This is a genomic window from Pseudoalteromonas sp. HL-AS1, assembly GCF_031198785.1.
GTDB classification, from domain to species: domain Bacteria; phylum Pseudomonadota; class Gammaproteobacteria; order Enterobacterales; family Alteromonadaceae; genus Pseudoalteromonas; species Pseudoalteromonas distincta.
The window spans coordinates 2422201-2479871 of sequence record NZ_CP133569.1 but is presented as its reverse complement, the minus strand read 5'-3'; the positions used below and the strand labels follow the sequence as shown (position 1 = coordinate 2479871).

At 40.7% G+C, this 57671-nt stretch carries 51 protein-coding genes and 5 tRNA genes (2 of these 56 only partly in view); 38 read left to right on the top strand and 18 right to left on the bottom strand.

Annotation, left to right across the window (positions count from 1 at the left end; translation table 11 throughout):
- Nucleotides 1–278: the 5' portion of a peptidylprolyl isomerase gene (locus RB214_RS11485; RefSeq protein WP_024600098.1), read on the bottom strand. It extends 214 nt beyond the left edge of the window; the window shows 278 of its 492 coding nt (coding positions 1–278); its start codon is at nucleotides 276–278; its stop codon lies beyond the left edge, outside the window.
- Between the two features lie 155 nt (nucleotides 279–433).
- On the opposite strand from RB214_RS11485, the gene cysS reads away from it, so the two are divergent.
- Nucleotides 434–1813 carry a cysteine--tRNA ligase gene (cysS, locus tag RB214_RS11480; protein ID WP_024600099.1) on the top strand — a complete coding sequence of 460 codons (1380 nt, stop codon included), beginning with the start codon at nucleotides 434–436 and terminating at the stop codon, nucleotides 1811–1813.
- Between the two features lie 72 nt (nucleotides 1814–1885).
- Here the strand turns inward: cysS and folD are convergent, their stop codons facing one another.
- Nucleotides 1886–2740 carry a bifunctional methylenetetrahydrofolate dehydrogenase/methenyltetrahydrofolate cyclohydrolase FolD gene (gene folD / locus RB214_RS11475; protein ID WP_002958348.1) on the bottom strand — a complete coding sequence of 285 codons (855 nt, stop codon included), beginning with the start codon at nucleotides 2738–2740 and terminating at the stop codon, nucleotides 1886–1888.
- Between the two features lie 352 nt (nucleotides 2741–3092).
- Between folD and RB214_RS11470 the strand changes: the two genes are divergently transcribed.
- The 11 genes from RB214_RS11470 (at nucleotide 3093) to RB214_RS11420 (ending at nucleotide 12590) form a co-directional block, all read left to right on the top strand.
- Nucleotides 3093–3169: transfer RNA gene (locus RB214_RS11470), tRNA-Pro, on the top strand.
- Nucleotides 3170–3224: 55 nt separating this feature from the next.
- A tRNA-Arg gene (locus tag RB214_RS11465) sits at nucleotides 3225–3301 on the top strand.
- 23 nt (nucleotides 3302–3324) lie between these two features.
- Nucleotides 3325–3400: transfer RNA gene (locus tag RB214_RS11460), tRNA-His, on the top strand.
- Between the two features lie 14 nt (nucleotides 3401–3414).
- Nucleotides 3415–3491 (top strand) — tRNA-Pro (locus tag RB214_RS11455).
- 70 nt (nucleotides 3492–3561) lie between these two features.
- Nucleotides 3562–3638, top strand: a tRNA-Pro gene (locus tag RB214_RS11450).
- 378 nt (nucleotides 3639–4016) lie between these two features.
- A complete protein-coding gene (tig, locus tag RB214_RS11445; RefSeq protein WP_024600100.1) occupies nucleotides 4017–5321 on the top strand; it encodes a trigger factor in 1305 nt (434 codons plus the stop codon).
- A 164-nt stretch (nucleotides 5322–5485) separates the two neighbouring features.
- Nucleotides 5486–6103, top strand: coding sequence for an ATP-dependent Clp endopeptidase proteolytic subunit ClpP (gene clpP, locus RB214_RS11440; RefSeq protein ID WP_024590978.1), 618 nt, complete (start codon nucleotides 5486–5488; stop codon nucleotides 6101–6103).
- A 135-nt stretch (nucleotides 6104–6238) separates the two neighbouring features.
- Entirely contained in the window at nucleotides 6239–7522 is a 1284-nt protein-coding gene (gene clpX / locus RB214_RS11435) for an ATP-dependent protease ATP-binding subunit ClpX (RefSeq protein WP_002958344.1), read from the top strand.
- A gap of 151 nt (nucleotides 7523–7673) precedes the next feature.
- Entirely contained in the window at nucleotides 7674–10043 is a 2370-nt protein-coding gene (gene lon / locus RB214_RS11430) for an endopeptidase La (protein ID WP_309166987.1), read from the top strand.
- Between the two features lie 201 nt (nucleotides 10044–10244).
- The gene (hupB, locus tag RB214_RS11425; protein ID WP_002958342.1) at nucleotides 10245–10517 is read left to right on the top strand and encodes a nucleoid-associated protein HU-beta; all 273 of its coding nucleotides are present in this window, start codon (nucleotides 10245–10247) and stop codon (nucleotides 10515–10517) included.
- Between the two features lie 171 nt (nucleotides 10518–10688).
- On the top strand, nucleotides 10689–12590 hold the full coding sequence (locus RB214_RS11420) for a SurA N-terminal domain-containing protein (RefSeq protein WP_309166986.1): 1902 nt from the start codon (nucleotides 10689–10691) through the stop codon (nucleotides 12588–12590).
- Nucleotides 12591–12636: 46 nt separating this feature from the next.
- Here RB214_RS11420 and RB214_RS11415 read toward each other — a convergent pair whose 3' ends face one another.
- The 8 genes from RB214_RS11415 to pspF form a co-directional block, all read right to left on the bottom strand.
- On the bottom strand, nucleotides 12637–14010 hold the full coding sequence (locus RB214_RS11415; protein ID WP_024598303.1) for an IS4 family transposase: 1374 nt from the start codon (nucleotides 14008–14010) through the stop codon (nucleotides 12637–12639).
- A 130-nt stretch (nucleotides 14011–14140) separates the two neighbouring features.
- The gene (locus tag RB214_RS11410; protein WP_309166985.1) at nucleotides 14141–14611 is read right to left on the bottom strand and encodes a VOC family protein; all 471 of its coding nucleotides are present in this window, start codon (nucleotides 14609–14611) and stop codon (nucleotides 14141–14143) included.
- A gap of 88 nt (nucleotides 14612–14699) precedes the next feature.
- Nucleotides 14700–15461: an ATP-binding cassette domain-containing protein gene (locus RB214_RS11405; protein ID WP_002958339.1), complete on the bottom strand. Its 762-nt coding sequence runs from the start codon at nucleotides 15459–15461 to the stop codon at nucleotides 14700–14702.
- Nucleotides 15461–16453 (bottom strand): oligopeptide/dipeptide ABC transporter ATP-binding protein, encoded by a 993-nt coding sequence (locus tag RB214_RS11400; RefSeq protein ID WP_002958338.1) that lies wholly within the window; start codon nucleotides 16451–16453, stop codon nucleotides 15461–15463. The genes RB214_RS11405 and RB214_RS11400 overlap by 1 nt, the downstream gene beginning before the upstream one ends.
- Nucleotides 16454–17347: an ABC transporter permease subunit gene (locus RB214_RS11395; RefSeq protein ID WP_002958337.1), complete on the bottom strand. Its 894-nt coding sequence runs from the start codon at nucleotides 17345–17347 to the stop codon at nucleotides 16454–16456.
- On the bottom strand, nucleotides 17334–18368 hold the full coding sequence (locus RB214_RS11390; RefSeq protein WP_002958336.1) for an ABC transporter permease subunit: 1035 nt from the start codon (nucleotides 18366–18368) through the stop codon (nucleotides 17334–17336). Before RB214_RS11390 ends, RB214_RS11395 begins: the two co-directional genes overlap by 14 nt.
- Nucleotides 18368–19975 carry an ABC transporter substrate-binding protein gene (locus tag RB214_RS11385; RefSeq protein WP_024596506.1) on the bottom strand — a complete coding sequence of 536 codons (1608 nt, stop codon included), beginning with the start codon at nucleotides 19973–19975 and terminating at the stop codon, nucleotides 18368–18370. The genes RB214_RS11390 and RB214_RS11385 overlap by 1 nt, the downstream gene beginning before the upstream one ends.
- Nucleotides 19976–19990: 15 nt before the next feature.
- The gene (pspF, locus tag RB214_RS11380; RefSeq protein WP_138488751.1) at nucleotides 19991–21055 is read right to left on the bottom strand and encodes a phage shock protein operon transcriptional activator; all 1065 of its coding nucleotides are present in this window, start codon (nucleotides 21053–21055) and stop codon (nucleotides 19991–19993) included.
- A gap of 186 nt (nucleotides 21056–21241) precedes the next feature.
- Between pspF and pspA the strand changes: the two genes are divergently transcribed.
- From pspA to RB214_RS11335, 9 genes are all read left to right on the top strand, one after another.
- On the top strand, nucleotides 21242–21901 hold the full coding sequence (pspA, locus tag RB214_RS11375; RefSeq protein ID WP_007376832.1) for a phage shock protein PspA: 660 nt from the start codon (nucleotides 21242–21244) through the stop codon (nucleotides 21899–21901).
- 72 nt (nucleotides 21902–21973) lie between these two features.
- Complete coding sequence (gene pspB, locus RB214_RS11370) at nucleotides 21974–22207, top strand: envelope stress response membrane protein PspB (RefSeq protein ID WP_024596504.1); 234 nt, start codon at nucleotides 21974–21976, stop codon at nucleotides 22205–22207.
- Nucleotides 22204–22605 (top strand): envelope stress response membrane protein PspC, encoded by a 402-nt coding sequence (gene pspC / locus RB214_RS11365; protein ID WP_024590986.1) that lies wholly within the window; start codon nucleotides 22204–22206, stop codon nucleotides 22603–22605. The genes pspB and pspC overlap by 4 nt, the downstream gene beginning before the upstream one ends.
- Before the next feature lie 63 nt (nucleotides 22606–22668).
- Nucleotides 22669–24087: a YcjX family protein gene (locus RB214_RS11360; protein WP_193226657.1), complete on the top strand. Its 1419-nt coding sequence runs from the start codon at nucleotides 22669–22671 to the stop codon at nucleotides 24085–24087.
- The gene (locus tag RB214_RS11355; protein ID WP_002958329.1) at nucleotides 24084–25106 is read left to right on the top strand and encodes a TIGR01620 family protein; all 1023 of its coding nucleotides are present in this window, start codon (nucleotides 24084–24086) and stop codon (nucleotides 25104–25106) included. Before RB214_RS11360 ends, RB214_RS11355 begins: the two co-directional genes overlap by 4 nt.
- Nucleotides 25107–25257: 151 nt before the next feature.
- A complete protein-coding gene (gene megL, locus RB214_RS11350) occupies nucleotides 25258–26439 on the top strand; it encodes a methionine gamma-lyase (RefSeq protein WP_309166978.1) in 1182 nt (393 codons plus the stop codon).
- 237 nt (nucleotides 26440–26676) lie between these two features.
- Complete coding sequence (phhA, locus tag RB214_RS11345; RefSeq protein WP_309166977.1) at nucleotides 26677–27474, top strand: phenylalanine 4-monooxygenase; 798 nt, start codon at nucleotides 26677–26679, stop codon at nucleotides 27472–27474.
- Between the two features lie 37 nt (nucleotides 27475–27511).
- Nucleotides 27512–27856, top strand: coding sequence for a 4a-hydroxytetrahydrobiopterin dehydratase (locus RB214_RS11340; RefSeq protein WP_002958326.1), 345 nt, complete (start codon nucleotides 27512–27514; stop codon nucleotides 27854–27856).
- A 249-nt stretch (nucleotides 27857–28105) separates the two neighbouring features.
- Nucleotides 28106–29191 carry a hypothetical protein gene (locus RB214_RS11335; protein ID WP_309166971.1) on the top strand — a complete coding sequence of 362 codons (1086 nt, stop codon included), beginning with the start codon at nucleotides 28106–28108 and terminating at the stop codon, nucleotides 29189–29191.
- Between the two features lie 132 nt (nucleotides 29192–29323).
- On the opposite strand, the gene dapD is transcribed toward RB214_RS11335, so the two are convergent.
- The 3 genes from dapD to map are packed head-to-tail and all read right to left on the bottom strand — an operon-like array spanning nucleotide 29324 to nucleotide 33595.
- The gene (dapD, locus tag RB214_RS11330; RefSeq protein WP_138584315.1) at nucleotides 29324–30151 is read right to left on the bottom strand and encodes a 2,3,4,5-tetrahydropyridine-2,6-dicarboxylate N-succinyltransferase; all 828 of its coding nucleotides are present in this window, start codon (nucleotides 30149–30151) and stop codon (nucleotides 29324–29326) included.
- Between the two features lie 9 nt (nucleotides 30152–30160).
- Nucleotides 30161–32779, bottom strand: coding sequence for a [protein-PII] uridylyltransferase (gene glnD / locus RB214_RS11325; RefSeq protein WP_309166969.1), 2619 nt, complete (start codon nucleotides 32777–32779; stop codon nucleotides 30161–30163).
- 30 nt (nucleotides 32780–32809) lie between these two features.
- Nucleotides 32810–33595 (bottom strand): type I methionyl aminopeptidase, encoded by a 786-nt coding sequence (gene map / locus RB214_RS11320; RefSeq protein ID WP_309166967.1) that lies wholly within the window; start codon nucleotides 33593–33595, stop codon nucleotides 32810–32812.
- 271 nt (nucleotides 33596–33866) lie between these two features.
- On the opposite strand from map, the gene rpsB reads away from it, so the two are divergent.
- The 14 genes from rpsB to RB214_RS11250 all read left to right on the top strand — a co-directional run bounded on the left by rpsB (nucleotide 33867) and on the right by RB214_RS11250 (nucleotide 47418).
- Nucleotides 33867–34595, top strand: coding sequence for a 30S ribosomal protein S2 (gene rpsB, locus RB214_RS11315; protein WP_002958321.1), 729 nt, complete (start codon nucleotides 33867–33869; stop codon nucleotides 34593–34595).
- 104 nt (nucleotides 34596–34699) lie between these two features.
- Nucleotides 34700–35551, top strand: a complete 852-nt coding sequence (tsf, locus tag RB214_RS11310; protein ID WP_002958320.1) for a translation elongation factor Ts — start codon at nucleotides 34700–34702, stop codon at nucleotides 35549–35551.
- 158 nt (nucleotides 35552–35709) lie between these two features.
- Complete coding sequence (gene pyrH / locus RB214_RS11305; RefSeq protein WP_024596498.1) at nucleotides 35710–36459, top strand: UMP kinase; 750 nt, start codon at nucleotides 35710–35712, stop codon at nucleotides 36457–36459.
- Nucleotides 36460–36508: 49 nt separating this feature from the next.
- Nucleotides 36509–37030 carry a ribosome recycling factor gene (gene frr, locus RB214_RS11300; protein ID WP_206013162.1) on the top strand — a complete coding sequence of 174 codons (522 nt, stop codon included), beginning with the start codon at nucleotides 36509–36511 and terminating at the stop codon, nucleotides 37028–37030.
- Nucleotides 37031–37273: 243 nt separating this feature from the next.
- On the top strand, nucleotides 37274–38053 hold the full coding sequence (locus RB214_RS11295; RefSeq protein ID WP_309166963.1) for an isoprenyl transferase: 780 nt from the start codon (nucleotides 37274–37276) through the stop codon (nucleotides 38051–38053).
- A gap of 19 nt (nucleotides 38054–38072) precedes the next feature.
- Nucleotides 38073–38939 (top strand): phosphatidate cytidylyltransferase, encoded by an 867-nt coding sequence (locus tag RB214_RS11290; RefSeq protein ID WP_024606268.1) that lies wholly within the window; start codon nucleotides 38073–38075, stop codon nucleotides 38937–38939.
- Nucleotides 38936–40141: a 1-deoxy-D-xylulose-5-phosphate reductoisomerase gene (gene ispC / locus RB214_RS11285; RefSeq protein ID WP_165742985.1), complete on the top strand. Its 1206-nt coding sequence runs from the start codon at nucleotides 38936–38938 to the stop codon at nucleotides 40139–40141. Before RB214_RS11290 ends, ispC begins: the two co-directional genes overlap by 4 nt.
- A gap of 1 nt (nucleotide 40142) precedes the next feature.
- Nucleotides 40143–41495 carry a sigma E protease regulator RseP gene (gene rseP, locus RB214_RS11280; RefSeq protein WP_165742986.1) on the top strand — a complete coding sequence of 451 codons (1353 nt, stop codon included), beginning with the start codon at nucleotides 40143–40145 and terminating at the stop codon, nucleotides 41493–41495.
- A 100-nt stretch (nucleotides 41496–41595) separates the two neighbouring features.
- Nucleotides 41596–44067 (top strand): outer membrane protein assembly factor BamA, encoded by a 2472-nt coding sequence (gene bamA / locus RB214_RS11275; RefSeq protein WP_024606270.1) that lies wholly within the window; start codon nucleotides 41596–41598, stop codon nucleotides 44065–44067.
- An 11-nt stretch (nucleotides 44068–44078) separates the two neighbouring features.
- Nucleotides 44079–44597 (top strand): OmpH family outer membrane protein, encoded by a 519-nt coding sequence (locus RB214_RS11270; RefSeq protein ID WP_165742987.1) that lies wholly within the window; start codon nucleotides 44079–44081, stop codon nucleotides 44595–44597.
- Between the two features lie 7 nt (nucleotides 44598–44604).
- Complete coding sequence (gene lpxD / locus RB214_RS11265) at nucleotides 44605–45627, top strand: UDP-3-O-(3-hydroxymyristoyl)glucosamine N-acyltransferase (protein WP_309166958.1); 1023 nt, start codon at nucleotides 44605–44607, stop codon at nucleotides 45625–45627.
- A 26-nt stretch (nucleotides 45628–45653) separates the two neighbouring features.
- On the top strand, nucleotides 45654–46106 hold the full coding sequence (gene fabZ / locus RB214_RS11260; RefSeq protein ID WP_002958310.1) for a 3-hydroxyacyl-ACP dehydratase FabZ: 453 nt from the start codon (nucleotides 45654–45656) through the stop codon (nucleotides 46104–46106).
- Nucleotides 46107–46108: 2 nt separating this feature from the next.
- Entirely contained in the window at nucleotides 46109–46879 is a 771-nt protein-coding gene (gene lpxA, locus RB214_RS11255) for an acyl-ACP--UDP-N-acetylglucosamine O-acyltransferase (RefSeq protein ID WP_165742989.1), read from the top strand.
- Between the two features lie 146 nt (nucleotides 46880–47025).
- A complete protein-coding gene (locus tag RB214_RS11250) occupies nucleotides 47026–47418 on the top strand; it encodes a septal ring lytic transglycosylase RlpA family protein (protein ID WP_309166954.1) in 393 nt (130 codons plus the stop codon).
- Here RB214_RS11250 and cydC read toward each other — a convergent pair.
- From cydC to RB214_RS11225, 5 genes are read right to left on the bottom strand one after another with little or no spacing between them, the layout of a single operon-like run.
- Nucleotides 47401–49146, bottom strand: a complete 1746-nt coding sequence (gene cydC / locus RB214_RS11245) for a thiol reductant ABC exporter subunit CydC (RefSeq protein WP_182195826.1) — start codon at nucleotides 49144–49146, stop codon at nucleotides 47401–47403. The genes RB214_RS11250 and cydC overlap by 18 nt on opposite strands.
- Nucleotides 49139–50935, bottom strand: a complete 1797-nt coding sequence (cydD, locus tag RB214_RS11240) for a thiol reductant ABC exporter subunit CydD (protein WP_309166949.1) — start codon at nucleotides 50933–50935, stop codon at nucleotides 49139–49141. Before cydD ends, cydC begins: the two co-directional genes overlap by 8 nt.
- Nucleotides 50925–51089, bottom strand: coding sequence for a cytochrome bd-I oxidase subunit CydX (gene cydX / locus RB214_RS11235; RefSeq protein ID WP_002958303.1), 165 nt, complete (start codon nucleotides 51087–51089; stop codon nucleotides 50925–50927). Before cydX ends, cydD begins: the two co-directional genes overlap by 11 nt.
- A gap of 12 nt (nucleotides 51090–51101) precedes the next feature.
- A complete protein-coding gene (gene cydB / locus RB214_RS11230; RefSeq protein WP_165742992.1) occupies nucleotides 51102–52241 on the bottom strand; it encodes a cytochrome d ubiquinol oxidase subunit II in 1140 nt (379 codons plus the stop codon).
- Complete coding sequence (locus RB214_RS11225) at nucleotides 52238–53821, bottom strand: cytochrome ubiquinol oxidase subunit I (RefSeq protein ID WP_010553739.1); 1584 nt, start codon at nucleotides 53819–53821, stop codon at nucleotides 52238–52240. Before RB214_RS11225 ends, cydB begins: the two co-directional genes overlap by 4 nt.
- A gap of 301 nt (nucleotides 53822–54122) precedes the next feature.
- Between RB214_RS11225 and lpxB the strand changes: the two genes are divergently transcribed.
- The 3 genes in view from lpxB to dnaE are tightly spaced (at most 2 nt apart) and all read left to right on the top strand, a layout consistent with a single transcriptional unit that may run on beyond the window.
- Entirely contained in the window at nucleotides 54123–55280 is a 1158-nt protein-coding gene (lpxB, locus tag RB214_RS11220) for a lipid-A-disaccharide synthase (protein WP_309166943.1), read from the top strand.
- A complete protein-coding gene (rnhB, locus tag RB214_RS11215) occupies nucleotides 55270–55872 on the top strand; it encodes a ribonuclease HII (protein WP_309166942.1) in 603 nt (200 codons plus the stop codon). Before lpxB ends, rnhB begins: the two co-directional genes overlap by 11 nt.
- 2 nt (nucleotides 55873–55874) lie before the next feature.
- A protein-coding gene (gene dnaE, locus RB214_RS11210) for a DNA polymerase III subunit alpha (protein ID WP_309166940.1) crosses the window boundary here: on the top strand, nucleotides 55875–57671 show its 5' portion. 1695 nt of this gene lie beyond the right edge of the window; only the first 1797 of its 3492 coding nucleotides appear in the window; its start codon is at nucleotides 55875–55877; the stop codon falls past the right edge of the window.

Here is a 57671-nt window from a genome sequence, read left to right as displayed (position 1 = left end):
GAATGAGGATCAGGTGTACGTGCCATAGCTAAAGTGCCTACTTTATTAGACAGGCCATTATTAGCTTCATTTTGAATTGGGTCGTTTACTTCTTTTTGTTCCATACCTGGAACAAAACCACCGCCTTGAACCATAAAACCATCGATTACGCGATGAAAGATAGTGCCGTTGAAAAAATCAGCATTTGCGTACTCTAAAAAGTTTTTAACTGTGTTTGGAGCTTCTTTCTCAAACATTTTAATGGTGATGTCACCAAAATTAGTGTGTAGAACAACCATGTGTTTTCCTATATCCGGTTTAAATATTGGCGCTATTTTATCGTAGTTGGCTAAGATTAACAAAGTAGATGTTTGGTTTGTTATAAAGCGCTAGAGCAGGGGCTTTTCAAGTGGTAACATAACTGTTCAAGTAAATAGTCAAGGACTCAAAGTAAATGGTAAATATATACAACACACTCACGCGACAAAAAGAGCAATTTAAACCTATGGTCGAAGGAAAAATCGACATGTATGTGTGTGGTATCACCATTTATGATTACTGCCATATTGGACACGCTCGTACTTTTGTAGGTTTTGACGTTATTGTGCGCTACTTACGTCATATTGGTTACGATTTAAAATATGTGCGAAACATTACAGATATCGACGATAAAATAATTAAACGGGCGAATGAAAATGGTGAGTCAATAAATGACTTAACTGTGCGCATGACTAAAGCAATGCATGAAGATTTTGATAGTTTAAATATGCTACGCCCAGATATTGAACCGACAGTTACAAGCCATATGGATGAAATTATCGTTATGGTTAAGCGCTTGATTGAAAAAGGCCATGCCTATGTTGCAGCTGACGGCGATGTTTTGTTTGATGTATCAACGTTTGAGCAATACGGTGCACTTTCTCAGCAAGATTTAACGATGTTGCAGTCAGGTTCTCGCGTTGAAGTGGCTCAAGATAAAGACGATCCACTTGATTTTGTGTTATGGAAAAAAGCTAAAGCAGGTGAGCCATCATGGTCATCACCGTGGGGTGAAGGGCGACCGGGTTGGCATATCGAATGTTCGGCAATGAGTTCAAAACACCTAGGCGAGCATTTTGATATTCACGGTGGGGGTTCTGATTTACAGTTTCCACATCATGAAAACGAAATTGCGCAGTCGTGCTGTGCAAATAACGGCAAGTATGTGAATACATGGATTCATACTGGCATGGTTCAGGTAAACAAAGAAAAAATGTCTAAGTCGTTAGATAACTTTTTTACTGTGCGAGAAGTTTTAAAAGCATACGATGCTGAATCTGTTCGTTACTTTTTAATTTCAGGCCATTACCGCAGCCAACTAAATTACTCACAAGAAAATTTAGATCAAGCGCGTTCATCACTTGAACGTATTTATACAGCGCTTCGTGATGTAGAACCGGTAGAGTGCGATTTAGAAGGCAATGAGTTTGTTGCTAAATTTAGAAAAGCAATGAATGACGACTTTAATACACCAGAAGCACTACCAGTGTTGTTCGAACTTGCTAAAGAGCTAAACCGCGTGAAAGACACTGATGCAGGCCAAGCTGGCAAATTAGCCTTTATATTGCGCAGCCTTGGTGAAGTGCTAGGGGTTGCTCAACAAGCACCGGAAGCTTTTTTACAAGGCGGGCAAGATGACGACGAAGTTGCGACAATTGAAGCATTAATTGTGAAACGTAATGAAGCACGTGCGAGTAAAAACTGGGCTGCTGCTGATGAAGCACGTGATGCGCTTAATGCATTAGGCGTAATACTTGAAGATTCAGCCGGTAAAACAACGTGGCGTAAAGCGTAAACGTTCAAAGTAATTCACGTTTAACTAAAAAAGGGTTGCCAAATGGCAACCCTTTTTTGATTTTTTAACTGCTTAGCTGTGATATTTCTCACATGCTTCAAGTGTGTTTTCAATTAAGCTAGCGACCGTCATCGGGCCAACGCCACCCGGTACAGGTGTAATGAAATGCGCTTTTTGTTCAGCTACACTGTATTGAACATCACCGACTAATTTACCAGTATCTAAACGGTTAATGCCTACATCGATAACGATAGCGCCTTCTTTTATCCAATCTCCAGGTATAAATTCAGGTTTACCTACAGCCACAACTAATAAGTCAGCGCGGCGAACATGCGTTTCTAAGTCTTGAGTAAACTTATGGCACACTGTGGTTGTACAACCGGCTAATAAAAGCTCTAACGACATTGGACGACCAACAATATTTGACGCGCCAACTACCACGGCATGCATCCCTTTATAACGTACACCCGTTGAATCAAGTAATGTAATAATACCTTTAGGCGTGCATGGGCGAAGAGCAGGCATACGCTGTGCTAATCGACCAATGTTATATGGATGAAATCCATCAACATCTTTATGTGGGGTAATGCGTTCTAAAATCTTTTCAGCATCAAGGCCTTTTGGCAGTGGTAACTGCACTAAAATCCCATCAACTTCGGCATCATTATTTAGCTCGTCAATTAAATCTAAAAGAGTTTGCTCTTGTGTGTCTGCTGGTAAATCAAATGATTTAGAGATAAAGCCAACTTCTTCACAGGCTTTACGTTTTGAACCAACATAAACTTGGCTTGCTGGATCAAGTCCAACGAGCACTACTGCAAGTCCTGGTGCACGTAAACCATTTGCTACACGTTCACTTACACGTTCTGCTACAGCGCTACGTACTTGTTTTGCGATTGCCTTACCATCAATGATGTTTGCCGTCATGGGTGACCTTTAATTGGGGTTAATTAACTAGATACCGATACTCTAAAAACGAGTGCATAATAAAATAGGGGTAAAAATGCTAATAAAGAAAACATACTCTTTATATAACTCGTTTTATAATGTGCCTACTATTTTCGCAGAAAAGCATAGCAGCGCCAAGTTGCTTTTAATGTATATAACATTTGAGTTGTTAAATAGTTTAAATTTCAGCCTACTATTGTAATATTTAACCATTGTGCACTAAAAATGAGCACTTGATTGGTTTTATTAAAAAAACGTTTGACCTAACCCCGTCAAATCACTATTATGCACCCCGTTGTCAACGAGGTCACTCGCTAACAATAATAAGTTTCGGCGATTAGCGCAGTTTGGTAGCGCACTTGGTTTGGGTCCAAGGGGTCGCAGGTTCAAATCCTGCATCGCCGACCATTTTTATAATTTATTATAATCGAATAGCTTATTGGTAAACTATGAAGTTTTCGATGCGCCCATAGCTCAGCTGGATAGAGCAACGCCCTTCTAAGGCGTGGGTCGAAGGTTCGAATCCTTCTGGGTGCACCATTTGAAAACATGTAAATATAGCGGTGATTGTAGCTCAGTTGGTAGAGCCCCGGATTGTGATTCCGGTTGTCGTGGGTTCGAGCCCCATCAGTCACCCCATTTACAACGAATATCGGCGATTAGCGCAGTTTGGTAGCGCACTTGGTTTGGGTCCAAGGGGTCGCAGGTTCAAATCCTGCATCGCCGACCATTTTCTTAAAATGGTCTTAAACTCTCAGTTTAAGTGTTCAGTATGAAAAAAGAAGTTAACTCTTCAATGTCGGCGATTAGCGCAGTTTGGTAGCGCACTTGGTTTGGGTCCAAGGGGTCGCAGGTTCAAATCCTGCATCGCCGACCATTTTCTTATCTAGTAAGAATAATAAATAAACTCCTCTAAGTTATAAATCTAAATTCGTTAGCCTTTAATTCTATTAAATAATTTGTATTTTATTCTATTTAGTCCGTAGTTAGCCTGTTTTTTATTCAGTTAGTCTTTATAGTCCCTTATCTAGTCCAAATAATTGCCCCCTATACTCGACTATCATAAATATTAGGTTATAATGCCGCGTCTATTGTTTAACATAGTGCCCGAAGGGCAAAGCAGCAATGGTATCTCATGGTAGCGACGGATGCTTTTAAGTGTGAAAAACCGCTTAAACTTTATCAAGACTCATGCAGATCACTTTGTTTGTAAAGGAAGGCGAACAGTCGCCAAAATTGAATATTGAGGTAAATCATGCAAGTTTCTGTTGAGACGACCCAAGGCCTTGAGCGCCGTATAACTATCACCGTTCCTTCAGAGAACGTTGAGACCGAAGTAAAAAAACGCCTACAACAACTGTCAAAAACACAGCGTATAGATGGTTTCCGTGCTGGTAAAGTTCCAGTATCTGTAATTAACAAGCGTTTTGGCCCTGCAGTTCGTCAAGAAGTTGCTGGCGAAGTAATGCAACGTAATTTTTACGAAGCAATCGTTTCTGAAAAAATCAATCCAGCTGGCGCGCCTACATTCGCACCTAAATCACTTGAAGCAGGTAAAGATTTAGAGTTCTCAGCAACGTTTGAAGTTTACCCTGAAGTTGAAGTTCAAGGTTTAGATAAAATTACTGTTGAGAAACCAGCGGTAACAGTAACTGACGAAGATTTAGCTAACATGCTAGAAACACTTCGTAAGCAACACGCTGAGTGGGCTGATGTTGATACAGCTGCTGGCGAAAACGACCGTGTAACAGTTGATTTCGTAGGTACTATCGACGGTGAAGTATTTGAAGGCGGCAAAGCTGAAGACTTCCCATTAGAACTTGGCCAAGGTCGTATGATCCCAGGTTTTGAAGATAACATCGTAGGTAAAAAAGCAGGCGAAGAAGTAGTTGCTGATGTAACTTTCCCTGATGATTACCACGCTGAAAACTTAAAAGGTAAAGCGGCTCAATTCACTATCACAGTGAAAAAAGTTGAAGCGCAAGAATTACCAGAATTAAGCGAAGAGTTTGCAACTAAATTCGGTGTTACCGAAGGCGGCGTAGACGCGCTTAAAGAAGAAGTTAAAAAGAACATGACACGTGAGCTAGACCAAGCGGTTAAAGCAAGCGTTAAAGACCAAGCAATCAAAGGTCTTTTAGCTAACAACGAAATCGAAGTGCCTAAAGCACTAGTTGATCAAGAAGTTGATGCTCTACGTCAGCAAGCAGCTCAACGTTTTGGCGGCGACGCTCAAAACATGCCAGAGCTTCCTGCTGAATTGTTCCACGAGCAAGCTGTAACACGTGTTAAAACTGGCCTTTTATTAGGTGAAGTGATTAAAGCTAACGAGATTAAAGTTGATGACGCTAAAGTTGAAGCATTAATTGCAACGGTAGCTTCTGCATACGAAGATCCAACTGAAGTAGTAGAATACTACAAAGGTAATGATCAACTTATGCAGCAAATGCGTAATGTAGCAATGGAAGAGCAAGCTGTTGAAGCTATTTTAGCTAAAGCAGTTGTTACTGATGTTGAAAAAGCATTTGATGACATCATGAATCCACAGCAAGGTGCTTAATAAGTCATTGACTTAAGCTCTCGCTAACGATTAAATGGCTCGTGCTACTCTGTTTATACAGCGTGCCCGGGCCATTTTAGTTTTTGGCTCTAAATTTGCGAAAAACGATAACTATGCTTCCTTATAATAAGGATAAGTATAAGCGCATAAGGAATTAAATAAGTATGAATACTGGTATTACAGATCCCCTAAATGCATTGGTCCCAATGGTTGTTGAACAAACACCAAAAGGCGAGCGCTCGTATGATATTTATTCGAGATTATTAAAAGAGCGTATTATCTTTTTAACAGGTCAAGTTGAAGACAACATGGCAAATCTGATTTTAGCGCAAATGCTATTTTTAGAATCAGAAAATCCTGATAAAGATATCTTTTTATACATTAACTCACCAGGTGGTTCAGTAACTGCGGGTATGGCTATTTACGACACAATGAACTTCATCAAACCAGATGTAAGTACAATATGTGTAGGTCAAGCTGCAAGCATGGGTGCTTTTTTACTTACTGCTGGCGCTAAAGGTAAACGTTTTTGTTTACCAAACTCTCGTGTGATGATTCACCAACCATTAGGTGGTTTCCAAGGTCAAGCATCTGACTTTGAAATACACGCTAAAGAAATTCTGTCTATTAAAGCTAAGCTTAATCGCTTAATGGCTGAGCATACAGGCCAACCATTGGATATTATCTCTAAAGACACAGATCGTGATAACTTTATGAGTGCCACGCAAGCTGTAGATTACGGCTTGGTAGACTCAGTTTTTACAAATCGCGATAAAAAGTAAGCGCTTGGTGAGCAGGATTGCCTGTTTGCCACTTTGAGTTACTATGCGAAAACTAATAAATTTTGGTATAGTTAAAGCGTATTGAAATAGCCGCCAACAGTTTTGGTGGCCAACGTAATAAAATGAGGTAGCTGAATGTCTGACACTCCTACAGACGGCGACAAAAGTAATAAATTGTTATACTGCTCTTTTTGTGGCAAAAGCCAACATGAAGTGCGTAAATTAATTGCAGGCCCTTCAGTATACGTTTGTGATGAATGTGTAGAGTTGTGTAACGATATTATCAGGGAAGAGATCAAAGACATTGCTCCTAAGCATGATACGTCTGACAAACTACCTGTACCAAAAGAAATTCGTAAACACTTAGACGATTATGTTATTGGTCAAGATCATGCTAAAAAAGTATTGTCTGTTGCCGTTTATAACCATTATAAACGCCTGCGTAACCAATCGACTAAGCAAGACATTGAATTAAGTAAAAGTAATATTTTGCTTATTGGTCCAACAGGTAGTGGTAAAACATTACTTGCAGAAACGTTAGCGCGTCTACTCGATGTGCCGTTTACTATGGCCGATGCCACTACATTAACCGAAGCAGGTTATGTAGGTGAAGATGTTGAAAACATCATTCAAAAGCTTTTACAAAAGTGCGATTACGATGTTGAAAAAGCGCAACGTGGCATTGTTTACATTGATGAAATTGACAAAATTTCTCGTAAATCAGATAACCCGTCAATTACGCGTGATGTATCGGGCGAGGGCGTTCAACAGGCGCTACTTAAACTGATTGAAGGCACCGTTGCTTCTGTTCCACCGCAAGGTGGTCGTAAACATCCACAACAAGAGTTTTTACAAGTAGATACTTCTAAAATCTTGTTTATTTGTGGTGGCGCATTTTCAGGTTTAGATAAAGTAATTGAGCAACGTAGCCACAAAAATACCGGTATTGGTTTTGGCGTTAGCGTAAAAGAGTCTGCGGCGAGTCGTTCTTTAAGTGAAACATTTAAAGACGTAGAACCAGAAGATTTAGTTAAATACGGCTTAATTCCTGAGTTTATAGGTCGTTTGCCAGTAGTTGCTACGTTAACAGAACTTGACGAAGCTGCTCTTGTGCAAATATTAAGTGAACCTAAAAACGCGATTACTAAACAGTTTTCAGTATTGTTTGGTATGGAAGACGTTGAACTTGAGTTCCGTGATGATGCCTTAGCTGCAATTGCTCACAAAGCAATGGAGCGTAAAACAGGTGCACGTGGTCTTCGTTCAATCGTTGAAGGTGTGTTGCTTGATACTATGTACGAACTTCCTTCAATGGATGACGTAAGCAAAGTGGTTATTGATGAAACCGTTATTAAAGGTGAGTCAGACCCAATCTTGATTTATGAAAATAATAAACAAGATAAAGCTGCATCAGAATAGTTTTTAAGCTATTTGAGTGAAAAAAGGAGCCTTAGGCTCCTTTTTTTATAATTAATTTAATCGAGTAAGGGAAAATTGTTGAACTTTAATTAGGTTATCCCCATATACTTGAGTAATCTTTAAAATAAATTAAGTGCGAAGAGAAACTATAATGACGCTTGAGAGAACCGACCGAGTCGAAATCCCAGTCCTTGCACTGCGCGATGTTGTGGTATATCCGCACATGGTGATCCCGCTTTTTGTAGGCCGTGAAAAATCAATAAAATGCCTAGAAGCGGCAATGGACAAAGACAAACAAATTTTCTTGGTTGCACAAAAAGATGCAACTGTAGATGAACCTGAGCAAGAAGATATTTATCGTATCGGCACTATTGCCACTGTACTTCAGTTATTAAAATTACCGGACGGTACAGTTAAAGTTTTAGTAGAAGGTACACAGCGCGCACAAATCGAAGAATTTGTAGATAACGAAGACTTTTTTGTAGCTAATGCTCAATTTATTGAATCTGATTCGGTAGACGAGAAAGAACAAGAAATTTTTATTCGTAGCGCAATTAGCCAGTTTGAAGGCTATGTAAAGCTAAATAAAAAAATTCCTCCTGAAGTACTAACTTCAGTTTCAGGTATTGATGAGCCAGCGCGCCTTGCTGATACAATGGCAGCCCATATGCCATTAAAAGTACCTGAAAAACAAAAAGTGCTAGAAATTTCAAACGTGACAGAACGTCTTGAATATTTAATGGCATTAATGGAAGGTGAAATAGACTTACTGCAAGTTGAGAAAAAAATTCGTACCCGCGTTAAAAAGCAGATGGAAAAGTCACAGCGCGAGTATTACCTCAATGAGCAAATGAAAGCCATTCAAAAAGAATTGGGTGAGCTTGATGATGTACCTGATGAATTTGAAGCACTTAAAAAGCGCATTGAAGAATCGGGTATGCCAACAGAAGCACAAGACAAAGCGACGACAGAGCTTAATAAGCTTAAGATGATGTCGCCAATGTCTGCAGAGGCCACTGTAGTGCGTTCATACATTGATACGTTAATTAACGTACCTTGGAAAAAACGCTCTAAAGTGAAAAAAGACTTAGCAGGCGCGCAAAAAATTCTTGATAGCGATCACCATGGCTTAGATAAAGTAAAAGAACGCATTATTGAGTACCTCGCAGTACAACAGCGTACTAATAAGCTCAAAGGGCCAATTTTATGTTTAGTTGGACCACCAGGTGTTGGTAAAACATCACTTGGGCAATCTATTGCACGTTCTACTGGTCGTAAGTATGTTCGTATGGCGCTTGGCGGCGTACGTGATGAAGCTGAGATTCGCGGTCATCGTCGTACATACATAGGTTCAATGCCAGGTAAGCTAATTCAAAACATGACAAAAGTGGGCGTTAAAAACCCATTATTCTTATTAGATGAAATCGATAAAATGTCATCGGACATGCGCGGCGACCCAGCATCAGCATTGTTAGAGGTGCTTGATCCGGAGCAAAACAGTCATTTTGCCGATCACTATCTTGAAGTCGATTACGATTTATCTGACGTTATGTTTGTAGCAACATCAAACAGCTTTAACATTCCTGGCCCATTATTGGACCGTATGGAAGTTATTCGCTTGTCGGGTTACACCGAAGATGAAAAGCTAAACATTGCAAAAGAGCACTTAATTACTAAACAAGTTAAACGTAACGGTTTAAAAGAGTCTGAAATAGTTATCGAAGACAGCGCAATTATTGGCATTATTCGTTATTACACACGTGAAGCGGGTGTACGTAACTTAGAGCGCGAAATTTCGAAACTATGTCGTAAAGCCGTTAAAAATATCTTACTTGAAAAAGACACTAAAATAGTGACCATCAATCAAGATAACCTAGAGGACTTTTTAGGTGTGCAGCGCTTTGATTATGGTAAAGCTGAAGATGGCGACCGTATTGGTCAAGTTACAGGTTTAGCGTGGACAGAAGTTGGCGGCGATTTGCTAACAATTGAATGTGCGGCAGTGCCAGGTAAAGGCAAGTTAAGTTACACCGGTTCTCTTGGCGATGTAATGCAAGAGTCGATTCAAGCGGCAATGACGGTTGTGCGTAATCGAGCAGATACTTTCCGTATTAACAGCGACTTTTACGAAAAACGTGATATTCACGTACACGTACCTGAAGGCGCAACACCAAAAGATGGTCCTAGTGCGGGCGCAGCAATGGTAACGGGTCTTGTATCTAGCTTAACGGGTAATCCTGTACGAGCAGATGTTGCTATGACTGGTGAAATTACGCTACGCGGTGAAGTGCTTCCGATTGGTGGCTTAAAAGAGAAGTTATTAGCGGCGCATCGTGGTGGAATTAAAACAGTGATCATTCCAAAAATTAACGAACGTGACTTAAAAGAGATACCAGACAACGTGCTGGCAGGTCTTGATATTCACCCAGTTACTTGGATTGACGAGGTGTTAAAGCTTGCTTTAGTGCATCCTGTTGAGAGTTTTTCGGTCGAAACACCTAAAAACCAAGAAAAAACATAAAAAAAGTGCTTTTTAGGGCTTTTCAAATCTAAACGGTATGATAAGTTAAGCACTGGTTTTCAAGCCTAGCCCTTACGGGGCCTAGGCTTAAGAAAAATATAATCATGTGGGCATTAAAAGTTTGCTCTAAAATTTTCAAAAAAGTGATGTTAGTTTAAAAAACCATCGCTCTTGATAATAACAATGAAAGAGGATGATATTGTGAATAAATCTCAATTAATCGATCAAATCGCAGCTGATGCTGACATTTCTAAAGCGGCTGCAGGTCGTGCACTAGATTCATTCATCGAATCTGTATCTGGCGCGCTAAAAGATGGCGACTCAGTTGCACTTGTAGGTTTTGGTACTTTCTCAGTACGTGAACGTGCTGCACGTTCAGGCCGTAACCCGCAAACTGGTGAAACTATCCAAATTGCTGCTGCAACTATTCCAGCTTTCAAAGCCGGTAAAGCGCTTAAAGACGCAGTAAACTAATCACTGTTTTAAACACATTAGTTATGGCGAGTGTAAAGTTACTGATTCACTTCAACAGATGAGTTAAGTAACTTTTCCGCCAGTTACTTCAAGTGAAAAAGCGTATCTGGTAAGATACGCTTTTTTTACATGTGACAAGGTAAAATACCTTGATCAAAAAGAGATAAACAAATGCTTGAGAAAATCAGAGAAGGTTCGCAAGGACCTGTAGCCAAAATAATTTTAGGCGCGGTGATTTTATCTTTTGCCTTAGCAGGGATCGGTAGTTACTTAGGTCAAACCACAGAACAACCCGTTGCTGAAGTAAATGGAATTAAAATTAGTCAAACCGATTTTAACCGTGCTTACCAAAATGAACGTAGCCGTTTAGAGCAACAATTTGGTGAATACTTTACACAAATTGCAGCTGATCCAAATTACATGGCACAAATTCGTCAAGGTGTAGTTGACCGCTTAGTACAACAAGAATTGCAATCACAGCTAGCGGCTGATTTAGGCCTTCGCGTAAGCGACGAAAATGTACGTAAAACAATTTTAGAATTACCATACTTTCAAATTGGTGAAAAATTTAATAACGACCGTTACCTACAAGTAATTCGTCAAATGAATTTTCAACCAGATGCTTTTCGTGAATATTTACGTAAAGATATGACACGCAGCCAGGTAGTATCTGCTGTTGCAGGTACAGACTTTGCCCTAGAGAGCGAGCTGAAAAGCGCAATTGCTCTTCAGCAGCAAACTCGTAGTATTGATTACGTAGTTGTAAACAAAGAGGCACTTGCTGCGAATGTTGAAGTATCAGATCAAGAAGTATCTGATTACTACGACCTAAACGCATCTCAATTTTTATCTCCAGAGCTTATCTCAGTAAGTTACATTGAGCTTAAAGCAGCAGATATCAATGTTGAATCGGTAACCGAGGATGACGTTAAAGCGTATTATGAGCAAAACAAAGCACAATACGTTGAGCCAGAAAAGCGTCGCGTATCACATATCTTAATTGATAACAGTGAAGACGATGATGCAGCAAAAGAAAAAGCCAATGCTCTTCATGCACAGCTAGAGCAAGGTGCAGACTTTGCTGAGTTAGCACAATCATCGTCTGACGATATCGTTAGTGGCGAAATGGGCGGCGATCTTGAGTGGATTGAGCGTGATGTAATGGACCCTGCATTTGAAGACGCGGCTTTCGCGCTTGAAAATAAAGGTGATATTTCTGACGTTGTTACTTCTGAGTTTGGTTATCACATAATTAAACTTACTGACATTCAACCACAACAAGTTAAAGCGTATGACGATGTTAAAGCTGACTTACGTGCTGAATTAGAACAAGCTGAAAAAATAGATGCATTTTACGAAAAGCAAACTGAAATGGGTGCACTTGCATTTGAAATTTCAGACCGCTTAGATGATGCTGCAGAAGTTGCTGAGGTGGAAGTTAAATCTACACCTCTTTTAGCACTTAATGCTCTACCAGAGCCGTTAAACAGCCCTGCAGTTGTTAAAGCATTAACATCAGTTGATTTACTTGAAGATAAAGTAAATTCTGAAGTTATTGAGCTTGGCGATGAGCATGCAATCATTGTTCGTATTAACGAGCACAAAGCTGCTGCTACTAAGCCGTTAGACGAAGTAAGCGAGGAAATTAAAGCGCGTTTAGTGAATGAAAAATCATCTGAGCTTGCTAAAGAAAAGGCACGTAGCTTATTTGCAGAAGTACAAGCAGGTAAGAGCTTAAACGATGTTGCTAACGAGCAAAGCTTAACACTTCGCCAAGAAGCGCAGTTAACACGTCAAAGCTACACTGTTTCACCTGCTATTGTGACTCAAGCTTTTAAAATGGCTCACCCAGCGGATTCTGCGGTAGTCGATCTCGTTAATTTAAATAATGGTGATGCAGCAATTGTTGCGCTTAAGTCGGTAACGGATGCACAAGTTGCAGCTAATATTGACCCTCAAGCAAAACAAAGCATTACTATGGCGCAAGCTAATAAAAACTACATGGTATTTATTGAAGCGCTTAAAGCCAATGCTGAGCTTAACTTACCAACGGCTACACAAACTGTTGAGTAATTAATTTTAGCTCATAAAGAAAGGCGCTTTTAAAGCTGTCTCTTGATCACAAGTCTGACTCAAGAGATTTTGCTAAATCGTAGCCTTCCAGGATGGCTTGTAACTTAAGCCATCCTTTCCATAACACTTTCACAGATGCACGCCCTGTGCGCTTGGTATCTTTCCAGCCTCCTAACTTTGCCAGTTCCTGATACGCCCATGACATATTTGGAGCAGTTTCAGGCAATGGTGTTTTTATTCTCTTTAACCACAATAACTTCCATGCTTTGGGAGATAACAGTTGTTCACAACTTGGAGAATCAGGCTGCTCATTGGTGAACTTTAGTTGCAATATTCGCGTCGCAATAAAGCCATTAATCGTCACCAATCTTTCCATGTTATCTTGGCTTTGAAGGCGTAAACTTTCGATATCCGTACCATCACTTTTCCAGACTTTATGGTATTCCTCTACAAGCCAACGGTGCTCATAGTAGGTGATGATAGCTAAGGCGTCTTCTTTGCTGGTGACTGGTTCACTGGTTAATAGGTGCCAGCTTAAGCCATTCTTAGCGTTTCCTCGCTCTGTACAGCCGACATAGTAAACTGGGAGGGAGTGTCCTTTCTTATTGTAAGGCGCTTTGAGTGTCACTGGCGCATAGGTGATATCCAGTGTTGCGCTTCGGGCTTTTCTTCCTCCTTTTTGTGCAATGTGGATGTGTTTGGTGCCTGCACTCATCAGCTCGCTTGCAAACGCATAGAGCTTATCCTCACCTTCTTCAATATGACGACTTTGCATCGAGCGTACGACGAATCGTTGCTGCTCGGTCAGTTTATACTGCAAGTATTCGTAGATGTCCGCTTCGCGGTCACACACCGATATCACGTTCGCCATTTGTCCTTGCAGCCGCTCTGCCATCGCTCGTGACGCTGACTCCCACTTGTAACTTTCTTTTTCTTCGTAAGAAGTCGTCGCGTGTTTTTCTCTTTTTCCAATCGTGTTGATATCACGACTCCAGCGAGACTGTTCAATTAATCCCACAACTTGCTTTGTGTCTGGCGCAAACAGTAATACGCTATGAGCTAACAAGCCTCGTTGTTTTGCTCCTCGTCCGACATGACCCAAATCATCTCGAATGGAGGAATGCTTATAAATTAGTGTGGTCGTGTCTTCTAATGCGAGCAATAAGTTATGACTTTTTGCTTGTTCAACCGTGGCTTTAAAGCCTGACTCTGCTATAGCCGTTGCGTCAATATTCTCGTTGCGAATAAAGCGGTAGGCACCTTCCATATCGGCGGGGGATTGAGTGATGTTCACAAGTGGTTTTCCTGGTTCATTTGCAAGCGTTGATGCTAACTTTACCAGACGCGCTGTTCTTCTTGGATCACCTAAGTCCGATTTACCGAATTGTTGTTTTGCCCAATGAGTATGTTCGTTAATCATAATGTGCCCTCAAACAAGATTTGAAGATCTGATCATGACATTGAGATTTAGTTCAAAAAAATCCCCGCTAATTTCTTAGCAGGGATTTGTGTATAAGAGACAGCTTTTAAAGCGCCTTTTTTATTGTCTTTTAATTACCTCTGGCAATAAACTCAATCCGATTGCCGCTAGGCTCTCTTATCATCATATGTTGGGTTGGGCCGCTACCTAAGTTTTCGGGTGCAAACTCTATAATAATATTATTTTGCATTTTTAAGTGTTCATGTAGCTCGCTTAACTTTTTGATACTTTCAACACTAAGTGCTAAATGGTGTAAGCCCACATTTTCTGCTCGATTAAACTCCACACGTTTTGCATCGTTTTTCACGCGCCATAATGTAATGGTTATTTTATTGTTTGATAAAAAATAAGAAGGATAGGCTGGGTCATTTCCTAGCGTTTTAAAGCCAAGTACATCAGTAAAAAATGCTTTGGATGCATCTAAGTCTGATACGGTTAAACCTAAATGATCAACGCCACCAACCCAATTTTTATCAGCAATAGCTGAGGCTGATAGAAGGAGTAATGGGGAAAGGCTAAGTAGTAACTTTTGTTTAAGCATGAGATCTCTTGTTAATTAAATACAATTAACAAGAAGACCTAGTTAAATACGGTTACCTTACAAAAAAGTTAGGTATTTATAATCTGCTTTAGCAGCTTAATAAACGCTGCGTTACTTTTGATTGAGGGTTTTGAAAAACATCTTCAGTAGGACCGTATTCAACCACTTCGCCTTTATCAAGTACAACTACAAAATCACTAATGTGACGTACTAAACTTAAATGATGAGTGATCATCACATACGTAAGGCCTGTATCGCGCTGCAGCTTAAGTAACAAGTTTACTATTTGCGCCCGTATAGAGGGATCTAAAGACGAAACAGCTTCATCAAGTACAATCACCTTAGGATCTAAAATTAATGCACGAGAAAACGCTACACGCTGTAACTGCCCCACGCTAAACATATGCGGGTAGTAGTGTTTATGATCGATTAACAAACCCACCTTAGAAAGCGTTGCATCAATCTTTTCAGTGCGTTCACTAGCATCAAGCTCAGTATTATATTGCAAGCAATCATCAAGCATTTCGCCAATGGTTAAGCCCGGGTTGAGCGATGCAGCTGAATCTTGAAAAATCATACGAATATGGCGACATTGATTATCGCGTACGCCATTATCTTCGATAATATTATTCTCGAGCAAAATTTGCCCGCTATCAGCGCTATCAGCTCCTGAAAGTAGTTTTGCCAACGTACTTTTACCTGCGCCTGTTTCGCCAATTATGGCAATGCTTTCACCTTTACCTACGCAAAATGAAATGTTTTTAAGGACTTCAAACTTTTTACGTGAAAAAAGCCCAGCTCGTACATTAAAGGTTTTACAAAGCGCTTGTACTTTTAACAGTGGCTGCATTACTTCATGTCCTTAATTAACGGAAAGTGACACGCATAACTATGCCCATGATGCTTAGTCAGGGCTGGCGTAACAACACAGGCTTTTTGTGCTTGTGGGCAACGCGGCCCAAGGCGACAGCCAATAGGCAAATGTTGCAAAGTAGGGATAGTCCCTTTGAGCGCATAAAAAGGTTCTTTATGTGCTAAGCCTTGCTCGTAGTCTGGCAAGCTTTTTAGTAATGCTTGCGTGTATGGATGGCGAGGCTGTTTGAATATTTCATGGGTTGGGCCTGCTTCAACCATTTGCCCGCAATATAAAACATGAATGCCATGCGACCAATGTGCAATCTCTTCAAGTTCATGAGAGATCATTAAAATAGACATATTTTTAAGTTGGTTTAAGCTTTTTAGTAATCTAAATACTTGTGCGCGAGTTGTGCTCTCAAGGGCTGTAGTTGGCTCATCTGCTATCAATAGCTTTGGAGTGCGGGCAATGGCCATTGCAATCATTACTTTTTGACATACGCCTTCTGAGAGCTCATGAGGGTAACTACTTAGTACTGCTTCGTGGTTTTTAATGCCCACTTTATGAATAAGCGCTTTTACTCTGTCTTTTCTCTCGCGGTTGCGCTTTAAAAAGAAACCTTTAGTTGCGACCTCTGGGAGTGTTTCGGCAATTTGGTCAAATATTTTAGCGGTTGGGTCAAGGCAGCGACTTGGATCTTGATAGATCATCGCTATATCTTGGCTTACTATTTTACGGCGTTTCTCTGGGCTTAAACGCATTAAGTCTACGCCGCGCCAATGAATACGGTCGGCAGTAATGTCCCAGCGCTCGTTTAAGACACCAATAATCGCTTTTGCTATTAGGCTTTTACCAGAGCCAGACTCGCCTACAAGCGCATGTACTTCGCCTTCTTTTAAGCTAAAGCTCACTCTGTCTACGGCTCTAATTACAGTTTCAGAGGTACGTAGTTCAATTGTTAAGTTACGAACATCGAGTAATTGCATTTAATCAGCCTTACGTGCTTTTAGCACTTGTCGCAGGCCATCGCCTACTAAATTAGTAGATAACACGGCTAAAAATAACAGTACACCAGGTAGTGCTACAGTCCACGGCGCTAAATAAATAAGGCCCAGATTTTCGGCTAATATTGCGCCCCATTCGGTCGTTGGTGGTTGAGCCCCTAATTTTAAAAATCCCAGTGCTGAAATATCTAATATCGCGGTAGAAAGCGCCATCGTGAATATAACCACAATATGCTCATAAATATTAGGGAAAATACCGCGCGATATTATATGCCAATTAGATGCGCCATCGAGTCTAAACGCAGTAATGTAATCTTTACTTAATTCATCAACAATTAGGTTGCGCACCGAGTGAATAAACTGTGGTAGTAACGCTAAAATAATTGCCCATACGGTATTCATTAAACCAGGACCGAGTATGGCGATTATTATTATGGCTAATAACAAAGAAGGAATAGAAAGTGTTATATCAAGCAAATGATTTAAAAAGCTTGAACGCAACCCTTTACTAATCCCTGCAAAAGTCCCCACTAATACACCAAACAGGGTCGTGATTAGGGCAGCTACAACAGAAAGTCCAAACGTATATGTTGCACCATTCATTAAGCGCGAGAGTACATCACGGCCTAAATCATCGGTGCCTAAAATAAAGCGTACATCGCCCATTTCTCGCCATGAGGGCGGTATGAGTAGTGCATCACTATGCTGTTGGTTTACGCCATAGGGCGCTAAAAAAGGAGCGGTGGCGGCCAATAATGCAAACGCCATAAATATCCATAAACCAACCAAAGCTGGGTGATTGTTTTTAAATTTGCGCCAAAATCGCGCAAGTGGCGATTTATTCGACTCTTCAGAAAATAAATTAAACTTTGCCATGGGCCTGATTCCGCGAGAGTGGATCGAATAAAGTGTAAGTAAGCTCAGCTGTAATAGAGGCTAAAATAACAAATAAAGACACCGCCATTAATCCACCTTGAATTGCAGGAAAGTCACGCTGATAAATACTATCGATTAACCATCGGCCAATACCCGGCCAAGAAAAAATAACTTCAGTAATCATCGCAAGTGTTATCAAGGTGCTAAATTGCAAACCAATTTGCTTAATTACCGGTAGTAGTGCATTACGCAGTGCATGGTGCATGATAAGTTGACGGCGGTTAAGGCCTTTTGCCCTAGCTGTTTTAATAAAGTTTTGATCCATTACCTTAAGCATAGACTCGCGAGTAAAGCGCACTAATACCGTGGTTGGATACATGGCCAGTACAATAGTAGGGAGTGTTAAATGGCGCAGCGCATCAACAAAGGCCATCCCTTTATATGGAAATCCAGCGAGAGCAATATCAATTAATATAAACCCTGTACTGGCGGGTATTTCGTAAAGGAGGCCCATTCTGCCCGACATAGGAAACCAGCCAAGCTTTAATGAAAAAACCATTATTAACAACAATGCGAGCCAAAACACAGGCATTGAATAACCTACCATAGTGACAGAGTTTATAAGTTTATCGGGCCAGCGTTTATGATAGCCAGAGCCTAAAATTCCAGTAGGTACACCAATAACAACCGATACAATTAATGCATATACGCTTAGCTCTAAAGTAGCCGGTAGTAAGTCAATAATATGGCTAAACACGCTGTTACCAGAGGCAAATGAAAGCCCCCAATCGCCTTGAAATATTCTCCCTAAAAAGGCAATGTATTGCATAAAGTAATTGCTGTTGTATAAATATTTATCTTCAAGCTCACTATGCTGTGCAAAGTTACCACTTGGTATGCCACTTAAATTACTTAGCGGATCACCGGGAAATAAATACGCCAGTGAAAACGTAAATACGCTGAGCATTAGTATCATAAAAAAGAACAAGCCAAGGCGACGTAAAATATAATCTAAGATCATTATTTCTTCCTCGCATTAGCAAGCGAAATAGCACCAAACGGGCCAAGTGTTATGCCTTCCACATCAGCGCTACTTGCTTGAAAGCGCAAGCCATGAGCAATAGGTAATAACGGCAACTCTTTAATAATTAAGCTTTGTGCGTCTTCGTAGTATTTTTTACGTTTGTTTAAATCAGTGGTGTCTAGTGCTTTAGTAAGCAATAAATCAAATTGGGGATTACACCAGTTTGCTGGGTTTTTGCCACTAAAAGTAGCGGTGCAACTCAGCAGCGGGCTAAAAAAGTTATCAGGGTCGGGTGTATCTGCGGCCCAACCAAGTAATACACTGTCGTGCCTATGCTCGCCAATACGTTGAATAAACGTATTCCACTCATATTCTACAATACTGACGTTAACGCCTACTTTGCGTAAATCACTTTGCATAAGCTCAGCCATTTTACGTGCATTAGGGTTATAAATACGACTCACAGGCATAGCCCATATCGTCATATCAAAGCCATTAGGCAACCCTGCTTCAATAAGTAACTTTTTAGCAAGTTCTGGATCAAACGTAGGTATATCTTCTTGTGGCTCAAATGCCCAAGAGGTAGGCGGCAAAATAGATTGTGCGCGGGTACCGTTACCGTAATAAACCGCCTGCATTATTTTATCTACATCTATTGCGTGCGCAAGCGCTTGGCGTACGCGTAAGTCGTCAAACGGGGCACGCTCTGTATTAAATGCCCAATAACCTATGTTTAAGTTCGTTTCTTTTTCGACGTTTATATCATCACGTTGCGCTAAAATGCTCAATTGTGCACTACTTGGATGAGCTGTTACATCGCACTCTTTAGTCAGCATTTTTGCTATGCGCGTAGTGCCGTTAGGGGTTATATCGTAAACCAATTGCTCAAGTGCAACGTCATGCTTCCAATAAAGTGGGTTACGGTAAAAGCGTACAAGGTGATCTCGGCGGTATTCTTTATAAATATACGGGCCGGTGCCAATAGGGTACTGATCAAATAAGTTTTTTTGATTATTTTTCTTAAGTTTCATGGCGTATTCTTCTGAAAGCACCACGGCAAAGTCGGTAGCCATATTAGCTAAAAAACTGCTTTCAGGATTAAACAATTCAAAACGGACTTGGTAGTCAGACACGCGCACAATTTTGCGAATAAGTTGATCAATTCCTACACTTTGAAAATACGGGTAATCGGCATCGCCCACAAAGTGATATGGATTATAGACATCAAATAATCGGCTAAAGGTGAATATAACGTCGTCGGCGTTAAAATCCCGCGATGGGGTAAAATAAGAAGTTGTATGAAACTTTACATCTTTACGCAAGGTAAAGGTAACCGATTTACCATCTTTGCTTATTTTCCAATCGGTCGCCAGCTCACTTTGAAACTCTGCCGTAACAGGGTCAATGCTAATTAAGCGGTCGTATAATTGGTTAGCAATTATATCAATAGTTGAACCGGTGGTCGTGACTTGCGGATTAAACGACACAGGGTTAGCTTCAGCGCAATAAACTAAGCCTTGGTTTTTTTCTTCTATGATTTCTTCTTTGCTATCAAGGCAACCAACTAAAGTGGTGGTAAGCAAAACAAGTAATAATTTATGCACCCGCATAACCTCTGACTATTGTTGATCCAACAAGTTATATTTTTTAAGATAACCACGTAATTGATGATACGTTAAACCAAGTACTTCTGCAGTTTTCTTTTGATTAAATTGGCTATGTTCGAGTGCTTTATTAATCATGTTTATTTCAAAGTCGTTTGAACGCTCTTTTAAGCTGCACGGAAATTGAATATCAACGGCTGAATCATTGCTTGTTTGAGTAATCGGCGGCGCAACAACAATAGGCTCTGCATTAACCGTTTGAGCCGCTACAGGTGCTTTAATACGCGCTTTTGGTCTAAATGGGCTATCGAATGGGTCTAAAATAATCTGGTGAACGGGAATATGTTCACTACCGTGGCGATACAAACTGCGTTCAACCACATTTTTAAGTTCACGAATATTACCAGGCCAATCATAACTAAGCAGTGTTTCTGTTGCGCTTCGGGTAAAACCGCTAAACAGTTCCCACTCTAAATCGCGCGCCATGTTCATCGCAAACTGCTCAGCAAGAAGCATAATATCGTCTTGGCGTTCGCGCAGTGGTGGTAGGGTAATTACATCAAAGGCAAGGCGATCGAGTAAATCACTTCTAAATTCACCTTGCTCGGCCAAATAAGGAAGATCTTCGTTTGTCGCACACACTAAGCGGGTATCTACTTTTACAGTTTGTTTGCCTCCAACACGTTCAAACTCACCGTATTCTATAACGCGCAGCAGTTTTTCTTGTACCATAGCTGAGGTATTAGCTAATTCGTCTAAAAACAGTGTGCCGCTGTTAGCGCGTTCAAAACGACCTTCGTGACGTTTACTTGCCCCCGTAAAAGCACCGCTTTCGTGGCCAAATAACTCACTTTCGAGTAGGTTTTCGTTAAGCGCTGCACAGTTAAGCTTTACGTAGTTTTGATCCCAGCGTTTTGATAAAAAGTGTAAGCGTGCTGCTATTAGCTCTTTACCTGTGCCGCGTTCACCAATAATAAGTACCGGTTTATCTAAATTAGCCAGTTGCGATACCTGATCTAATACAGACAGAAAGCTATCAGATTGGCCGAGTAAATTATCCTGTTGGCGATATTGGCTCATATTTCCTAACTCTTGGTCATTTTTACTAACAGTTAGTGTATTTCATAATTAGGGATAACTAAAGAAATTTGTATATTTAGTTTAACGTAATGAAAATAAAGTGTATTTTAACTTTTAAAAAGTTGGCAAGCATATTGATACTAGTTATAGCAGACTAACTAAGTTTTAATTACAGAGGTAAATGTTATGGGAATTTTTTCACGTTTTGCAGATATTGTTAATTCTAATATCAACGCCATTTTAGATAAAGCAGAAGATCCAGAAAAAATGGTTCGTCTGATTATTCAAGAAATGGAAGATACGCTTGTTGAAGTACGTTCTACATCAGCTAAAACATTGGCTGAGAAAAAAGAAATTGTACGCCGCTTAGATACACTTAAAGCGCAGGTAAGTGATTGGCAAGATAAAGCCGAACTGGCTTTAAGTAAAGACCGCGACGATTTAGCGCGTTCAGCCTTACTTGAAAAGCAAAAGTCGGCAGATGCAGTTGCTTCAGTAGCGAGTGAGCTTGAACATGTAGAGTCTCATATTGAGAAATTACAGCAAGAAGTAACGACGCTACAAGAAAAGCTAGCAGATGCTAAATCTCGTCAAAAAGCAATTATACTTCGCCAACGTTCGGCTGAGTCGCGCCTTGAAGTGAAAAAGACACTTGATAGCTCAAAAGTAGAAGAAGCACTTAACCGCTTTGAACGTTACGAAACCAAAATTGATGGACTAGAATCTCAAATTGAGTCGTACGATTTAGGTAAAAAGACGTTAGCGGATGAAATTGCTAATCTACAAAAAAATGAAAAGATAGATGATGAGCTAGCCGAACTTAAAAAGAAGTTAGCTGATAAATAATTACATATAAAAATATATGGGGCCCATGTGCCCCAGCTTAAAAACATCAAAACGGATTATCAGGAGAGGATTATGTTTGATCCAGAGATATTAGTTGCACCATTTATCTTGTTTATGATTTTTGTTGCTCCGCTGTGGCTAATTTTGCACTACCGTAGCAAGAAACAAGTAAGCCAAGGTTTAAGTGAGCACGAACATCGCCAATTACTTGAGCTTGCACACAAAGCTGAAAAAATGGCGGACCGACTAGAAACACTTGAAGCATTGCTTGATCAAGAGTCACCACAATGGAGACGCAAAGTATGAGTGCCAAACGCGAATTATTAAGAGACCCACAACGCGGTAAAATAGCCGGTGTATGTGCGGGATTAAGTGACTACTTTAATATGGAGTTATGGTTAGTTCGCATTATATTTGTTAGTGCGGTACTGCTAACGGGTGGCCCATTATTTGTGGTAGCGTATATTGCAGCCTGGTTCATTTTAGATAAAAAAGAGCCCGCAACAGCGCAAACTAAAAGCTCAACTAAACATGACGATCCGCTAGAAGTGAAATTTAAAGTATGGCAAAAAGGCGAGCCGCCGCGCCGCGCATTGCAAGACTTAAAAGAGCGTTTAACGCGTGTAGATACTCGCCTTCAAGATATGGAGCGCCATGTTACTTCAAGCGAGTTTACGGTGAGCCGTGAAATTAACAAACTTTAAAGGATTTAATAGCACCTTATTTGCAGCGTGATAAATTACGGCAAATTAGGTGCAAGACACTTTATGAGCCAATCATTTGCAAAAAAGACCTTTAAAAGCATTAAAGGCAAAGCACAAAAAGCCCTTCATCGCAGTTTAGACCAACACGTAAAGCTTGCCGTAACTGGCCTAAGTGGTAGTGGTAAAACAGCCTTTATTACCGCGCTTGTTAAACACTTAACAACCCAAGCGGACGATAAAAACTTACCTTTTTTTGATGTAATGCGCGAGCACCGCCATGTGGCCACTAAAGTTGTGCCGCAAGAGGCGTTAAAAGTCCCTACGTTTAATTACCCTCGAGCACTCAATGCTTTATTACCCAGCGATGGGGTGCCTACATGGCCTGCATCTACCGAGCGTATTAATACGCTGCGCTTGGCAATAAAGTATCAAAGTAATGCAGGGCTGCGCGGCCACTTTTCACCGCAATCAACGCTTTATTTAGATATTATTGACTATCCGGGTGAATGGCTCCTTGATTTACCTATGCTTGAGCAAAGTTATGCTCAATGGTGCGAGCAGCAATATCCGTTATTAACTCAGCCTTCGCGCGTAAACACATCAAGTGACTTTTTAGCGGCCGTTGAGCAACTTGACTTAAATGCCCCCGTTGATGAAAACGCACTTGCCCATATTGCTCAGCTTTATCAAAGCATGTTAGTCGGGCTTAAAAAAGACACCAAACTTGCCATGTTGCAACCTGGGCGCATGCTTATGCCAGGTGATTTACAAGGCGCGCCATTGTTATTGTTTTTTCCGGTATCGGGTGAAATAAACAGTGACGATGTCGTTGCGGGTTCTAATTTAGCGCATTTAATTAAGCGTTTTAACGCCTATATAAAAGAAGTTGTAAAACCATTTTATAATGAGCATTTTAGGCACTTCGATCGCCAAATTGTACTTGTAGATGTACTTAGTGCATTAAACGAAGGGCACGAAACACTCCAAGAGCAAAGCAGTGTAATAAACCAATTACTCGCACACTTTAACTATGGCGAGTCGGGCTTTTTTAAACGTTTATTTAAGCCCAACATAGACAAAATATTATTTGCAGCTAATAAATCAGATCACATAAGTGCAAAACACCATAAAGATTTAGCACTACTACTTGATTCGCTCGTGCATGAGCAAAGTAATCATTTAAAGTTTGATGGTGTAAAAATAGAAACCATGGCTATGTCGTCAATTACAGCAACGCAACCGCGCCAAATTACCGACAAAGGCCAAACGCTTGACTGTATTTATGGTAAACCGCTAAACGAGCCAGATTGGCTTACGTATTTACCGCCGCAGCCTCCCTCGCGGATGCTTAATAAAAATGAGTGGCCAGCACAGGGATTTGAGTTTTTATCGTTCTCTCCAATGCCGAGCCCCGATAAACAACTAAAACATATTCGATTAGATCATGTCATGCAGTACCTGCTAGGAGACAAATTAACATGAGTGAGTCAAACCAACCATTTCAAGCTGGGCGTCGTATAGATACGCAAAGCATTGAGCAAAACGAACCCGTTTTAGCACCTGCAAAAATTATTCAGCACGGGCAAAGTGATTACGAAGAACTTGAAGATGAAGCACTAGAGCCAGAAATAGATCTGGAACCTGTTTATAAAAAGTCGAAGTGGCAAACACTTAAAGGTGTTTTTGCTATTAGTTTTATAGTGCTGGTGCTTTTAGAGTTTGCGTACTCGTTAGTATTTGCTTTCGAGCAGTCAATTATTTTAGGCAGTGTTTATTTAACTGCGGTTGTAAGTGGCGTGTTGCTAATAGGGCGCTTATTGTGGCGAGAGTACCGAATGCTGCGCAGTTTAAAGCGTAACCAACTGCACCGAGTTGAAGCCGACAGGCTTTTAAACAGCGAGCAAGTAGGCGGTGCATTACCTTGGCTCGAAAAGCTCAATAAACACCAGGAGCTTGATAACTTTGAAACCTTTAAAAACCAAGTAGCGATGCATCACAGCGACAAAGAAATAATGACGCTGTACGCCAACAGTTTATTAATAACCCAAGACACCAAAGCTAAAAAGCTTATAAATCGGTTTGCGACTGAATCCGCACTGCTAGTTGCCCTAAGCCCACTTGCGCTGGTGGATATGATGGCTGTGCTTTGGCGTGGTACTAAGTTAATAGAACAAATTGGTAAAATTTACGGCATTGGTTTTGGCTACGCGAGCCGTATAAAGTTATACCGCATGTTGATAAAACAAGTAATGTTTGTTGGCAGTGCAGAGCTTGTATCTGACCTTGCTGCAACTGCACTAAGTGCTGAGCTTTTAGGTAAGCTTTCGGGACGAGCTGCGCAAGGGGTTAGCGCCGGTATTTTTACAGCGCGTATTGGTTACAAAGCAATGGAGCTTAGTCGCCCATTACCACGGCTTGAAAACAAACGCAGCTTACTAAAAGGCACTGTGCAAAGCATCGCAGGTAAAATTATGAGCCGTAAAAAGGCTGATTCAACGTAGTAAAGGTAGTGGCAATATTTGTGTACAAACGTGCGCTGCATGGTTTTTACACAAATAGCCATCTGAGCATCCGGCATGCTTGCTGTTTGTAAGCGCATACGTTTTGATTGTTGAATCGCAAAAACATAATAATCAAAAAAATGAGCCTACAATGAGCAAGCATCATATAAACACCCAGTGTATTCACGGACCACAAAAAGCAAACGACCCGCACGGCGCACTCACTTCTCCTTTGTATCAAACCTCTACCTTTCATTTTGAAAATGCCGCACAAGGTGCTGCGCGTTTTGCAGGCGACGAACCTGGTTATATTTATACGCGTTTAGGAAACCCCACAACTACAGAGCTTGAGCAAAAAGTTGCTCAACTAGAGAGCTGTGAAGCAGCAGCTGCAACCGCAACAGGTATGGGGGCTGTATCGGCCTCAGTACTGAGCTTTTTATCGCAAGGAGATCACCTTGTTGCCTCAAGTGCTTTATATGGTTGTACCTTTGCGTTTTTCTCGCATATGTTGCCGCGCTGGGGAATCGAAGTCACTTTTGTTGATATGACCAACGAGGACGAACTACGCGCTGCCATCAAACCTAATTCAAAAATGATATTTGTAGAAACGCCAATCAACCCCACTATGGCGGTTATTGATTTGGCACTCATTGGCGCAGTTGCTAAAGAGCAGAACTTAATTAGTGTGGTCGACAACACCTTTTTAACACCGCTACTGCAATCGCCTAAAAAATACGGTATCGACATTATAATGCACAGTGCGACCAAGTACTTAAACGGCCACGGAGACGTAGTTGCCGGTATTGTATGTGGATCGCTTGAGCACATAACACACATTAAAATGACCGTACTAAAAGACATTGGTGCAACTATAAGCCCGCACGATGCATGGCTAATTAATCGAGGCCTAAAAACACTCGCTATTAGAATAGAGCGCCATTGTCAAAGCGCACAAACAATAGCGCAATATCTAGAAGCTCACCCACAAGTAAGCACCGTATATTACCCGGGGCTTAAATCGCACCCAGGTTATAAGTTTATTGGTAACCAAATGAAAGCCGCTGGTGGTGTTATTGCGTTTGAAATAAAAGGCACGTTACAAGATGGCGCTCAATTTATTGATAGTATGAAACTTTGTACACTTGCAGTAAGCCTCGGCGACGCTGAAACACTAATTCAGCATCCTGCATCTATGACTCACTCGCCTTATACGCCAGAGGAGCGAGCCGCCGCTGGAATAAGTGATGGGCTGATCAGACTCTCGGTTGGGCTTGAAGATGTTAACGACATTATTAGTGATTTAGACCAAGCTTTTACTAAAATTGGTTAGGTGTATTTAATTGTGTACATATAAAAATAGCCTGCAGACCTTTATTTAAAGGTCTGTATTTTTAATATGCCACAAGTGTAATTTTAACTTTACGATGCAAGTGGTCGCGCTAAATACTGATATTAGCCTATCTATTAAACTTTTCTTCACTTTTGCATAGTATGGGGTCATTCGATATTCATTAGGTTTGAGTATCACTCTGACACCGATTTAGGGCTCACACCCAAGAAGGTACTTATGGCTAAAGCAAGTAAATACATATCCAAAACACCAGACGAAAATGGTGTTATACACTGGAGTGATGAAGAAAATAAAATTTGGTCTGAGCTTGTAGCGCGCCAACTTGCATGCATTGAAGGCAAAGCCTGCAACGAGTACATGCAAGGGTTAAAAAAGATTAACCTGCCGCACGACCGTATTCCGCAGTTAAGCGAGCTAAACGAAGTGTTGCTGGCCACTACCGGTTGGCAAGTTGCACCAGTACCTGCGCTTATCGACTTTGATGAGTTTTTTAGATTACTGGCAAACAAGCAGTTTCCGGTAGCTACATTTATTCGTAGCCGCGAAGAATTTGACTACCTACAAGAGCCAGATATTTTTCATGAAATATTTGGCCATTGCGCCATGCTAACTAACCCTGACTTTGCCGAGTTTACGCATAAGTACGGGCAATTAGGTTACGCAGCGCAGAAAAAGGACCGTGTATACCTTGCGCGTATATACTGGTTCACAGTCGAATTTGGTTTAATGCAAACCGAAGATGGCCTGCGTATTTACGGCGGTGGTATTTTATCAAGCCCAGGGGAGACTCAGTACGTATACTCAAATACGCCAGAAATCAGCCCAATGAATGTTCTAGATGTACTGCGTACGCCGTACCGTATTGATATTATGCAACCACAGTACTACACCATAAATTCGATTCATGATCTGTTTGATATATCGCAAATGGATATTATGACTTTGGTTGAGCGAGCTAAAGAGCTTGGTTTGCACGACCCAAAATTTCCACCAAAAGAAAAATTAGCCAGTTAAATATTAATGCTAAAAAAGCTAAAAGTAAGGATTTAGAATGTCTTCATTAAGTGCACAAAAATGCGAAGCCTGTCATGTAGATGCGCCAAAAGTATCTGACGAAGAGTTAGCACAATTAATTACTAAAATCCCAGACTGGGTACCAGAAGTGCGTGACGGCATTATGCAGCTTGAGCGTGTTTATAAATTTAAAAACTTCAAACAGGCTATCGCGTTTACTAACAAAGTAGGCGACATGGCAGAAGACGAAGGCCATCACCCAGGTCTACTAACCGAGTGGGGCAAAGTAACCGTCACATGGTGGAGCCATTCAATTAAAGGCCTACACAAAAACGACTTTATTTGCGCAGCTAAAACAGACGACGTATTTAACGCGCTGTAAACCATACTAATTGAGCAAACCAAAAAAGCACTTATTTTATAAGTGCTTTTTTGGTTTTGGGAGGTTATTAGCGTAGGTTGGGTAGAGTGAAACGAAACCCAACGAATCCTTAATGAACTTATTTACCTCGGTGCTTTTTTTACCACCAATACTTTCTTTCGACCTAGATTAAAAAATTCCTTTTTTCTTTATACGTTTGTATTTTTAGTGATATTTTAGAGCTAATAACTAGCTTCAGAGTAAAAGTTAATGGAAAAGGCGATCAAGGATGACAAGATTTCTGACTTTAGAGATCTAGTAAATTCCAATTCAAGTTTTGTTTATAACACTTATCATAATAAAAATGGCAAAAACCAATGGAATCTAATTTGTTCTTGTATGGATTGGATCACTGTATCTATTAGGTATTTACAACATACCCCAGGGTTTGAGGAAAATATTGATGTGCGTGTAATGCAGATGTTTTCTTTAATTTCTGCAATAGATCTCGTTTCAGAAGCAATAACCCAACTACACCGAGTGTTTATAAACCCGAGGACTCTGCCTTTCTTCGGCGAAAAGGAGTGTTTTACAAATCGTTTATTTGATGAGGACGACAACAGCTACTTCAAATCAATAAGAGCGTCATTTGGTGCTCACCCTGTAAATTTGAATCATTCAGACTGTAAAAGGTTTGCTAGTTGGCCTTATGATGACCACATGGATAATGATGAGCTTACTGTTAACTTATATAGCAATAAAGTGGGTGAGAGTGATTTAGTTATGGTTCTTAACTCTAACGAGCTGTTTTGCTTTCTTCTTAAGAGGTATGACTATCTAGATGTTTTATCTCAAGCAATAACAAAATTATTTAACGATTTTAAGCTGAATTTAACTAGGCAACCTATAGAAACTAAAGCATCCTATTTAGAGCAGTTATATATTTTAAAAAATGAGTCTGAGATAAGATTAAACAATGATTATTATAATGATGTTATTGATAATTTAATTATGGTTTACGAAGCCGAGCCTTTAGAGCCAGATCTTGAAATTAAGGCTGCTAATTACAGAAGGTCGTTAGAGTTATTAATCGATGAACTAAAAATAAACCTCCAATTGATGAATATTATAGATTTAGATAATGACGGACTTCTTGAGCCTAAATCAGATTTAAGTCGAAAGCTAAGTTATGAGTTAGGGAAGTTTTACAGTTGGCTGCATGAGAGTCTCTATGATCCTTTAGCTAATTATTACCTAAAAAGATTTAATGAAGAAACAGACTACATATATGACTTTAAGATAGAAGATCCAGTTAATACGTTATTCATTAAGGCAAAAATAATGCTGCTTGATTGAGAGTTTATTGCCATAAACAAAAAAGCTCTAAACCCAAAGGGCTTAGAGCTTTTCTATGTACAATTAAAGTTTAGCAAAAACACTTTAATTCAACGTATCGTTGGGTTTCGTTTCACTCAACTAACCTACGTGTTACTCATCAATTGAGCGTAGTAGGGCGTTTATGCCTACTTTTTCACGTGTTTGTTGATCTACCTTTTTCACGATAATTGCAGCATAAAGGCTGTGGGTGCCATCTTTTGACGGTAGTGCGCCTGGAACAACTACTGCGCCTGCTGGTACGCGGCCGTAGTGAATTTCGCCGGTTTCGCGGTCATAAATACGGGTGCTTTGGCTGATATAAACGCCCATTGAAATTACTGCGCCTTCTTCAACAATTACGCCTTCAACAATTTCAGAACGTGCGCCAATAAAACAGTTGTCTTCAATGATAGTTGGATTAGCTTGTAGAGGCTCTAAAACGCCGCCTATGCCTACGCCACCTGATAAATGTACGTTCTTACCAATTTGTGCACATGAGCCTACAGTTGCCCATGTATCAACCATAGTGCCGTCGTCAACGTATGCGCCAATATTTACGTACGATGGCATAAGTACGACGTTTTTACCTACAAAGCTGCCTTTACGGGCTACTGCGTTTGGTACTACGCGCATACCACCTTGTTGAAATTGCTCTGGCGTGTAGTCGCTAAATTTAAGTGGTACTTTGTCGTAAAACTGGTTTACGCCGTCGTTCATTGGTTGGTTGTCGCGAATACGAAACGACAGTAAAACGGCTTTTTTAAGCCACTGGTGTACAACCCATTCACCCGATATTTTTTCAGCAACGCGTGCTGCACCGCTATCAAGTAAATCAAGTGCGTCAATAATGGCTTGCTTTACGTCGCTAGATACTGTGCTTGGGCTAATGCTATCGCGGTTGTCCCATGCGTTTTCGATCATCGTTTTTAAATCTGACATGTGTGTCCTCTATTCTGTTTCGGCGTTGAATTTTTTACGTAATGCCTGATGAATTTTTGCTTGCTCTTCATCAGTCAGCGCTTGGTATTCGTTATTAGATACAACAAAGAAATCCTCGGCACGTTCACCTACCGTTGTAATACGGGCAGCGTGAATGTGTAGTAAATGCGCTTGGAAAACTTCGGCTATTTTGGTTAGTAAACCTTGTATATCGACGGCTTGAATTTCTATTAAGCTACGGTCTTTGCGTGCATGTGGGCGCAACACAATTTTAGGTTTAATATTAAAATCTTTAAAGCGTTGAGAGCGGCTCTTTTTAAAGCGAATTTTTTTACGTGGATCGCTAAGTGCTTGCTCAAGCCCGCGTTTAATTGATTGCGCTCGACCGCTCGCTATAGGGTCGCCACTTACTTCAAGTATTACAAAGCTAAACAGGACGTAACCGTCTTTTGTGGTCAGTACTTGCGCGTGCTGTATTTGTGCTTTTTTAGAGCCAATTACACTCACTAATCTCGCAAATAGTGCTCCAGAGTAGGGGCTGTATACAAATACTTGTGTACCACCATGCATTGCTTTGTTAGATACAATTACACTGGGTTGGCTTAAATCGGTGCTGCTTAATAAATGCTCACTTTGCCACGATATTTGTTGTTCGCTAAAGGCGGTAAAGTAGTTGGCTTTAAAGCGACTCCAAATTAAATCAATTTTATTCTCAGGGTAACCTAAGTTGAGTAGACGTTGTTTAGCTTGGTGCTTTTTATCGCGAATTTGGTCGCGCTGATCCATTGGGTTTTCAAGCCCTAGGCGTAATGCGCGCTGCGTGTGCAAGTACAATTCACGCAGTAGGGTGTTTTTCCAATCGTTCCATAAGTTGTCGTTGGTTGCACGTATGTCGGCAACGGTTAAACAATATAGGTAATCGAGTTGGCGCTCTGTTTTAATACGTGTTGCAAAGTCTTTTATTACAGCAGGGTCGTTAATATCTTTACGCTGCGCGGTAACCGACATAAGTAAATGGTTACTTACAAGCCATGCTACTAATTTCGCATCAGAGGATGAAAAACCATGTAATTTAGCAAAGGCTATAGCATCAACAGCGCCAAGTTCTGAGTGATCTCCCCCTCGGCCTTTAGCAATGTCGTGAAATATACCGGCTAAATAAAGTAACTCTGGTTTGTCCATTCGAGTGACTATTTCACTACAAATAGGAAACTCGCTAATGCCTGTTTTATCAAAGTATTCGTAAATATTTTTGATTAATTTGTGAGTATGCTCATCTACGGTGTAGGCGTGAAATAAATCGAACTGCATTTGCCCAAAGATATTACGCCACTGCGGTAAGTAGGCGGCAAGCATGCCGTGCTTGTGCATAAGCGTAAATGCGCGGCCCATACCATTAGGATGTTTAACTAAGCGTAAAAAGGCTTCACGACAGGCTGCATAATCTTGTAAATCCCCTAATAAACGACGGCGTACTTGGCGAATAGTACGAATAGTGCTTGGGTAAATATGCGTTATTGCAGGGTTGTCTGCTATGTGCTCAAACAATACAAAAAGTTGGTCACGTCTAAAAAATACAGATGGATCTTTTACGCGTATTTGATGACCCACTTGCTCAAAGTTTCTGTCGAGTACTATCACCGTTTTTTCACTACTTTCGGGCATGATACTTTGCTCAAAGTATGAAAGTAGCATTTGGTTAAGTTCACGAACGCGGCTCATTATTCTAAATAAGCGCTTCATCATACGCTCAACAGAGGCTTTACCGTCGCTACCAAAACCTAAAATTTCGGCGGCTTGTGGTTGATGATCAAACAATAAGCGGTTTTCAGCCCGACCTGCGGCTAGATGCAGTGCAAAGCGAATATTCCATAGGTTCTCAAGGCACTCTGAAAGCTCTTGAAACTCTTCATGGGTTAAGTAGCCGTGACTTATTAACTCTTGCAGAGTTTCGGTTCTAAAGTGCTTTTTTGCAACCCAAATAATGGTTTGCAAGTCGCGCAGGCCACCGGGGTTTTCTTTAATGTTTGGCTCAAGATTATACGCGGTGCCGTGGCACTTTTTGTGACGTAAGTTTTGTTCTTGAACTTTGGCAGTAAAAAACTCACCGGAGCGCCATACGGGTGTTTCTAGAATATGCGTTTTGAGTTTTTCAAACTCAATATGATTACCAAAAATAAGGCGGCTTTCAAGTAAGCTGGTGGCAAAAGTAACGTCTTCACGTTTTTGATCAATGGCTTGTTCTATAGTGCGCACGCTGTGACCAATCTCTAAGTTGAGATCCCATAGCATGGTGACAAACTGGCCTATTTTTTCGCATATTTCTTCGCTTGGCGGTTTAGTTACAAGCAATAAAAAGTCGATGTCGGAGTAGGGATGTAGCTCCCCTCGTCCGTATCCGCCTACTGCTATTAATGCTAAATCAGGTTCGCACGCTAAGTCGTAAACATGAAAAAGCTTAATTAGTAGGCGGTCAATAAACTCAGCCCGGGCATTAATTAAATTCCCAACCGGTTGTTTAGAAAATTCGTTATGTAACCATTTATAAAAATAGCTAGAACAATCGCGATAATCACTAAGTTGCTCAGCATCGCTGAGCAACTTTTTTACTTTGTTGGGTAATGCCACGTGGGCTGGCTCCTAATTTCTTATTTATTATTAGTGTTCTATGATCCTGTCGATAGTATCATCTGATCGTAGCGTTAAAATTTCAACACCATTTTCAGTCACTAATAAAGTATGTTCCCACTGTGCAGACAAGCTGCGGTCGCGAGTTACTACAGTCCAATCATCTTTAAGTAGCTTACATTGGCGTTTACCCGCATTAACCATTGGTTCAATTGTTAAGCACATGCCCGCTTTTAGAGTTTCGCCAGTACCCGCTTTACCGTAGTGCATTACTTGTGGTTCTTCGTGAAATCCTGCGCCAATACCGTGGCCGCAATATTCACGAACAATAGAGTAATTAAAACTTTCGGCATATTTTTGAATAGCAGAGCCAATATCACCTAAGCGCACACCTGGTTTTACCATTTTAATAGCAAGGTATAAGCTTTCTTGTGTTACTTCTGAAAGACGCTTAGCTTGGATGTTTGGTGTTCCAACCTGGAACATTTTAGAAGTATCGCCGTGGTAGCCATCTTTAATGACTGTTACGTCAATATTTACGCTGTCGCCTTCTTTTAATGCTTTGTCATTTGGAATTCCGTGACAAATAACATGATTAACTGACGTACAAACTGATTTTGGAAAGCCATGATAATTTAACGGAGCAGGGATTGCTTGTTGCACATTAACAATATAATCATGACAAAGTGTATTTAGCTCATCGGTGGTAACACCCGGCACTACATGAGGTCCGATCATTTCAAGTACATCGGCCGCTAAGCGCCCAGCTACGCGCATTTTCTCTATTTCTTCAGGGGTCTTGATAATAGCGCTCATTGAGGCTCCAAAGTTGAGTTTCTAACATTTATCGCCGAACAAATTTTGCACGCGACGTTGAGTATTTAATTTTAATATGGTATAAAGCGCGCCGTCTTTTTACAAATAAATTCTTAAATGATTTTTTGTATTTAAGGCAAACACAATTTTATTTTAACACACACACGTATCGTCACATACACTTGGGTGCATTTGAAGTTTAATTACTTCGGTGTTGGTGCTATGGGATATGTGGAGGCCTAACCCTAAACAACTATAGAGGATCTATAAAATGGCAAACGTTTCAATGCGCGATATGCTTCAAGCTGGTGTTCACTTTGGTCACCAAGCACGTTACTGGAACCCTAAGATGAAGCCTTTCATCTTCGGCACACGTAACCGTGTACATATCATCAACCTTGAGCAAACTGTACCAATGTTCAACGACGCACTTAAGTTTTTATCAAGTGCTGCAGCAAACAAAGGTAAAGTTCTTTTCGTTGGTACTAAGCGCGCAGCAAGCGACGCAGTTAAAGCAGCTGCTTTAGAAAGCGATCAGTTCTTCGTAAATCACCGTTGGTTAGGTGGTATGTTGACTAACTGGAAAACTGTACGTCAATCAATCAAGCGTCTTAAAGACCTTGAAGCACAAAGCCAAGACGGTACTTTCGAGAAATTAACTAAGAAAGAAACGTTAATGCTTAACCGCGAAATGGAAAAGCTTGAAAAGAGCCTTGGTGGTATCAAAAACATGGGCGGTCTTCCAGACGCGCTTTTCGTTATCGATGCTGACCACGAGCACATTGCTATCCGTGAAGCAAACAACCTAGGTATCCCTGTTGTTGCAATCGTTGATACTAACTCTAACCCAGACGGCGTTGATTACATCGTTCCTGGGAACGATGATGCTATCCGTGCTGTAAGCCTTTACACTAGCGCTGTTGCAGCTGCTATCACTGAAGGTCGCGAGAATAACATCGTTGCTCAAGCTGAGAAAGACGATTTCGTTGAAGCTGAGTAATTAGCTATCATCAAGTCTTCATCTTTTTAAGGTGAAGACTTGTTATTCTTGTAGAGCGGGTAACCCGCTTATCTAAACCAGATTTCAGATTTGAGGATTTACTAATGGCTGTAACTACTGCCCTAGTTAAAGAATTACGCGAGCGCACAGGCGCTGGCATGATGGATTGTAAAAAAGCGTTAACTGAGACTGATGGCGACATCGAGTTAGCGATTGAAAACATGCGTAAAAGTGGCGCTGCTAAAGCTGCTAAAAAAGCAGGTAACATTGCTGCTGAAGGTACTATCATCATCAAGCAAAACGCTGGTGTTGCAGTACTAGTAGAAGTTAACTGTCAAACAGACTTCGTTGCAAAAGACGTAAGCTTTTTAGCATTTGCAGATAAAGTTGCTGAAGCTGCAATTGCTGACACTCTTACTATCGAAGACTTACAAGCTAAGTTTGAAGAAGACCGTGTTGAGCTAGTAACTAAAATTGGCGAAAACATCAACGTACGTCGTCTGCAGTACATCGCTGGTGAAAACCTAGTTGAGTACCGTCATGGCGACCGTATCGGTGTTGTTGTTGCAGGTGTTGCTGATGAAGAAACACTTAAGCACGTTGCAATGCACGTTGCTGCTTCACGTCCAGAGTACTTAACTCCTTCAGACGTACCAGCTGACGTTGTAGAAAAAGAAAAGCAAGTACAAATCGAAATCGCGATGAATGAAGGCAAGCCTGCTGAAATCGCTGAGAAGATGGTTGTTGGTCGCATGAAAAAATTCACTGGTGAGGTTTCTCTTACTGGTCAAGCTTTCATCATGGAACCTAAAAAATCTGTTGGCGATATTCTTAAAGAGAAAAACGCAACAGTTACTGGCTTTGTACGTGTAGAAGTTGGTGAAGGTATCGAGAAGAAAGAAGAAGATTTTGCTGCTGAAGTTGCTGCTCAAATTGCAGCTGCTAAAGGTCAGTAAGATTAACTATTTGTGATGCAAAAGGAAATTAGATGCAATTAAAGTACTATTTGGTTTTGCTTCACAGCTAGAAATTCTTTAAAATAACCGCGCTTTTATGTTTAACATAAGCGCGGTTATTTTTTATCCATAATTCAATAAAAGTTGGCCCCTATACTATGACTATCAATCGCAAACCTATTTTTAGACGTGTTCTTCTCAAATTAAGTGGTGAAGCTTTAATGGGAGACGAAGGCTTCGGCATCGACCCTAAAGTTTTAGACCGTATGGCACAAGAAATTAAAGAGCTAGTAGAGCTTGACGTAGAAGTGGGTTTAGTTATTGGTGGAGGTAACTTTTTACGCGGTGGTTCACTTGCAGAAGCAGGTATGAACCGCGTAGTAGGCGACCACATGGGTATGCTTGCAACGGTTATGAATGGCCTTGCAATGCGTGATGCGCTACACCGTGCATTTGTAAACTGTCGTTTAATGTCGGCTATTCCGCTAAATGGTGTATGTGACGCTTATAACTGGGCTGAAGCAATTAGTTTATTGAAAACTGGCCGCGTTGTTATTTTTGCAGCGGGCACCGGTAACCCATTTTTTACTACCGATTCTGCAGCGTGTTTACGCGGTATTGAAATTGAAGCGGATACAGTAATTAAAGCGACTAAAGTGGATGGCGTGTACAGTGATGATCCTGTTAAAAACCCAGAAGCGACGCTTTACAGCCACTTAAGCTACAATGAAATCATTGAAAAAGAATTAAAAGTTATGGATTTAGCGGCATTTACTCTAGCCCGCGATCACAATATGCCATTGAGCGTATTTAATATGAATAAATCAGGCGCGCTAAAACGCGTAATTATGGGTGAAGAAGAAGGAACACTTATTTCTTCACAAGCCTCAGATGAAATAATCAAATAATTAGGATTAAACCGTGATTAACGATATTCAAAAAGACGCGCAAGCGCGCATGCAAAAAAGTGTAACTGCACTAGGTAGCCAATTATCTAAAATTCGTACTGGCCGTGCACATCCTGCAATCCTAGATGGCATTATGGTGTCGTACTATGGTGCACCAACGCCTTTAAACCAAGTTGCTAACGTAACAATTGAAGATTCTCGTACACTTGCTATTGGTGTATTTGATAAGTCTTTAGCGCAAGCTGTTGAAAAAGCAATTATGGCGTCTGACTTAGGTTTAAACCCTATGTCGGCAGGTACTGTTATTCGTGTACCACTTCCTCCACTTACAGAAGAGCGTCGTAAAGACCTAATCAAAATTGTACGTGGCGAAGTTGAAGGCGGTCGCGTTGCTATTCGTAACATTCGTCGTGATGCTAATGGCGATGTAAAAGGTTTATTAAAAGATAAAGAAATATCTGAAGATGAAGCGCGTCAATCAGATGATGCGATTCAAAAACTTACAGATAAGTTTATCAAAGAAATGGATACTCTATTAGCTGCTAAAGAAGCAGAGTTAATGGAAATCTAAGTAGGGCCTGTTTATCTTTTAAGGTAGAGTTTGCAGTAGTGTGTTTGGTTTTAAGGCAAGGCAGAGCCTACGTAGTGAGGTTATTCCCCATTATTAGGCGATAGCAATGCATAAAATCTAAAAACGCGCTGCCCAAAGGGTTCTGCCTAGATTGAATAAATTACAATCCTGAAAGGTCGACAGGACCTATTAAAATTATTAGTTTTGAAACGCCGTCTAGGGTATACTAGGCGGCGTTTTTTTATGGAATACTCGATATTTATGGTTCTAGATGCTGACACAATTTCACAGCAATGTTTACCTAAACATGTTGCTATCATCATGGATGGGAACGGACGTTGGGCACAAGCTAGAAATAGACCTCGTGTGTATGGGCATAAAAAAGGCGTAGACGCAGTTCGTCAATCTGTTCAGTTTTGTACTAAATTAGGGATACAATCGTTAACCTTATTTGCTTTTAGTAGTGAAAACTGGCGCCGCCCTGAAGACGAAGTAAACACTTTAATGGAGCTTTTCTTATTTGTTTTAACAAAGGAAGTTAAAAAGCTTCATAAAAACAATGTAAAACTGACCATTATTGGAGATTTATCACGATTTTCTGAAGGATTACGTAGCAAGGTAGACGCTGCGCATAAGCTGACTGAAAATAATACCGGATTGCGCTTAAATGTTGCAGCTAATTACGGTGGTCGTTGGGATATGGCTAACGCGGCTAAACAACTTGCTTTGCAAGTTGCGCAAGGCACACTCAACGCAGAAGATATTACAGAAGAGCGCTTAGCACACCATATGAGCATGGCAGATCAGGCTGAACCTGATTTACTTATTCGCACTGGTGGCGATGTTCGTATTAGTAATTTTTTACTATGGCAAGTTGCTTATGCAGAACTTTACTTTACCGAGACACTTTGGCCTGATTTTAATGAAGCAGCATTTGCTGAGGCTATAGCGTGTTACGTTGCCAGAGAGCGACGTTTTGGTTGTACGGGCGAACAAATAAAACAATTACTCGCTCAAACCTAAATAGAATAAGGGTCACATTTTGTTAAAACAACGAATTTTAACCTCACTTGTGCTTGCACCATCGGCATTAGCTTTGGTTTTTTATACACCGCTTACGTTATTTAGTTACTTTGCCGGTGCAATAGTATTATTAGGCGCATGGGAATGGTCTGCGTTTATGGGTTTATGCGATAAGCTCAAACGTGGTGCTTTTGTTGTATTGATTGCAGCCTTACTTGGCCTGCTTAATTTACATTGGCCTATTGAATCACTATGGGAAAATGGCAAGCTAGTAGGTGATGCAAATTACGTATTTACGCTTTCGTTTGCTTGGTGGATTGTTGCTAGTTATTTAATTTGGCGCTATCCAGAAATGGCTAAAGCGTGGAATGAAGGTTTAGTAATGCGCGGCATTGCAGGTTTATTAACACTTGTGCCGTTATGGCTTGCACTAAATACGCTGCGCAGTGCGCAATATGCTGAATCAACACATTTTGGCTCGGTACTGATTTTAGTCGTATTGGGTATTGTGTGGAGTGCAGACGTTGGTGCTTATTTTTCAGGTAAGAGCTTTGGTAAGCATAAACTTATGCCAAAAGTGAGCCCTAATAAAACAATTGAAGGGTTAGCAGGCGGTGTAGTCGCTTCTATCATTTTTGTTTTAGCATTTTGTCACTTTACCGATGTTGATTTAGGTGTTTGGCCTATCTACGCGATAATGACTGCATTTATTGCATTGTTCTCTGCGGTAGGTGATTTACTGGAAAGCATGTTTAAACGTGAAGCCGGTTTAAAAGATAGCGGCCGTTGTTTACCTGGGCACGGCGGTATTTTAGATCGCATTGACAGCTTAACGGCTGCAGCTCCAATGTTTGTAATGTGCTATGCGTGGACTCTTAGTTTATGAGCCAAAAGCAATTGCTGGTTATTTTAGGCGCAACAGGTTCAATTGGTTTAAGTACACTAGATGTTGTATCGCGCAATAAAGAGTTATTTGATGTTTTTGTTTTAGCTGCAGGGCAAAACGCAAAAAAAATGGCTGAGCTGTGTATTGAACACGAACCACTTTATGCGATTATGGCTACCCAGCAAGCCGCTGAGCAGCTATCTGCTTATTTAGCTAATACACAATGCCAAACGCTTGTTATGCACGGCGAGCAAGCAATGTGCGACTTATGTGCTCACCCAGATGTTGATGTCGTGATGTCGGCAATTGTAGGTGCAGCTGGTTTACTGCCAACATTAAGTGCAGTAGAAGCAGGTAAAAAAGTACTCCTTGCTAATAAAGAATCGTTAGTTATGTCAGGTCAGTTGTTTATTGATAAAGTTAAACAACATAAAGCGACCTTGCTGCCAATTGATAGCGAACATAATGCTATTTTTCAATGTCTACCTTCTTCGTTACAAAATGCCAAAGGCGATCAAAATTTACAGCAACATGGCGTAAGTAAAATTTTGCTAACCGGTTCTGGTGGCCCGTTTTTAACGCGCGATATAAACACACTAAAAGATGTAACTGTAAGTGAAGCCGTGGCGCATCCTAACTGGTCGATGGGTCAAAAAATATCAGTAGACTCGGCCACTATGATGAATAAAGGCTTAGAGTTTATTGAAGCTAAGTGGTTATTCAATTGCGACACCAGTGATATAGACGTAGTGATTCATCCACAAAGTATTATTCACTCAATGGTGCAATATCATGACGGTTCTATTTTAGCGCAAATGGGTAACCCTGATATGCGCACGCCAATTGCCCATGCACTTGCATACCCGGAGCGAATTAATGCAGGCGTTAAACCGTTAAACTTCTCTGATATATGTGATTTCTCATTCACCAAGCCTGACTTTTCTCGCTATCCAAATTTACAATTAGCGATTGATGCGTGTAGTGCAGGGCAGGGCGCGACTACAACGGTTAATGCTGCAAATGAGATAGCAGTAAGTGCATTCTTAAACGGTAAAATTGGTTTTACTGATATATACAAAATAAATGCACAAACGCTTGAAGCTGCAACGTATACCAATGTACAAAGCTTAGATGAAATTTTAGAGTGCGATAAATTAGCGCGTATTAGCGCTTCAGAATTTATAACAAAAGTGGCGCATTAATATGTTTGATTTTTTTTGGAATCTTGGCTCATTTATTTTAGCGCTTGGTATTTTAGTGGCCATACATGAATATGGCCATTTTTGGGTTGCACGAAAAATGGGCGTTAAAGTGCTGCGTTTTTCAATTGGCTTTGGTAAGCCATTGTTAAAATGGCACGATAAATATAATACCGAATATGTGATTGCGGCTATTCCATTAGGCGGTTATGTAAAAATGCTTGATGAGCGTGTTGATGACGTGCCGGCAAACCAACGTCACTTGTCGTTTAACGCTAAATCTGTACATGCACGTATTGCCATAGTTGCAGCGGGTCCAATGGCCAACTTTTTGTTTGCCATTTTTGCTCTTGCTGTAATGTATATGGTGGGTGTGCAGTCGGTAAAGCCTGTGGTAGGTAGCATTACCGAGGGTAGCCGGGCAGAGCAAGCGGGCATTATGCCTTCTCAACATATTATAAAAATTGGTGATGATGATATAACGACATGGCAAGATGCCACGTTTGCACTTATGTCTAATTTAGGTGAAGAAAGCGTTGAAGTGATAGTGCGCGATAAAAACCTTCAACCACGTGTTAAAACGCTTAATTTAGAGGGGTGGAAACTAGATCAGCAAGACGTGCCACCACTAAGCTCGTTAGGTATTGTACCGTTTAGACCTCAAGCCACTTTAACAATTGCCGCGGTGACTAAAGATTCAGCTGCAGAACACGCTAATTTACAAGTTAATGACAAAATTTTGGCTGTAAACGGTGAAACAATAAGCAATTGGCAGCAATTAGTTAATCTTATTACGCAATCAGCTAACAAATCTTTACAATTTAGTGTAAAAAGACAAGATACTATAAAAGCCATTACAGTAACCCCTAAAGGGCGCATTGATAATAACGGTATTGAGCAAGGCTTTTTAGGCGTTGCTCCTGTTGTACAGCAATGGCCTGATGGTTATGTAGAGACTAGACATTACGGCCCGCTCGATAGTATCGTGCGAGGCACAAAAGAAACGTGGCGCTTAATTACACTCAGTTTTGATATGATTGGTAATTTAATTACAGGCCAGGTTTCGGTTAAGAATTTAAGTGGCCCCGTGGGCATTGCAGTAGGCGCTGGAACTAGCGTAAGCTATGGGTTAGTGGCCTTTTTAAGCTTTTTAGCCTTAATAAGCGTTAACTTGGGTGTATTTAATTTATTACCCTTACCAGTGCTTGATGGTGGACACTTAATGTATTACATAATTGAACTTTTTCGTAAAAAGCCGGTCTCTGAAAAGACACAAGAGTTTGGTTTTAAAGTGGGCGCCTTGTTGCTCATTTTTCTAACATGTTTCGCTTTGTTCAATGATGTATCGCGTTTGTAGTTTTACAGCGTGGCAAATTACTAATTAGAACACGATTGTAAAGCACCACTTTAGTAGGGTGTTATGCGGTAATACAGTTGTAAAGGATAAAGATAATAAAATGGCTATAAAAAAACATTTGGCAGTAACAAGTTTATTGGGTGCAAGTTTTGCAGCCCTAGGCCAAAACTCCTTTATTGTTGAAGACCTGAAAGTTGAAGGTTTACAGCGTGTAGCACTTGGTGCAGCGCTAACACATATTCCTATTAACGTAGGCGATAATGTTGATGACTATACGATTTCAAAAACAATAAAGTCACTTTATCGTTCTGGGCACTTTGATAACATAAAAGCCCTTCGTGATGGCAACAACGTTATTTTTAAAGTAACGGAACGTCCTACCATCAGCTTCATTGAGTTTGAAGGCAATAAAGACATTAAAGACGAGCAGCTTAATGAGTCTCTTGATCAGCAAGATATTCGCCAAGGTGAACCACTTGATAAAACCGTTATCGATAGTATCGAAAAGGGCTTAGTTGAGTTTTTCCACAGTATTGGTAAATACAACGCTAAAGTAGATATCAGTATTACTAAGTTGCCTCGTAACCGCGTTAAACTTAAATTAGAGTTTGATGAAGGTGATGCAGCTTCTATCCGACAAATTAACTTAGTGGGTAATGAACTTTTTTCTAATGAAGAGCTTCTTAAACTTGCTGAATCGCAGCAAGATTTACCTTGGTGGCAGTTTATGGGTAGCGATCGCTACCAAAAGCAAACCATTGAAGGCGATTTAGAAAAAATTCGTAGTTATTATTTAGACCGTGGTTACCTACGTTTTAATATCGATTCAACGCAAGTATCAGTGAGCCCTGAGCGTGAATCAGTTTACGTTACAGCTAACTTAACTGAAGGCGTAAAATACACCGTTAAAGGCTTTGACTTTATTGGTGACTTGCTTGGCCGTGAAGACTTAATTAAAAGTGTTATCCCACTTAGAGCAGGTGAGCTTTACAATGGCTCAGTCGTTACTTCGTCAGAAGAATTTATTAAAAGCTACTTAGCACGTTTTGGTTACGCTAATGCTGAAGTGCGTACAATTCCAGAAATTGACGACGAAAAGCAAGAAGTACAACTAACACTATCGGTTAATCCAGGTAAGCGTGTATACGTTCGTCGTATTATTGTTGGTGGTAACCAAAATACAGCTGATGAAGTACTTCGCCGTGAAATGACACAACTTGAAGGCGCCTGGTTATCTAATCAAAACCTTGAGCGTTCAAAACTACAAATTCAACGTTTGCCTTATATGGAAACTGTTGATTTTAACGTAGTGCCTGTACCAGGTGTGGATGACCAAGTAGATGTAGACTTTACTGTAAAAGAGCAATCAGCGGGTAGCTTTAATGCTGGCCTTGCTTATGGTTCTTACTTAGGTCTGCAGTTTAATATTGGTGTAACAGAATCTAACTTTTTAGGCACAGGTAACCAAATTGGTTTAAACCTTAATACCTCTACAGGTTCTGAAAGCTTAAGCTTATCGTACACAGACCCATACTTTACGCCAGATGGTGTATCGCAAGGCAGTAGCATCTTTTACAGAAACTACGATGCAAGTAAATTTAGCCTTGTTGAATATAAATCGAAAAGTTATGGTTTAGGCACAAATATTGGTTTTCCAATTGATGCTGTAAATCGTGTTAACTTTGGCGCCCGTTGGATTAAAGAAGAGCTTTCGGATATTGCAGAGTACGAGCAAACGCGTGTACTTCGTGAAACATTCTTAGATCCAGATAACCCAGATGCAGGCTTTGACTTTACTAAGTATGAGCTGAGTGTTGGTTGGTCGCGTATCACCGTTAACCGTGGTTTATTCCCAACAGCGGGTTCGCGTCAAACTCTAAACTTAACAGCAACAACGCCTAACTCAGATCTTCAGTACTTTAAACTGAATTACGATTCGCGTTTTTACTGGCCTATATCAAATGACCACCGTTGGGTATTCTCGACGCGTGCAGCACTTGGTTATGGTAATGGTTATGGTTCTACAAACGGGTATGAGCAAACACTTCCATTCCAAGAGTACTTCCGTATAACGGAAATGGAACTACGTGGCTTTGACCGTAATACAATATTACCACGTGCTGTATCGCGTATACCGCAGTCTATTCCAGGTACGCCAGGTGCAGACGGTACTACAACCGGTAGCATTGGTGGCGCATCAGAATTTGATATTCTAGTGCCACAAGGCCGTATTGGTGGTAATGCTAAAGCAGTGGCAGGTATGGAGCTAATTGTTCCTACGCCATTCTTAGATGAAGAAAATACCAGCTCTGTACGTACGAGCTTCTTTGTTGATGCTGCTAACGTATGGGATACAGAGTTTAATGTAGACCGTTTCCAAAACCTAGCACCAGATGAGCGTGCTAAATTAGATGACTATTCAGACCCTATGCGCTTTAGGGTGTCAACCGGTCTTTCATTACAATGGATCTCTCCAATGGGTCCAATGCTGATCAGTTTTGCGTATCCATTGCAAAAAGAAGAAGATGACGATACGAAAACCATCAGCTTTAACATTAGTAACACTTTTTAAAGGAGTTTTTTATGACTAAATTATTTAAATCAACAGCTGTAGCAGTTTTAGCAACTTTAATGATGGGTACTTCTGCGAGTGCACTTGCACATAAAGTAGGTATTGTTGACATGCAAGAAATCTACAAGCAAATTCCTCAAATGGCTAAAATTGAACAGTCTTTACAAACTGAGTTTGCTGAGCGCCGTCAAGAGCTTGAAAAGCTACAAGGCGATATTCGTTTTGAAGCTGAAAAATTTAAACGTGAAAGTACCACTATGAGCCAAGCTCAAAAAGATACATTACGTGAAAAAATTCAGGGCATGCAAAAAAATCTTGCTGAACAAGGCCGTCCTTTAGAGCAAGAAATTAAAGCACGTCAAAACCAAGAGCTTGCTAAAGTTCAAGGTGTAATCATCAAGACGATTGAAGAGATTGCTAAAGATGGTGACTTCGACGAAGTTAAAGTAAAAGACACAACAATTTACTTTAACCCTAAAGAAGTGACTGATCTTTCATCTAAAGTTGTAGCCGCTGTTAGTAAGAAATAATCACTCTATGCAAAATTATACGCTTTCGCAAATTGCGGAACTTCTAGGCGCCGAACTTCAGGGTGATGGCGCTTTAGAAATAAAAAAAATAGCGACACTTGCAAATGCCCATTCTGGGCATATTGCATTTTTAGCGAACTCAAAATATCGCACGCAACTTGAGACCACTCAAGCTAGCGCTGTAATAGTAAGCCAAGCCGATGCTCGGTACTTTAGTGGTAGCAAAGTTATTGTTGCTAATCCGTATGTAAGTTACGCAAAATTAGCGCAATTTATGGATACGACGCCACGATCAGCATCTACAGGTATTCATCCAAGCGCTACGGTGCATCCAACAGCTATTGTTAGTGACAGCGCCGCTATTGGTGCTAACGCAGTCATTGAAGCTAATGCAGTGATTGGTGACAACGCGCAAATTGGTCCGAACAGTTTTATCGGCGAATATGTTAAAATAGGTTCTGGCACTAAGCTTTGGCCTAGTGTGACTATTTATCACGATGTTGAAATTGGTTCAGATTGTTTGTTTCAAGCAAATAGTGTTGTAGGTAGTGATGGGTTTGGTTATGCGAACGAGCGCGGGCAGTGGGTAAAAATACCTCAGCTTGGCTCTGTGATCATAGGTAATAAAGTTGAAATAGGTGCAAGTACCACAATTGATCGTGGCGCACTGGACAATACCATTATTCATAGCAATGTTATTATCGATAATCAGTGTCAAATAGCACACAACGTTGAAGTTAATTCAGGCACCGCAATCGCGGGCTGCACCGTACTTGCAGGAAGCGTTACCATTGGCAAAAACTGTCAAATTGGTGGCATGGTTGCAATTAATGGTCACATGTCTGTATGTGATGGTGCTATAATTACCGGCATGAGTATGGTGACAAAATCAATCACCGAACCAGGTATTTACTCATCTGGTATGCCCCATACAACAAACAAAGAATGGCGTAAATCAATAGCTCACTTGCGTAACCTTTCAGACATGAAATCACGTCTTAAAGCGCTGGAAGCATTGGCTAAGTCATAACGTTGAACACTAATAAGGATGCTATTTTGGCAAACGAATTAAATAGCCTTGATATTCAAGAAATTTTAAGTTTATTACCGCACCGTTACCCGATGCTATTAATTGATCGTGTTATTGATTTTACACCTGGCAAATCTTTACATGCTATTAAAAATGTTTCTATAAACGAACCTATATTTACTGGCCATTTCCCAAATCAGCCAATTTTTCCTGGTGTGCTAATATTAGAATCAATGGCGCAAGCCACGGGTTTATTAGGTTTTAAAACAGTAGAAAATCGTAGTGAAAACGAACTATATTTATTTGCTGCTGTTGATAACGCACGTTTTAAACAGCCAGTGATCCCAGGTGATACAATGCATCTTCATGTTGAGTTTTTAAAAGAACGTCGCAACATTTGGAAGTTTGCTGCAGAAGCTAGAGTCGACGGCAAAGTTGTATGTAGTGCCGAAATTATGTGTGCGAGAAGAGAGTTTTAATAGTGATCCATTCTACAGCAATAATCGAACCTGGCGCTAAACTAGGCAACAATGTCTCAGTTGGTCCGTATAGTTATATTGGCAATGATGTTGTTATCGGTGATAACTGTATTATTGAGTCTCATGTTGTTGTTAAAGGGCCATCAACTATTGGCTCTGGCAATCATATTTTTCAGTTTGCGTCTGTGGGCGAAGCCTGCCAAGACAAAAAATACAACAACGAGCCAACCACATTAATCATGGGTGATAACAATGTTATCCGTGAATGTGCCACTATTCACCGTGGTACAATTCAAGACCAAGGCGTTACTAAAATTGGTAGTAATAACTTATTTATGGCTTATACACACGTTGCACATGATGCAGTAATTGGCGATAACGTAATTTTTGCTAACAATGCAAGTGTGGCCGGCCATGTACATGTAGGCGACTGGGTTATCTTAGGTGGTAATTCGGGAGTTCATCAGTTTTGTAAAATTGGTGCACATGCCTTTATTGGTATGTATTCAGGTGTTAACAAAGATGTACCACCTTTTGTTACTACCATTGGTATGCCAGCAGGTCCTGCCGCTATCAATAAAGAAGGCATGAAACGTCGTGGTTTCGAAAGTGATGAAATTATGGCTGTACGCCGTGCATACAAAGCGTTTTACCGTAAAAGCTTAGGTGCAGACGAAGCGATTGAATCGCTTAGTGAAGATGCCGAAAAGTACCCTGCTGTGAAATTGATGGTCGACTTTGTTAAAAGCTCAGAGCGCGGCATTGTAAGATAATTCGCGCGTTTTGCTCTAAGCATAAAAAACCACCCTAGATGATAAATCGAAGGTGGTTTTTATTGCCCACGGTTTAGACCTAATTCAGTTAATACTCAGCGAGCTCAAGTTAGTATGCATCTAATTTGTATAATAAAAGTCATCCTATGCGTTTACCTAAGTTAGTTGTCACTCTTTTTATTACTTCAGCGTTAGCCGCTTGTAGTAGCCAACCTATTGTTAAATCATCTACTGGAGAGGTTACTCAAGTTGGTATAGCATCTTTTTATGCTGACAAATATCACGGGAGAACAACTGCCAACGGAGAGCGCTTTAGCCAACAAGCCGCCACAGCAGCCCATTTAGAGTTCGACTTTGGCACTAAGGTCGTTGTTACCAACCTCGCTAATAATAAATCAGTCACGGTAAGAATTAACGATAGAGGCCCGTATGTGCGAGGTCGTATTATTGATTTATCAAAGAGTATGTTTAAAAAGATAGCCGACCCTAAAGTCGGCGTTATTGATGTATCAGTAACGGTTTTAAAACCGGGTAGTTAGCGCAATATAGTCGGGATAAGTGCTACTGAGCTCTTTATGAGAGCCTTGTGCGACTACTTTACCGCCTTCTAACCATACAACATTATCCATTTGAGCAAGTAGAGCGGGATCGTGCGTAATTGTCAGCACGCTGGCGTTATTCATAACATGCATTATTGCTTGCATTACCCCTTGCTTAGATTGGTTATCAAGACCTTCTGTTGGTTCATCAAGAACTAAAATAGCAGGGTTTTTAAGTAATGCTTGGGCAATGGCTATACGCCTAGATTGACCTTGCGACACGTTACGCCCGCCAGTGCCTAATCGTGTTTTTAAACCTTCTTTTAGCTCATTAAACCATGGGCTCAATTGAGCTAATGCGAGCGCTTCAATCATTTGCTCTTTGGTTGCATTTGGCGCGGCATAACGTAAGTTTTCACTTAATGTGCCATCAAAAATATGGTGCTGCTGGGCGAGTATATTTATAACATTTGCGCGTATATCATTATTTAACGAATGTAAGTCAACAACGCTATTTTGATTGTTTAGCGTTATGCTGCCTTGTTGCAAAGGCCATAAACCAGTAAGTAAATTTACAAGCGTCGTTTTACCGCTGCCGCTTCTACCTACAATTGCTACCTTTTGCTGAGGCATTAGTTCAAAACTGATATTAGTTAGCGCTGTTTGTTCACCATATTGGTAGCTAATATTGTTAAGTACTAACGTGTGATTTTGCGCGCTAAAGTTTTCATCAATGTCTACATGTTTACTTTCAATTTGCGAACTAGCTGCTTTATCTTCAAGTGTAAACAATCGCTCTGCTGCTTTTAAAACACTTGGAAGCTCTATAAACGCGTTGGGTAGTAGTAATACGCTTTCAAAGCTTGCCAGTACAAACAAACTTAACATAGCAAGTTCTACATTTACCATACTGCTTGCGTAAACCAGTGGGACAATGGTTACTATGCTAGCAAGCATGGCTAATTGAACAACCAACAAGCTTAATCCATCTGAGTTTGCCAGTGCTTTGTGGCGAATAAATAATTGCTGATTGTACTGCTCGCTTAATTCGTCGCACTTATTAAGTTGCTGCGAACGGGCTTGATAAATACTAAGCTCTCTAAGGCCTGTAAGTGTATCTGAAAGCTCAGAGCGAAGTTGTGCACTCAGTTGTGTTTCTTTATGGCTGTTTTTAGTGAGCTTTGCGCTGAGTAGGGCAGGTATAACCACACCAATAAGTATAATGCCAGTAAAGCAAATAAGGGCGACGTTGCCATTATAGGCCGACATAAACAGCATGATGATTGGCACACTTAAAAGAGCGACCAGCATAGGAAGTAAAACGTTTAAATAAAATTTATCGAGTGCGTCTACATCGTTTTGTAATCGGTTAACTAGATCAGCGCTGCGGCTCATTGCTAAATCAACATTGTTAAGCTTACTTAACGTTGCAAATACATTGGTACGTATTTCACTTAGTAATAAAAACGTGGCGTTATGAGTAACTAGGCGTTCGCCATAGCGCGATGCAGTTCGTACAATTGCTAAAAACCGAATCGTTCCTGCTGGAGTAAAGTAGTTCATTTGCACGCCCGCAAGACCTGCAGCCGCCATTGACGCTAAAAACCAGCCAGAAATAGCCAACAAGCCCACATTAGCTAATACCGTAATCGTTGCTAAAAATGTACCCAATAGCATAGCTTTATAATGAGGAGCACAAAGCTTTAATAAGCGAATAAAATTATGCATGCGCAACCCCTTGTTTAGCCGTTTTTAGTAAGTTAGCAAATGCACCATTTTGCGCTGCAAGTGTTTCAAAGTGACCTTGCTCAGCTATTTTTCCATCGTGCATAACAATGATATTGCTGGCATGTTTAACGGTATTTAATCGATGAGCAATGACTAATACTAAGTTATTTTTAGCATATTCATTAATAGCATCTTGAATAAGCTGCTCTGTTTGGCTATCAAGGTGCGCTGTAGGCTCATCAAGCACTAAAACTGGTGCTTGTTTTATGAATGCACGTGCGAGTGCGATGCGTTGCTTTTGTCCGCCAGAAAGCCCTTCGCCTTGCTCACCTATCAGTGTGTTAAAACCATCGGGTAGGGTATTTATAAATTCAAGCACACCAGCTTGTTTTGCCGCGTGTTCAAGCTCTTGCTGTGTGGCAGTGGGTTTGGCCAATTTAATGTTGACAGCAATGGTGTCGTAAAATAGCGTCGCTTGTTGTGGTATCCATGCAATATTATTTTGCAAGTAAGTAATATCGGTTGTACTTAAACTCTGATCATTAATAGATAGGTTGTTAATCACCTCAGGGTGAAACCCTAATAGACAATCAAACAACGTACTTTTACCTGAGCCACTACTGCCCACAACTGCAATTAAGCCTTTATTTGGCAATGTTAAATTTATATTTTTAATCCCTTCGTTACTACCAGGGTATATAAAATTAAGGTCGGTAATACTTATTGAATTAATTGTATTTAAAGTTAAATTGTTTTCAGGTGCGCTTGTAGTTACTGACGCATTTTCGTCACTTGGCAGTGGGGCATTTAAAATCGCAACCATATCGGCCGCCGCACTAATACCTTGTAAACGTGCATGGTAATGGCTACCTAGCTGGCGCAGTGGTAAATAAAATTCAGGCGCTAAAAGTAGCACCACAAAGCCAGTAGCAAAATCAAGAGTGCCAAAAAACAGTCTAAAACCAATAATTACTGCGACTAATGCCACGCTAATGGTGGCTAAAAACTCAAGTGCAAATGATGATAAAAACGCGATTTTTAAAACATCGAGTGTCGCGTGTCTAAAATCATCTGAAATTTTAGCTATTTGTTTAAGCTCGGTACGTGTTGCATTAAATAGTTTTAGCTGAGTTAAACCTTGCACGCGGTCAAAAAAGTAATTGCCTAGTACAGCAAGTTGCTTCCAGCGTTTTTGGTTTAAAGCTTCGGCTTTAGAGCCTACTAAAATCATGAAAAAAGGAATAAGTGGGGCGGTTAATAAAAATATCAGCCCTGCTTTATAATCTGTCGGAAAAATAACTACCAATATTGCCAGCGGAATAAGCGCGCTGTAAGCAACACCTGGCAAGTATTTAGCATAATAGTCGTGAAGTGCTTCAACGCCATTATGCAGGGTGTTTAATGTAGCGCCTTGGCCGTGTTGTTCTATATAACTAGGCCCAAGTAAGCTGAGCTTATGGAGAAGTGTTTGGCGCATAGCCGATTTTATTTTAAGCGCAGCAAATGCACTTAAGCGCTCACTTAACGCTAAAAACACCGCGCGCAATAAAATAATGCCTGCTAAGGGCCATAATAAATGAGTGACTTGGGCTAAGTTATTACCTTCAAACATTACATTATGAATAGCTTGAGCCAGTAAATAAGCACCTGCAATCATCAGTAATGCGTTAAAAGTACCCAGTGCAATGCTTAACTTTAACCACACTGCAGCGGGTTTGCTTTGAAGCTTTAAAAAAGCGCGCAGTGATTGCTGCTGCTGCGCGCGATCTGGTCGGGGGTTAGTCGTCATCTTTTGTGTTGTTAGCATCGTTTAATAAATCGTGCATGGCTTGTTCATCATCAGCAATGCTGTTTTTATTTTGATGAAATTCGTACCACATTACATTTATTACACCTAAGGTACAGGCCAAAAGTACACCTAAAATCCAAGCGAAATACCACATAGTTTAGTCTCCTTAGTAGCTACCGTGAGTGTTGTTTTCAATTTCTTCAACCGTTACTCTGCGCCACATTTTTACATAACACCAGGTGGTGTAAGTTAAAATAAGTGGAACAAAAATACACACTGCAACAAACATTACATTGAGCGTTTTATGGCTCGATACCGCATCCCAAATTGTTAAGCTAATATTTGGATTGTTGCTTGATGGCATAATAAATGGGAACAGTGAAACACCGGCCGTCATAATCACGCCAATTAACATTAAGCTTGTTGAAATAAGTCCAAGTGCTGGTTTGTTCGATTTAGAAAACAATAGCGCACTTAGTGCCATTACAAACGCTAAAATAGGAAAGGTCATAGTCCATGGGCGTTCACTGTAATTGCTAAGCCACGCGCCTTGGGCTGTTGTTACTACTTTAGCTAATGGATCTGCATGACTTTGTGTATCAGGCATAGATACAATTTGGTAACCCGTTAAATTAGCAACCCAAAAACCAGCGCCTGCAAACAGTATAATAAACACAATCAGTGAATAACGACCATATTGCCCTGAGCGTTCTGCTACTGCATCAGCTGTACGAAGCTGTAACCACATACCAGCATGAGCAATTAGCATAGTGATACTCACTAAACCAGCAAGCAAACCAAACGGGTTAAGTAAACCAAAAAATGAACCTTGGTAGCTAACACGCATTAAGTTATCAATATTAAATGGTACGCCTAAAAATAAGTTACCAAAAGCTACACCAAAAACTAATGCTGGAATTGCGCTGCCTGCAAGCAGACCCCAATCCCAGTTATTACGCCAGCGTTTTGAGTCTACTTTACTGCGGTAATCAAACCCTAGTGGTCTAAAAAATAGAGCAAATAGTACTAGCATCATGGCAAAGTAAAAGCCCGAAAATGCAGCTGCATAAACCATAGGCCACGCTGCAAATAACGCGCCACCTGCGGTAATAAACCATACTTGGTTACCATCCCAGTGTGGACCAATGGTATTAATTACCGTACGGCGCTCTGAATCTGTTTTACCAACTAGGCGAAGCAACATAGCAACGCCCATATCCATGCCATCGGTAATAGCAAAGCCAATAAGCAGCACACCAATGATCAACCACCAAAGCATTTTTAATGTTTCATAATCAAAAATCATGATTGCTCTCCTTCAGTTTGATCCGTTTTATTTGGCAATTCAAAATGATATTTACCAGTATGTAGCGAGCTTGGTCCTTGCTTAACAAAGCGGATCATCAACCAACCTTCAACAATGGCTAAACCAGTATAGAAAACAATAAATCCAGTTAAGCTAATTAAAATATCGTTTACTGTTAGTGACGACGTGGCTAAAAAAGTCGGCAGTATTTCAGATATAGCCCAAGGTTGACGTCCATACTCAGCAACTATCCAGCCAAATTCAATAGCTATCCAAGGTAGTGGAATGCTCAATACGGCAGCCCATAACAACCAGCGTTTTTGCTCAATAACGCGATGTGCGTTGTAGTAAAATGCCAATATAAATACACCCAACATGGCTACACCACAGGCAACCATAATCCTAAATGACCAAAACATAGGGCCTACTTTAGGGAAAGAGTCTTTAACCGCTTTTTGAATGTGCTCTTCGGTAGCATCTACAACATCAGGTGTGTAGCGCTTAAGTAGCAAGCCATAACCTAAATCATCTTTTAGGGTATTAAACTTAGCAACATTTTCTGGCGTATCTTCACCGTTTCTGAGTTTTGTAAGGTATTCATAAGCAATCATACCGTTGCGAATACGTACTTCGTGTTGTTTTTCTAGGTCGTTAATACCCGTTACTTGCTCATCAAGTGAACGCGTAGCAATTAACCCAAGTGCGTAAGGTATTTTAACCGCAGCATGTGTTACTTGCTCTTCTGAATCAGGAAAACCAAATGCGGTAAACGCAGCCGGAGCCTCTTCTGTATGCCATTCAGCTTCAATCGTGGCAAGTTTTACTTTTTGGACTTCGCCTACTTCGTAGCCTGATTCGTCACCGAGTAAAATTACACATAAAATTGATGCTAAACCAAAGCCCGATGCGACCGAAAAAGAACGTTTAGCAAACGCTAAATCACGACCTTTTAATATGTACCAACTACTAATACCAAGCACAAACATAGAGGCAGCTACATAACCTGCCGATACGGTATGAATAAACTTAACTTGTGCTACAGGATTAAACACAAGCTCAGCAAAGCTGGTCATTTCCATGCGCATGGTTTGATAGTTAAATTCAGCACCTACTGGGTTTTGCATCCAACCGTTGGCAATCAAAATCCACAGCGCCGACATGTTAGTACCAATGGCCATTAAAAAGGTTGCACCTAAATGTTGGCGTTTAGAGAGTCTGTCCCAGCCTAAAAAGAACATACCTACAAAGGTCGATTCTAAAAAGAATGCCATTAAACCTTCAATTGCCAGGGGAGCCCCAAAAACATCACCTACGTAATGGGAGTAATAAGACCAGTTAGTACCAAACTCAAATTCCATGGTAAGGCCTGTCGCCACACCAATTGCAAAGTTAATACCAAACAATTTTCCCCAAAACTTAGTCATATCACGATAAATTTCGCGACCGGTCATAACATAAACCGATTCCATAATAACTAAAATCCAGGTCATACCTATCGTTAACGGTACGAATAAGAAATGAAAGAGAGCGGTAACAGCAAACTGTAATCGCGATAGATCCACAAAGGTTTCATCTATCATTATTGGCTCCTTGAGAGTGACGGATTAACAGGGCAACATTTAATTGGCAAAGTTAAGGCTTAATGAACTTTCAGTAATTACTGAAAGTTTGTAATAGTATTTACTTTTGTGCAATTTTTGTCAACATACATATTAGTAAAACTTAATATATATTTCCTATGCTACATCAGTATTAAAAACAAACAACATAAAGCCTTAACTTACGTGATAAAAAACCAGTTATTTAAAGCGTTTAACCAAACAGTAAAACACGGTAAACTAACAAGCATGAACGCCTGGTTTACTTGTGAAATAAAATCAAATGAATAAAGATAAAAAACAACTACGAATTGGTATTGTGGCAGGTGAACTGTCGGGCGATATTTTAGGTGAAGGTTTAATTAAAGCCCTTAAAAAACATTTTCCGGACGCCATTTTTGAAGGAATAGCAGGACCTAAAATGCAAGCGCAGGGCTGTAAAACACTTTACGACATGGATGAGCTTTCGGTAATGGGGCTTGTTGAGGTGCTAGGGCGTTTGCCGCGTTTGCTTAAAATACGTAAACAACTCGTGCAGCATTTTGTAGATAACCCACCTGATGTATTTATTGGTATAGATGCACCCGATTTTAACTTACGTGTTGAAAAGCCACTTAAAGATGCGGGCATTAAAACAGTACAGTATGTAAGTCCGTCTGTTTGGGCGTGGCGCGAAAAGCGCATTCATACAATAAGTGCAGCCACTAACTTAGTGTTAGCATTATTACCATTTGAAAAAGAATTTTACGATAAGCACCAAGTGCCATGTACATTTGTGGGGCATACCTTGGCTGACGACATTGCACTTGAGCACGACGATACTAAAGCACGTGAAGAACTCGGCTTAAGCCTTGATGACAAAGTCCTGGCGCTACTACCCGGTAGTCGAGGCTCTGAAGTTGGTTTGCTAAGCGAGACTTACATTAAAACAGCCGCAGAGCTGCAAGCTAAAAACCCCAATCTTAAAATTGTGGTGCCGTTGGTTAACGAAAAACGCAAAGCGCAGTTTAGTGATATATTAAACGCTACCGCACCGAAACTTAATGTTAACCTGCTTGATGGGCAATCTAAATTAGCGATGCAAGCTGCTGATGCTATTTTATTAGCCTCGGGCACTGCAACACTCGAAGGCATGCTTTATAAAAAGCCAATGGTTGTGGGCTATAAAATAAAGCCTTTGAGCTATTGGATTTTTAAAACTTTATTTACGTTTAATATTAAGTACTTTTCGCTGCCTAATTTATTAGCCGACGAAGAGCTTGTGCCTGAGTTTTTACAAACCGAGTGTAATGTGACTAACTTAACAAACGCACTTACCCCTATGCTCAACACAGATAACAAAGAGCTAAAAGCACGCTTTTTAGCTATTCACGAAAAAATTAGATTAAATGCCAGTGAACAAGCAGCCAATGCTGTGGCGGAGTTAATAAATGCAAATTGATAGACCCAATGTATCCTTAATTGCTGGTGTAGATGAAGTAGGGCGCGGCCCGCTTGTTGGTGATGTAGTCACTGCCGCCGTCATTTTAGATCCCACTAAACCAATTGCAGGCTTAGCAGATTCTAAAAAACTAACGGATAAAAAACGCCAAGCACTTGCAATTGAAATAAAAGAAAAAGCATTGTGCTACGCGTATGGACGCTGCAGTCCAACAGAAATTGATGAGTTAAATATTTTGCACGCAACGATGCTTGCCATGAGTCGCGCAGTGGAGGCATTAAGCACACAACCTGAATTTGTATTTATAGATGGTAATCGATTGCCAAAACTCACTATGCCAGCACAAGCTGTTGTTAAAGGTGATAGCTTAGTGGCCGAAATTTCAGCAGCGTCTATTTTAGCTAAAGTAGCGCGCGATGACGAAATGCTTGAGCTTGATAAACGCCACCCAGAATATGGTTTTGCAGGGCACAAAGGGTATCCCACTAAAGCGCACTTTGCAGCGCTTGAACAGTACGGTGCAATTGACGAGCATCGTAAAAGCTTTAAACCTGTGCAGCGCGTTTTGGCGCAAGCCAATGGTGGGGGCTAAGCATGGCTGCTCCTGATTTTGTTCATTTAAGAGTTCATTCAGACTTTTCGATGGTTGATGGCCTTGCTAAAACAAAGCCAATAGTCGCAAAAGCGCAAGAGCTGCAAATGCCAGCCATTGCAATTACTGATCAAATGAACTTTTGTGGTTTAGTGCGTTTTTATGGCGCCACGCATAACGCAGGTATTAAACCTATAGTGGGTGCTGACTTTTGGGTTCGTAGCCCAGGGTTTCCTGATGAGCCAAGCCGCTTAACCATATTAGCCAAAGACAACGACGGCTATAAAAATATTACCTTGCTGATATCTAAAGCGTATCAGCGTGGGCATGTATTTCATCGCCCTGTGATTGACCGCGAATGGTTAGTTGAGCTAAAAGCAGGCTTAATTATTCTCTCAGGCGCTAAAGACGGTGACTTAGGTAAAGCGTTATTAAAAAATAATCCGACTGTAATTGAATCGGTTGTTAGTTTTTATAAGCAGCATTTTAGCGATAACTACTACCTAGAGCTTGTTCGCACCAACCGACCGCTTGAAGAAGATTACTTACACATGGCGGTAGAGCTTGCTGCTAAAGAGCAGCTACCGGTTGTAGCCACCAACGAAGTGGTGTTTTTAAAGCCCGAAAACTTTGAAGCGCACGAAATTCGTGTTGCTATTTTTGACGGTTACACGCTCGATGATAAGCGCCGCCCTAAACGGTTCTCTGAAGAACAATATCTAAAAACACCTGAGCAAATGGCTGAGTTGTTTAGCGATATTCCAGAAGCCCTACAAAATACCGTAGAAATCGCTAAGCGTTGTAATGTAACTGTGCAATTAGGTACTTACTTTTTACCTGATTACCCAACCGGCTCGCTTAAAATTGAAGACTTTTTAGTTAAAGTGTCACAAGACGGCCTAGAAGAGCGACTACAGTTTTTATTCCCCGACGAAGAAGATAGAAAAGTAAAACGTGTTGAATACGATGAGCGTCTTGCAATTGAGCTCGGTGTAATCAACCAAATGGGATTCCCAGGTTACTTCTTAATCGTAATGGAGTTTATTCAGTGGAGTAAAGATAATAATATTCCAGTTGGACCTGGTCGTGGTTCAGGTGCGGGTTCGTTAGTTGCGTACGCGCTTAAAATTACCGACCTTGATCCACTTGAGTTTGACTTACTCTTTGAGCGATTCTTAAACCCTGAACGTGTATCAATGCCCGATTTCGACGTCGATTTTTGTATGGATAGACGAGACGAAGTAATTGATCACGTGTCGGCTTTGTATGGTCGGGATGCGGTTTCGCAAATTATTACCTTTGGTACCATGGCTGCAAAGGCGGTAATACGCGATGTAGGGCGAGTGCTTGGGCATCCTTACGGGTTTGTTGATCGAATTTCAAAATTGATTCCGGGTGACCCCGGTATGACACTTGCCAAAGCGTTTGATGTAGAACCACGCTTGCAAGAAGCCTACGATGGCGACAATGAGGTAAAAGACTTAATCGACATGTGTCGCATCCTTGAAGGGTGTACACGTAATGCCGGTAAACATGCGGGTGGCGTAGTAATATCGCCAACCACTATTACCGACTTCGCTGCGCTTTATTGCGATGACGAAGGTAAGTTTCCAGTAACACAGTTTGATAAAAACGATGTAGAAACAGCCGGCTTAGTTAAGTTCGATTTCTTGGGTTTACGTACACTGACTATATTGCAGTGGGCGGTCGATATGACCAATGTGCGCATGAAGCGCCAAGGTAAAGACCCCGTTGATATAAACACCATTCCACTGGATGATAAAAAAAGTATTGAGTTG

Bases quoted from the DNA above. Each gene is read 5' to 3' on its own strand.
- dapD (WP_138584315.1), bottom strand. From the start codon at position 30,151: ATGTCAGATTTAAAAACGATGATCGAAAACGCATGGGACAACCGCGAT.
- pspB (WP_024596504.1), top strand. From the start codon at position 21,974: ATGTTTGATCCAGAGATATTAGTTGCACCATTTATCTTGTTTATGATT.
- rnhB (WP_309166942.1), top strand. From the start codon at position 55,270: ATGCAAATTGATAGACCCAATGTATCCTTAATTGCTGGTGTAGATGAA.
- pspC (WP_024590986.1), top strand. From the start codon at position 22,204: ATGAGTGCCAAACGCGAATTATTAAGAGACCCACAACGCGGTAAAATA.
- pyrH (WP_024596498.1), top strand. From the start codon at position 35,710: ATGACTATCAATCGCAAACCTATTTTTAGACGTGTTCTTCTCAAATTA.
- tsf (WP_002958320.1), top strand. From the start codon at position 34,700: ATGGCTGTAACTACTGCCCTAGTTAAAGAATTACGCGAGCGCACAGGC.
- cydC (WP_182195826.1), bottom strand. From the start codon at position 49,146: ATGCATAATTTTATTCGCTTATTAAAGCTTTGTGCTCCTCATTATAAA.
- cydD (WP_309166949.1), bottom strand. From the start codon at position 50,935: ATGACGACTAACCCCCGACCAGATCGCGCGCAGCAGCAGCAATCACTG.
- rpsB (WP_002958321.1), top strand. From the start codon at position 33,867: ATGGCAAACGTTTCAATGCGCGATATGCTTCAAGCTGGTGTTCACTTT.
- clpX (WP_002958344.1), top strand. From the start codon at position 6,239: ATGTCTGACACTCCTACAGACGGCGACAAAAGTAATAAATTGTTATAC.
- RB214_RS11410 (WP_309166985.1), bottom strand. From the start codon at position 14,611: ATGCTTAAACAAAAGTTACTACTTAGCCTTTCCCCATTACTCCTTCTA.
- RB214_RS11295 (WP_309166963.1), top strand. From the start codon at position 37,274: ATGGAATACTCGATATTTATGGTTCTAGATGCTGACACAATTTCACAG.
- ispC (WP_165742985.1), top strand. From the start codon at position 38,936: ATGAGCCAAAAGCAATTGCTGGTTATTTTAGGCGCAACAGGTTCAATT.
- cydX (WP_002958303.1), bottom strand. From the start codon at position 51,089: ATGTGGTATTTCGCTTGGATTTTAGGTGTACTTTTGGCCTGTACCTTA.
- pspA (WP_007376832.1), top strand. From the start codon at position 21,242: ATGGGAATTTTTTCACGTTTTGCAGATATTGTTAATTCTAATATCAAC.
- folD (WP_002958348.1), bottom strand. From the start codon at position 2,740: ATGACGGCAAACATCATTGATGGTAAGGCAATCGCAAAACAAGTACGT.
- RB214_RS11420 (WP_309166986.1), top strand. From the start codon at position 10,689: ATGCTTGAGAAAATCAGAGAAGGTTCGCAAGGACCTGTAGCCAAAATA.
- RB214_RS11355 (WP_002958329.1), top strand. From the start codon at position 24,084: ATGAGTGAGTCAAACCAACCATTTCAAGCTGGGCGTCGTATAGATACG.
- lpxB (WP_309166943.1), top strand. From the start codon at position 54,123: ATGAATAAAGATAAAAAACAACTACGAATTGGTATTGTGGCAGGTGAA.
- frr (WP_206013162.1), top strand. From the start codon at position 36,509: ATGCAAAAAAGTGTAACTGCACTAGGTAGCCAATTATCTAAAATTCGT.
- clpP (WP_024590978.1), top strand. From the start codon at position 5,486: ATGAATACTGGTATTACAGATCCCCTAAATGCATTGGTCCCAATGGTT.
- RB214_RS11415 (WP_024598303.1), bottom strand. From the start codon at position 14,010: ATGATTAACGAACATACTCATTGGGCAAAACAACAATTCGGTAAATCG.
- RB214_RS11360 (WP_193226657.1), top strand. From the start codon at position 22,669: ATGAGCCAATCATTTGCAAAAAAGACCTTTAAAAGCATTAAAGGCAAA.
- RB214_RS11340 (WP_002958326.1), top strand. From the start codon at position 27,512: ATGTCTTCATTAAGTGCACAAAAATGCGAAGCCTGTCATGTAGATGCG.
- map (WP_309166967.1), bottom strand. From the start codon at position 33,595: ATGAGCGCTATTATCAAGACCCCTGAAGAAATAGAGAAAATGCGCGTA.
- RB214_RS11405 (WP_002958339.1), bottom strand. From the start codon at position 15,461: ATGCAGCCACTGTTAAAAGTACAAGCGCTTTGTAAAACCTTTAATGTA.
- tig (WP_024600100.1), top strand. From the start codon at position 4,017: ATGCAAGTTTCTGTTGAGACGACCCAAGGCCTTGAGCGCCGTATAACT.
- RB214_RS11390 (WP_002958336.1), bottom strand. From the start codon at position 18,368: ATGATCTTAGATTATATTTTACGTCGCCTTGGCTTGTTCTTTTTTATG.
- lon (WP_309166987.1), top strand. From the start codon at position 7,674: ATGACGCTTGAGAGAACCGACCGAGTCGAAATCCCAGTCCTTGCACTG.
- bamA (WP_024606270.1), top strand. From the start codon at position 41,596: ATGGCTATAAAAAAACATTTGGCAGTAACAAGTTTATTGGGTGCAAGT.
- phhA (WP_309166977.1), top strand. From the start codon at position 26,677: ATGGCTAAAGCAAGTAAATACATATCCAAAACACCAGACGAAAATGGT.
- RB214_RS11270 (WP_165742987.1), top strand. From the start codon at position 44,079: ATGACTAAATTATTTAAATCAACAGCTGTAGCAGTTTTAGCAACTTTA.
- cydB (WP_165742992.1), bottom strand. From the start codon at position 52,241: ATGATTTTTGATTATGAAACATTAAAAATGCTTTGGTGGTTGATCATT.
- RB214_RS11250 (WP_309166954.1), top strand. From the start codon at position 47,026: ATGCGTTTACCTAAGTTAGTTGTCACTCTTTTTATTACTTCAGCGTTA.
- lpxD (WP_309166958.1), top strand. From the start codon at position 44,605: ATGCAAAATTATACGCTTTCGCAAATTGCGGAACTTCTAGGCGCCGAA.
- cysS (WP_024600099.1), top strand. From the start codon at position 434: ATGGTAAATATATACAACACACTCACGCGACAAAAAGAGCAATTTAAA.
- RB214_RS11335 (WP_309166971.1), top strand. From the start codon at position 28,106: ATGGAAAAGGCGATCAAGGATGACAAGATTTCTGACTTTAGAGATCTA.
- pspF (WP_138488751.1), bottom strand. From the start codon at position 21,055: ATGAGCCAATATCGCCAACAGGATAATTTACTCGGCCAATCTGATAGC.
- RB214_RS11400 (WP_002958338.1), bottom strand. From the start codon at position 16,453: ATGCAATTACTCGATGTTCGTAACTTAACAATTGAACTACGTACCTCT.
- RB214_RS11225 (WP_010553739.1), bottom strand. From the start codon at position 53,821: ATGATAGATGAAACCTTTGTGGATCTATCGCGATTACAGTTTGCTGTT.
- rseP (WP_165742986.1), top strand. From the start codon at position 40,143: ATGTTTGATTTTTTTTGGAATCTTGGCTCATTTATTTTAGCGCTTGGT.
- megL (WP_309166978.1), top strand. From the start codon at position 25,258: ATGAGCAAGCATCATATAAACACCCAGTGTATTCACGGACCACAAAAA.
- RB214_RS11395 (WP_002958337.1), bottom strand. From the start codon at position 17,347: ATGGCAAAGTTTAATTTATTTTCTGAAGAGTCGAATAAATCGCCACTT.